General features: G+C 70.6%; 50 protein-coding genes, 1 pseudogene and 1 riboswitch (2 of these 52 only partly in view). Of the genes and pseudogenes, 28 read left to right on the top strand and 23 right to left on the bottom strand.

Features of this window, described 5'->3' with window-relative positions:
• On the bottom strand, positions 1-1764 hold the 5' portion of the coding sequence (locus tag B0I28_RS28305; RefSeq protein WP_106365398.1) for a RecQ family ATP-dependent DNA helicase. 351 nt of this gene lie to the left of the window's left edge; only the first 1764 of its 2115 coding nucleotides appear in the window; its start codon is at positions 1762-1764; its stop codon lies off the left edge, out of view.
• Between the two features lie 56 nt (positions 1765-1820).
• On the opposite strand from B0I28_RS28305, the gene B0I28_RS18925 reads away from it, so the two are divergent.
• Positions 1821-2429, top strand: a complete 609-nt coding sequence (locus B0I28_RS18925) for a DUF1349 domain-containing protein (protein ID WP_106365397.1) — start codon at positions 1821-1823, stop codon at positions 2427-2429.
• A gap of 249 nt (positions 2430-2678) precedes the next feature.
• On the opposite strand, the gene B0I28_RS18920 is transcribed toward B0I28_RS18925, so the two are convergent.
• Positions 2679-3050 (bottom strand): MGMT family protein, encoded by a 372-nt coding sequence (locus B0I28_RS18920; protein WP_181245859.1) that lies wholly within the window; start codon positions 3048-3050, stop codon positions 2679-2681.
• 214 nt (positions 3051-3264) lie between these two features.
• A riboswitch (TPP riboswitch) is annotated at positions 3265-3367 on the top strand.
• A 36-nt stretch (positions 3368-3403) separates the two neighbouring features.
• On the opposite strand from B0I28_RS18920, the gene B0I28_RS28300 reads away from it, so the two are divergent.
• From B0I28_RS28300 to B0I28_RS18900, 4 genes are read left to right on the top strand one after another with little or no spacing between them, the layout of a single operon-like run.
• On the top strand, positions 3404-4006 hold the full coding sequence (locus B0I28_RS28300) for an ECF transporter S component (RefSeq protein ID WP_106365395.1): 603 nt from the start codon (positions 3404-3406) through the stop codon (positions 4004-4006).
• 1 nt (position 4007) lies between these two features.
• On the top strand, positions 4008-5438 hold the full coding sequence (locus B0I28_RS18910; RefSeq protein ID WP_106365394.1) for an ABC transporter ATP-binding protein: 1431 nt from the start codon (positions 4008-4010) through the stop codon (positions 5436-5438).
• Complete coding sequence (locus B0I28_RS18905; protein WP_106365393.1) at positions 5432-6223, top strand: energy-coupling factor transporter transmembrane component T family protein; 792 nt, start codon at positions 5432-5434, stop codon at positions 6221-6223. Before B0I28_RS18910 ends, B0I28_RS18905 begins: the two co-directional genes overlap by 7 nt.
• A 53-nt stretch (positions 6224-6276) precedes the next feature.
• On the top strand, positions 6277-6897 hold the full coding sequence (locus tag B0I28_RS18900) for an MBL fold metallo-hydrolase (RefSeq protein WP_106365487.1): 621 nt from the start codon (positions 6277-6279) through the stop codon (positions 6895-6897).
• Positions 6898-7067: 170 nt separating this feature from the next.
• Here the strand turns inward: B0I28_RS18900 and B0I28_RS18895 are convergent, their stop codons facing one another.
• Positions 7068-8906 (bottom strand): ABC transporter ATP-binding protein, encoded by a 1839-nt coding sequence (locus B0I28_RS18895; RefSeq protein WP_106365392.1) that lies wholly within the window; start codon positions 8904-8906, stop codon positions 7068-7070.
• A 2-nt stretch (positions 8907-8908) separates the two neighbouring features.
• Positions 8909-10717 carry an ABC transporter ATP-binding protein gene (locus tag B0I28_RS18890; protein WP_106365391.1) on the bottom strand — a complete coding sequence of 603 codons (1809 nt, stop codon included), beginning with the start codon at positions 10715-10717 and terminating at the stop codon, positions 8909-8911.
• Positions 10718-10810: 93 nt separating this feature from the next.
• Between B0I28_RS18890 and B0I28_RS18885 the strand changes: the two genes are divergently transcribed.
• Positions 10811-11614, top strand: a complete 804-nt coding sequence (locus tag B0I28_RS18885) for a TetR/AcrR family transcriptional regulator (RefSeq protein ID WP_106365390.1) — start codon at positions 10811-10813, stop codon at positions 11612-11614.
• Positions 11615-11677: 63 nt separating this feature from the next.
• The gene (locus B0I28_RS18880; protein WP_106365389.1) at positions 11678-12298 is read left to right on the top strand and encodes a VOC family protein; all 621 of its coding nucleotides are present in this window, start codon (positions 11678-11680) and stop codon (positions 12296-12298) included.
• Between the two features lie 50 nt (positions 12299-12348).
• Here B0I28_RS18880 and B0I28_RS18875 read toward each other — a convergent pair whose 3' ends face one another.
• The 3 genes from B0I28_RS18875 to B0I28_RS18865 all read right to left on the bottom strand — a co-directional run bounded on the left by B0I28_RS18875 (position 12349) and on the right by B0I28_RS18865 (position 14923).
• Positions 12349-13308, bottom strand: coding sequence for an intradiol ring-cleavage dioxygenase (locus B0I28_RS18875; protein ID WP_106365388.1), 960 nt, complete (start codon positions 13306-13308; stop codon positions 12349-12351).
• A 105-nt stretch (positions 13309-13413) separates the two neighbouring features.
• Positions 13414-14229: a class I SAM-dependent methyltransferase gene (locus B0I28_RS18870; RefSeq protein WP_106365387.1), complete on the bottom strand. Its 816-nt coding sequence runs from the start codon at positions 14227-14229 to the stop codon at positions 13414-13416.
• Positions 14230-14269: 40 nt separating this feature from the next.
• Entirely contained in the window at positions 14270-14923 is a 654-nt protein-coding gene (locus B0I28_RS18865) for a GNAT family N-acetyltransferase (RefSeq protein WP_106365386.1), read from the bottom strand.
• Between the two features lie 142 nt (positions 14924-15065).
• Between B0I28_RS18865 and B0I28_RS18860 the strand changes: the two are divergent.
• Positions 15066-15673: pseudogene (locus tag B0I28_RS18860) on the top strand (DNA-3-methyladenine glycosylase I).
• On the opposite strand, the gene B0I28_RS18855 reads toward B0I28_RS18860, so the two are convergent.
• The 3 genes from B0I28_RS18855 to B0I28_RS18845 form a co-directional block, all read right to left on the bottom strand.
• Entirely contained in the window at positions 15633-18890 is a 3258-nt protein-coding gene (locus B0I28_RS18855; protein WP_106365385.1) for a phosphodiester glycosidase family protein, read from the bottom strand. The pseudogene B0I28_RS18860 and the gene B0I28_RS18855 overlap by 41 nt on opposite strands.
• 119 nt (positions 18891-19009) lie before the next feature.
• Positions 19010-20131: a low temperature requirement protein A gene (locus tag B0I28_RS18850; RefSeq protein ID WP_146148165.1), complete on the bottom strand. Its 1122-nt coding sequence runs from the start codon at positions 20129-20131 to the stop codon at positions 19010-19012.
• A 32-nt stretch (positions 20132-20163) separates the two neighbouring features.
• Complete coding sequence (locus B0I28_RS18845) at positions 20164-21192, bottom strand: LacI family DNA-binding transcriptional regulator (protein ID WP_106365383.1); 1029 nt, start codon at positions 21190-21192, stop codon at positions 20164-20166.
• 260 nt (positions 21193-21452) lie between these two features.
• On the opposite strand from B0I28_RS18845, the gene B0I28_RS18840 reads away from it, so the two are divergent.
• From B0I28_RS18840 to B0I28_RS18800, 9 genes are all read left to right on the top strand, one after another.
• Positions 21453-25526 carry an Ig-like domain-containing protein gene (locus tag B0I28_RS18840; protein WP_106365382.1) on the top strand — a complete coding sequence of 1358 codons (4074 nt, stop codon included), beginning with the start codon at positions 21453-21455 and terminating at the stop codon, positions 25524-25526.
• Between the two features lie 29 nt (positions 25527-25555).
• On the top strand, positions 25556-27016 hold the full coding sequence (locus tag B0I28_RS18835) for a family 43 glycosylhydrolase (RefSeq protein ID WP_146148164.1): 1461 nt from the start codon (positions 25556-25558) through the stop codon (positions 27014-27016).
• Positions 27016-29691, top strand: a complete 2676-nt coding sequence (locus B0I28_RS26930; protein WP_146148163.1) for a beta-L-arabinofuranosidase domain-containing protein — start codon at positions 27016-27018, stop codon at positions 29689-29691. The genes B0I28_RS18835 and B0I28_RS26930 overlap by 1 nt, the downstream gene beginning before the upstream one ends.
• The gene (locus B0I28_RS18825; protein WP_106365381.1) at positions 29688-30971 is read left to right on the top strand and encodes an ABC transporter substrate-binding protein; all 1284 of its coding nucleotides are present in this window, start codon (positions 29688-29690) and stop codon (positions 30969-30971) included. Before B0I28_RS26930 ends, B0I28_RS18825 begins: the two co-directional genes overlap by 4 nt.
• Before the next feature lie 10 nt (positions 30972-30981).
• Entirely contained in the window at positions 30982-31845 is an 864-nt protein-coding gene (locus B0I28_RS18820; RefSeq protein ID WP_106365380.1) for a carbohydrate ABC transporter permease, read from the top strand.
• Positions 31845-32663, top strand: coding sequence for a carbohydrate ABC transporter permease (locus B0I28_RS18815; protein WP_106365379.1), 819 nt, complete (start codon positions 31845-31847; stop codon positions 32661-32663). Before B0I28_RS18820 ends, B0I28_RS18815 begins: the two co-directional genes overlap by 1 nt.
• A gap of 2 nt (positions 32664-32665) precedes the next feature.
• Positions 32666-34549 carry a glycoside hydrolase family 127 protein gene (locus B0I28_RS18810; protein WP_106365378.1) on the top strand — a complete coding sequence of 628 codons (1884 nt, stop codon included), beginning with the start codon at positions 32666-32668 and terminating at the stop codon, positions 34547-34549.
• A 154-nt stretch (positions 34550-34703) separates the two neighbouring features.
• Positions 34704-35492 carry an inositol monophosphatase family protein gene (locus B0I28_RS18805; RefSeq protein WP_106365377.1) on the top strand — a complete coding sequence of 263 codons (789 nt, stop codon included), beginning with the start codon at positions 34704-34706 and terminating at the stop codon, positions 35490-35492.
• Positions 35492-36133, top strand: coding sequence for a phosphotransferase (locus tag B0I28_RS18800; RefSeq protein ID WP_106365376.1), 642 nt, complete (start codon positions 35492-35494; stop codon positions 36131-36133). Before B0I28_RS18805 ends, B0I28_RS18800 begins: the two co-directional genes overlap by 1 nt.
• On the opposite strand, the gene B0I28_RS18795 is transcribed toward B0I28_RS18800, so the two are convergent.
• The 3 genes from B0I28_RS18795 to B0I28_RS18785 all read right to left on the bottom strand — a co-directional run bounded on the left by B0I28_RS18795 (position 36123) and on the right by B0I28_RS18785 (position 38505).
• On the bottom strand, positions 36123-37337 hold the full coding sequence (locus tag B0I28_RS18795; protein WP_106365375.1) for a pentapeptide repeat-containing protein: 1215 nt from the start codon (positions 37335-37337) through the stop codon (positions 36123-36125). The genes B0I28_RS18800 and B0I28_RS18795 overlap by 11 nt on opposite strands.
• Positions 37338-37439: 102 nt before the next feature.
• Positions 37440-37694: a DUF397 domain-containing protein gene (locus B0I28_RS18790; RefSeq protein ID WP_106365374.1), complete on the bottom strand. Its 255-nt coding sequence runs from the start codon at positions 37692-37694 to the stop codon at positions 37440-37442.
• Positions 37666-38505: a Scr1 family TA system antitoxin-like transcriptional regulator gene (locus B0I28_RS18785; protein WP_106365373.1), complete on the bottom strand. Its 840-nt coding sequence runs from the start codon at positions 38503-38505 to the stop codon at positions 37666-37668. Before B0I28_RS18785 ends, B0I28_RS18790 begins: the two co-directional genes overlap by 29 nt.
• A gap of 321 nt (positions 38506-38826) precedes the next feature.
• Here B0I28_RS18785 and B0I28_RS18780 point away from each other — a divergent pair, with 321 nt between their 5' ends.
• Together B0I28_RS18780 and B0I28_RS18775 are read left to right on the top strand one after the other, a co-directional pair.
• Entirely contained in the window at positions 38827-39132 is a 306-nt protein-coding gene (locus tag B0I28_RS18780) for a hypothetical protein (protein ID WP_146148162.1), read from the top strand.
• A complete protein-coding gene (locus B0I28_RS18775; RefSeq protein WP_106365371.1) occupies positions 39125-39433 on the top strand; it encodes a hypothetical protein in 309 nt (102 codons plus the stop codon). Before B0I28_RS18780 ends, B0I28_RS18775 begins: the two co-directional genes overlap by 8 nt.
• 1 nt (position 39434) lies before the next feature.
• On the opposite strand, the gene B0I28_RS18770 is transcribed toward B0I28_RS18775, so the two are convergent.
• Together B0I28_RS18770 and B0I28_RS18765 are read right to left on the bottom strand one after the other, a co-directional pair.
• Positions 39435-43982 (bottom strand): NACHT domain-containing protein, encoded by a 4548-nt coding sequence (locus tag B0I28_RS18770; protein ID WP_146148161.1) that lies wholly within the window; start codon positions 43980-43982, stop codon positions 39435-39437.
• A gap of 80 nt (positions 43983-44062) precedes the next feature.
• Entirely contained in the window at positions 44063-44998 is a 936-nt protein-coding gene (locus B0I28_RS18765; protein ID WP_106365369.1) for a saccharopine dehydrogenase NADP-binding domain-containing protein, read from the bottom strand.
• A 136-nt stretch (positions 44999-45134) separates the two neighbouring features.
• On the opposite strand from B0I28_RS18765, the gene B0I28_RS18760 reads away from it, so the two are divergent.
• The 5 genes from B0I28_RS18760 to B0I28_RS18740 all read left to right on the top strand — a co-directional run bounded on the left by B0I28_RS18760 (position 45135) and on the right by B0I28_RS18740 (position 48610).
• Positions 45135-45881 carry an SDR family NAD(P)-dependent oxidoreductase gene (locus B0I28_RS18760; RefSeq protein ID WP_106365484.1) on the top strand — a complete coding sequence of 249 codons (747 nt, stop codon included), beginning with the start codon at positions 45135-45137 and terminating at the stop codon, positions 45879-45881.
• Between the two features lie 111 nt (positions 45882-45992).
• Entirely contained in the window at positions 45993-46379 is a 387-nt protein-coding gene (locus tag B0I28_RS18755) for a nuclear transport factor 2 family protein (RefSeq protein ID WP_106365368.1), read from the top strand.
• An 88-nt stretch (positions 46380-46467) separates the two neighbouring features.
• Entirely contained in the window at positions 46468-47181 is a 714-nt protein-coding gene (locus B0I28_RS18750) for an SMI1/KNR4 family protein (RefSeq protein WP_181245858.1), read from the top strand.
• Between the two features lie 104 nt (positions 47182-47285).
• Positions 47286-48026: a class I SAM-dependent DNA methyltransferase gene (locus B0I28_RS18745; RefSeq protein ID WP_106365366.1), complete on the top strand. Its 741-nt coding sequence runs from the start codon at positions 47286-47288 to the stop codon at positions 48024-48026.
• A complete protein-coding gene (locus B0I28_RS18740; protein ID WP_106365483.1) occupies positions 48026-48610 on the top strand; it encodes a mycothiol transferase in 585 nt (194 codons plus the stop codon). The genes B0I28_RS18745 and B0I28_RS18740 overlap by 1 nt, the downstream gene beginning before the upstream one ends.
• Here B0I28_RS18740 and B0I28_RS18735 read toward each other — a convergent pair.
• The 5 genes from B0I28_RS18735 to B0I28_RS18715 are packed head-to-tail and all read right to left on the bottom strand — an operon-like array spanning position 48607 to position 51696.
• The gene (locus B0I28_RS18735; RefSeq protein WP_106365365.1) at positions 48607-49188 is read right to left on the bottom strand and encodes a nucleotidyltransferase domain-containing protein; all 582 of its coding nucleotides are present in this window, start codon (positions 49186-49188) and stop codon (positions 48607-48609) included. The two genes, B0I28_RS18740 and B0I28_RS18735, sit on opposite strands and share 4 nt — an antisense overlap.
• Positions 49185-49583, bottom strand: a complete 399-nt coding sequence (locus B0I28_RS18730) for a VOC family protein (protein WP_106365364.1) — start codon at positions 49581-49583, stop codon at positions 49185-49187. The genes B0I28_RS18735 and B0I28_RS18730 overlap by 4 nt, the downstream gene beginning before the upstream one ends.
• Positions 49584-49622: 39 nt before the next feature.
• Positions 49623-50345, bottom strand: coding sequence for a GNAT family N-acetyltransferase (locus B0I28_RS18725; RefSeq protein WP_106365363.1), 723 nt, complete (start codon positions 50343-50345; stop codon positions 49623-49625).
• 39 nt (positions 50346-50384) lie between these two features.
• Positions 50385-51266 (bottom strand): sulfotransferase domain-containing protein, encoded by an 882-nt coding sequence (locus B0I28_RS18720; RefSeq protein WP_245889034.1) that lies wholly within the window; start codon positions 51264-51266, stop codon positions 50385-50387.
• 40 nt (positions 51267-51306) lie between these two features.
• Positions 51307-51696 (bottom strand): winged helix-turn-helix transcriptional regulator, encoded by a 390-nt coding sequence (locus B0I28_RS18715; RefSeq protein ID WP_106365362.1) that lies wholly within the window; start codon positions 51694-51696, stop codon positions 51307-51309.
• A gap of 162 nt (positions 51697-51858) precedes the next feature.
• On the opposite strand from B0I28_RS18715, the gene B0I28_RS18710 reads away from it, so the two are divergent.
• The 3 genes from B0I28_RS18710 (at position 51859) to B0I28_RS18700 (ending at position 54426) form a co-directional block, all read left to right on the top strand.
• Positions 51859-53310: an MFS transporter gene (locus B0I28_RS18710; protein WP_106365361.1), complete on the top strand. Its 1452-nt coding sequence runs from the start codon at positions 51859-51861 to the stop codon at positions 53308-53310.
• A gap of 91 nt (positions 53311-53401) precedes the next feature.
• Positions 53402-53842 carry an Rrf2 family transcriptional regulator gene (locus B0I28_RS18705; RefSeq protein ID WP_106365360.1) on the top strand — a complete coding sequence of 147 codons (441 nt, stop codon included), beginning with the start codon at positions 53402-53404 and terminating at the stop codon, positions 53840-53842.
• Positions 53839-54426 (top strand): NIPSNAP family protein, encoded by a 588-nt coding sequence (locus tag B0I28_RS18700; protein WP_106365359.1) that lies wholly within the window; start codon positions 53839-53841, stop codon positions 54424-54426. The genes B0I28_RS18705 and B0I28_RS18700 overlap by 4 nt, the downstream gene beginning before the upstream one ends.
• A 12-nt stretch (positions 54427-54438) precedes the next feature.
• Here B0I28_RS18700 and B0I28_RS18695 read toward each other — a convergent pair whose 3' ends face one another.
• Genes B0I28_RS18695 through B0I28_RS18685 form a run of 3 tightly spaced genes read right to left on the bottom strand, consistent with a single transcriptional unit; the run spans position 54439 to position 55842 of the window.
• Complete coding sequence (locus tag B0I28_RS18695; protein ID WP_106365358.1) at positions 54439-54981, bottom strand: RNA 2'-phosphotransferase; 543 nt, start codon at positions 54979-54981, stop codon at positions 54439-54441.
• A gap of 6 nt (positions 54982-54987) precedes the next feature.
• Entirely contained in the window at positions 54988-55413 is a 426-nt protein-coding gene (locus tag B0I28_RS18690) for a hypothetical protein (protein ID WP_106365357.1), read from the bottom strand.
• Between the two features lie 48 nt (positions 55414-55461).
• Positions 55462-55842: a DUF1304 domain-containing protein gene (locus B0I28_RS18685; protein WP_106365356.1), complete on the bottom strand. Its 381-nt coding sequence runs from the start codon at positions 55840-55842 to the stop codon at positions 55462-55464.
• A gap of 154 nt (positions 55843-55996) precedes the next feature.
• Between B0I28_RS18685 and B0I28_RS18680 the strand changes: the two genes are divergently transcribed.
• Positions 55997-57019 carry the 5' portion of a hypothetical protein gene (locus tag B0I28_RS18680; RefSeq protein ID WP_106365355.1) on the top strand. Its footprint extends 612 nt past the window's final position, so 1023 of the gene's 1635 nt are visible here — the first part of the coding sequence; it begins with the start codon at positions 55997-55999; the stop codon falls past the right edge of the window.

The following is a 57019-nucleotide window of genomic DNA, read 5'->3' as shown; positions in this document are numbered from 1 at the left end:
GGCGAGGACCTTGACGACCGCGCCGAACACGTCGTCGGGCACGTCCCGGTCCGCGCCGTCGCCCAGCAGCGCCCGCAGCGGCCCGCCCCAGCCGATGTCCGACAGCCGCGCGAGCGCCCGTCCCGGCTCGGCCCCCACCTCCGGCGCGATTTTCCCCTTCAGGTCGACCCCCATCGCCTGCATCCCCGTGGGCCACATGCGCTTCGGCTCCACCGCGACACCGGGCTTCGACAGTGCCGCCGCCGCGCCCTCGGCGGCCTCCGACGACACCGCCGCGGTCGCGCGCTCGCCCGTGCAGTTGTCGCACCGCCCGCACGGCGCGGCCTCCGCGTCGTCCAGCTCGGTCCGCAGGAACTCCAGGCGGCACCGGTCGGTGGCCTCGTACGCGAGCATCCGCTGCTGCTCGTGGCGCCGCGCGGCGGCGACCTTCGCGTACCGCTCGCCGTCGTAGGTCCACGGCATGCCCGTGGCCTCCCAGCCGCCCTTGACGCGCCGCACCGCCCCGTCCACGTCGAGGACCTTGAGCATCATCTCCAGCCTGGTGCGCCGCAGGTCGACCCGCGTCTCCAGGGCCGCAGTGGACAGCGCCCGGCCCTCCGCTTCGAGCACGTCGAGCGTGCGCCGGACCGCGTCCTCCGCGGGGAACGACAGCGACCCGAAGTAGTCCCAGATCGCGCGGTCCTCGGCGCCCGGCAGGAGCACCACCTCGGCGCGGTCGCGGGCGCGGCCCGCGCGGCCGATCTGCTGGTAGTACGCCACGGGCGACGACGGCGCTCCCAAGTGGACGACGAACCCGAGGTCGGGCTTGTCGAAGCCCATGCCGAGCGCACTGGTGGCGACGAGCGCCTTGATGCGGTCGTTGAGGAGGTCGTCCTCGCGGGCGAGGCGCTCGGCGTTGTCGGTGCGGCCGGTGTAGGAGGCGACGGCGTGGCCGCGGCTGCCGAGGTAGTCGCTCACTTCCTCGGCTGCGGCGACGGTGAGCGTGTAGACGATCCCGGACCCGGCGAAGCGCGGCAGGGCCTCGTCGAGCCAGGCGAGGCGGTGCGCGTTGTCGGGGAGGTCGGCGACGGCCAGGTGGAGCGACTCGCGGTCGAGGGTGCCGCGCAGCACGAGCGTGGGCGTGCCGGGCCGGTCGAGCTGCTCGGCGATGTCGTCGGAGACGCGGGCGTTCGCGGTCGCGGTGGTCGCCAGGACCGGGACGCGCTCGGGGAGGTCCTCGATGAACGTCGCGATGCGCCGGTAGTCGGGCCGGAAGTCGTGGCCCCAGTCGGAGATGCAGTGGGCCTCGTCGACGACGAGCATTCCGCATCCGGCCGCGAGCTTGGGGAGCTGGTGGTCGCGGAACGCCGGGTTGTTGAGGCGCTCGGGGCTGATGAGGAGCACGTCCACGGCGTCCTCGGCGATGGCCTCGGCGATCGCGTCCCAGTCCTCGGGGTTCGCGGAGTTGATGGTGCGGGCGCGGATGCCCGCGCGCTCGGCGGCCTCGATCTGGTTGCGCATGAGCGCGAGGAGCGGCGAGACGATGACGGTGGGGCCCGCGCCGCGGCGGCGCAGCAGCGCGGTCGAGGTGAAGTAGACCGCGGACTTGCCGAACCCGGTGCGCTGCACGAGGAGCACGCGGCGACCGGGGTCGTCGGGCCCGCCCGTGCAGAGCGATTCGATCGCCCTCCACTGGTCGTCGCGCAGGCGCGCGTGCTCGCCCGCGAGCGCGCGGAGCAGCGCTTCGGCTTCGTCTCTGAGTGTCTCCGTGGTGCTTCCCGCCATGGCCACTGTTCTACAGCACTGGTACGACGGCGGTGGGACCCGCTAGGCTCGGGCCGATGCACATCGACGCACCGATCGAAGTCCCGTGGAAGTCCGGCGCCTGGACGTCGCTGCCGGTGTCGGCCGAGGAGGCCGGGGGGCGGCTGCGGGTGACCGCGGCCGAGGGCAGCGACGCGTGGCGGCACACCGGCTACGGGTTCGTCCACGACAACGAGCACGCGCTCCTGGAGGAGTGGGACCGGGAACGGGCCGTTGAGGTTTCGTTCATCGCCGACTACGACGCGCAGTTCGACCAGGCGGGCCTGATGGTCCGCATCGACGCCGAGCGGTGGATCAAGACCGGCGTCGAGTACGCCGACGGCGCCCTCCAGCTCGGCGCGGTCGTCACCGACGGCCGCTCCGACTGGTCCACCGCGCCGGTCCCCGAATGGGCGGGCCGCGAAGTGACGATGCGCGCCACGCGCTTCGGCGACGCGGTCGTCGTCCGCGCCCGCGCCGCGGGCCCCGACGGCGACCCCGGGCCCTGGCGCCTGGTCCGCCTCGCCCCGCTCGACCCGGGCGCCACCGCCTCGGCGGGCCCGTACTGCGCCGCGCCCTCCCGCGCGGGCCTCACGGTCTCGTTCACCTCGTGGCGCCTCACTGAACCCGACGCCGACCTGCACTGACCCGCGGCCGCTCTGCGCGGCCCGCCGCCTCGCCGGGCGACCGCCATCGCCGCTCCGCGCGATCCGCGTCACCGCATCGGGCCGCCCGCCGCGGCTCCGCGCTTCGTGGCCGCCTGCATGGCACTGCGCAGCCTCGCTCGCCTCGCGGCGAGCGAGGCTCGCGTTTTCGCCTGTGGCGCTTGATGTCGGACCCCTGGGGTACTTTTGCGCCAGGGGTCCCTTAGACCGGGCAAATCATGATTTATCGGGTTATGTCTGGTCTTCTGTGTCGCCGGGTGCCTCGTCGTCCAGTTCGGCGGCGAGGAGCTTGAGGTCGTAGACCGACATGCGCTGCGACTTGTCGGCCCGGCCGCGGGTGTTCACCGTCACGCCGTCCTCGCGGAGGAGGTCGGGGACGTCCTTGCCGGTGCGGCCGTCGGCCCAGCGGAAGCCGTCCGAGACCGTGCCGCCCGCAGTCAGCACCCGGTAGGCCCGGGCCACGTCGCCGTCGCGCATGTACGCCCCGACCTGCCGCGGCCCCGTGCCGATGAGCTCGGCGAGGTCGCCGTACGAGGTCCAGGTGCCGTCCGGCAGCGCTTCGACGACCCGCTTCACCAGGTCCCAATCCTGCTCGCTCGTCATGCCCGCGAGCCTAACGGCCCGCGGCATCGCGTCCGCCGGGACCGCACCCGGCTCCGCCGGGCGGCGCCCCGCGCGGCCCTCCATCCGAGCCCCGCGCGGCCGACCGCCCGCCCCTTCGCGGCCGACCGCCCGCGCTCCGCGCGCCCGGCCCGCCGCGCCCGGGGCCACTGGCCCGACCGCGGCCCGCTACCGGCGGCCCACGTGGTGTTAACGTCGATGCAGACAGGGGAGCCGAATGGCTGAGAGTGCGGAACCGACCGCAGACCCTCACACCTGATCCGGGTAATACCGGCGGAGGAAGTCGTCGTGTGCCGCTGTCGCGCTGTGTACCCATCACTTGAAAGGCAAAGCCCATGCCTGCTGACAGCACCCTCCACGCCCCCGGGCGCTGGCGCACCGTCGACATCCTCACCTGCGCCGTCCTCGCCGTCGCCTTCGGCGTCGTCTTCTGGGCCTGGAACTTCGTCTGGGCCGGCGTCGACCCCGCGCTGACCTTCTTCCCGCCGCTCGCGGGCATCCTCTACGGCGTCTGGCTCATCCCCGCCGTCCTCGCCCCGCTCATCGTCCGCCGCGCCGGCGCCGGCCTGCTCACCGAAGCCCTCGCCGCCACCGTCTCCGCCCTCCTCGGCTCCGTCTGGGGCCTCCTCGTCGTCTACCAGGGCCTCGTGCAGGGCCTCGGCGGCGAACTCGCCTTCGCCGCGGGACGCTACCGCCGCTACGGCACCGCCACCGCCGTCGCCGCGGGCGCCCTCGCCTGCTTCGCCGCCACCCTCTGGGACGTCTTCGTCTACTACCCCACCTACGACCTCTGGGCCTACAAGGTCCCCTACATCGCCTTCGCCATGCTCTCCGGCGCGATCGTCGCCGGGCTCGGCTCCAAGGCCCTCGTCAAGGCCATGCTCCCCACCGGCGTCCTCGACCGCTTCCCCGCCGGGCGCGAACGGGCCCGCATCTGACGTGATCCCCGTCGAGTTCCGCGGCTTTGCCTGGCGCCACGCCGGACGCCGCGCCCAGGCCGTCACGGACGTCGACCTCCGCGTCGAGCCCGGCGAGCGGGTGCTCCTGCTCGGCCCCTCCGGGTCGGGCAAGTCCACCCTGCTCGCCGCGCTCGCCGGCCTCCTCACCGACGACGCGGGCGACCAGGACGGCGACGTCCTCCTCGACGGCAAGCCCGCCGCCGACCAGCGCGGCCGCGTCGGCATCCTCTTCCAGGACCCCGAGACGCAGCTCGTCATGGCCCGCGCCGGAGACGACGTGGCCTTCGGCCTGGAGAACCAGGCCGTCCCCCGCGCCGACATCTGGCCCCGCGTCCACGACGCGCTCCGCGCCGTCGGCTTCCCCTACGGCCCCGACCGCGACACCCACGCCCTCTCCGGCGGCGAGCAGCAGCGCCTGGCCCTCGCCGGGGTCCTCGCCCGCCGCCCCGAGCTGATCCTCCTCGACGAACCCACCGCGAACCTCGACCCCCAAGGCGCCCAAGACGTCCGCGACGCACTCCGCACCGCCCTCGCCGACTCCGGCGCCACGCTCATCGTCGTCGAGCACCGCGTCGCCGACATCCTCGACCTCGTCGACCGCGTCATCGCCCTCGGACCGGGGGGTCGGCTCCTCGCCGACGGGCCCGCCGCCCGCGTCCTCGCCGAGCACGGCGAGACCCTTGCCGCCCAAGGCGTCTGGGTGCCGAACGCCCCGCTTCCCCACCGGCCGCCGGGCACGCCCGGCGGTCTCGCGCTGCGCGCCGACGACCTCGCGCTCACCCACCCCGGCGCCTCGCAGCCCGCCCTCGACGGCGTCTCCTTCGACCTCCGCGCAGGCGAACTCCTCGCCGTCACCGGCCCCAACGGCGCCGGGAAGTCCACCCTTGCGCTCCTCGCCGGGGGCCTCGCCCGCCCCGACCGCGGCGCCGCCACCGTTCCTGGGGAGCGGCGGCCCCTCCACCGCCTGCCCGCGCGGCGCCTCGCAGTCCGCGTCGGCTCGGTCTTCCAGGACCCCGAGCACCAGTTCGTCGCCCCCACCGTCCGCGACGAACTCGCCTTCGGCCCCAAGCAGGCCGGATGGCCCGCCGACCGCATCGACGCCCGCGTCTCAGAACTCCTCGAACGCCTGCGCCTCGCGCCCCTCGCCGCCGCCAACCCCCACACGCTCTCCGGCGGCGAGGCCCGCCGCCTCTCCGTCGCCTCCGCGCTGGCCGCCGCGCCCGGCGTGCTCCTGCTCGACGAGCCCACGTTCGGCCAGGACCGCCGCACCTGGGGCGAGCTCGTCGACCTCACCGCCGGCATCCGCGACGAGGGCACCGCCCTCCTCGCCGTCACCCATGACCGCGACTTCGCCGCGGCCCTCGGCGCCCGCGAACTCGTCCTCAAGGACGGCAGGGAGGCCCCGTGCTGACCCTCGCTCCCGTCTGCGGCCCCGAAGCGCCCATCGCGCGCGCCAACCCCGTCGCGAAACTCGCCGCCGTCGCCCTCCTCACCACCGTCGCGCTCGTCGCGGCCGACTGGCTCACCCCGCTGCTGCTCCTCGCGTTCGTGGCGGCGGTCCTGCCGTTCACCGGCATCCGCCCCGGCCCGCTCGCGGTGCGGCTGCGCTGGCTGTGGGCCGCGGCGGGCACCGTCGTGCTCGTGAACGCGATCTTCGCGGCCGAGCAGACCGGCCGCATCCTGGTCGCGCTCGGGCCCGTCGAGATCAGTACCGGGGCGCTCCTGGACGGCACCGCGATCGGGCTGCGCGTGTGCGTCGCCGCCACCGCGGGCGTCCTCGTGTTCGCGACCACCGACCCCACCGACCTCGCCGACGCCCTCACCCAGCAGCTCAAGGCCCCGGCCCGGTTCACGATCGGGTCGCTCGCGGCCCTGCGGCTCCTGCCGCTTCTCGCCGCCGAATGGCGCCAGATCACCACGGCCCGCCGCGCCCGCGGCCTCGAAGGCGGCTGGAACCCGCTGCGGCGCACCAGGCTGTTCGCCTCCACGATGTTCGCGCTCCTCGTCGGCGCGATCCGCCGCGCGGGGCGCCTCGCCGCCGCCATGGACGCCCGCGGCTTCGACACCGAGATCCCCCGCACCCACGCCCGCGAGCAGCGGATGCGCCCCGCAGACTGGGCCCTCATCGGCCTCGCCGCCGCGGCCGGGGCCGCGGCGGTCGCCGTCAGCGCCGCCACCGGCACGTTCACCGTCTAGCCCTTTGCCGGAACGGCCCGCCGCGGCCCGGTCCCGAGTCCTACTGTGTGACCATGCGACTCACCAAGTTCGGCCACTCCTGCGTCAGGCTCGACACCGGCCAGGGCTTCATCGTCATCGACCCGGGCGCCTACTCCGACCCGGCGGCCCTCGACGGCGCCGACGCCGTCTTCATCACCCACGAGCACGCCGACCACGTCGACGAGGCCCGCCTCCGCGACTTCCACGCCGCCCGCCCCGACGTCCCCGTCTTCGGACCCGAAGCGCTCGCCGCGACCCTGGGGGACCTGACATTCACGTGCGTCAGCCCGGGCGACGCGATCCCCGTGGCGGGCACCGAGGTCAAGGTCTTCGGCGGGCGTCATGCGGTCATCCACCCGGACCTCCCGCTCGTCGCGAACGTCTGCTACCTCGTCGACGGCGTGTACCACCCGGGCGACTCGCTCACCGTCCCCGACATGCCCGTGCGGACCCTCCTCGTCCCGGTCGCCGCGCCCTGGCTCAAGCTCTCCGAGGCGATCGACTTCGCCCGCGCCGTCGACGCCCCCGCCGTCCACCCCATCCACGACGCGATCCTCAGCGACATCGGCCTGGGCCTGCCCGACCGACTCTTCCCGCTCCTCGTCGGCGGCTCGTACCGCCGCATCGCGAACGGCGAGACCGCGACCGTCTGACCCGTGACCACATAGGATATATCCTATAGGATATAGGATTCCGTGGCTGAATCGTACATCCTATAGGATATAGGGTTTCCCGGCCGTGGACGCGCAGCGGCGCCCGGAGCCTCCAGGCTCCGGGCGCCGCTGTCATTCGGGCCCTGGTTTCCCTTGCAGTGCACCGAGTCCTATGCGCGGGCCGGCGTCGCGACGACGTCCTCCTCCTCGACCGCGGGCTGCGCGAACTGGGCCTCGTAGAGCCGCGCGTACGCGCCGCCCGAGGCGAGCAGCTTCTCGTGCGGGCCCTGCTCGACCACCGTGCCGTGCTCCATCACCACGATCACGTCGGCGTCGCGGATCGTCGACAGCCGGTGCGCGATCACGAAGCTCGTGCGCCCCTGCCGCAGCGCCACCATGCCCTGCTGCACGAGCATCTCGGTGCGGGTGTCCACCGAGGACGTCGCCTCGTCGAGGATCAGGATCGACGGGTCGATCAGGAACGCCCGCGCGATCGTCACGAGCTGCCGTTCGCCCGCGCTGAGCCCGCCCTCGTCGGCGCCCACGATCGTGTCGTAGCCGTCGGGGAGCGTCCGGATGAAGTGGTCGGCGTGCGCCGCCTGCGCGGCCCGCTCGACCTCCTCGCGGGTCGCCTCGGGCCTGCCGTAGGCGATGTTCTCCGCGATCGTCCCCTCGAACAGCCACGTGTCCTGGAGGACCATGCCGATCCGCCGCCGCAGCCGCTCCCGCTCCACCGTGGACACGTCGACGCCGTCGACGGTGATCCGGCCCGCGTCCAGGTCGTAGAAGCGCATCAGCAGGTTCACGAGCGTGGTCTTCCCCGCGCCCGTCGGCCCCACGATCGCCACCGTCTGCCCCGGCTCGGCCTCCAGCCACAGGTGCTCGATGAGCGGCTCGTCCGGCAGGTACCGGAACGACACGTCCTCGAACGCCACCCGGCCCTCCACCGCCGCCAGCGCGTCCCCCGCGCCCTGCGGCTCCGGGGACTGCTCCTCGGCGTCGAGCAGCTCGAACACCCGCTCGCCGGAGGCGACCGCGGACTGGATCTGCCCGAACATCGCCGCGAGCATGTTCAGCGGGTTCGAGAACTGGTTGGTGTACTGGATGAACGCCTGGATCTGCCCGAAGCTGAGCAGCCCGGCCGCGACCTGGAGGCCGCCGACGACGGCCACGAGCACGTAGGTGACGAGCCCGAGGAACGCCATCGCCGGGCCGAGCAGCGCCGAGACCCACTGGGCCCGCACGGTGTTCTCGTACAGGTCGTCGTTGTACCGCTTGAACACGGCTGCGCCCTCGGCGCGGCGCCCGAACAGGGTCACCAGCTGGTGGCCGGTGATCATCTCCTCGACGTGCCCGTTGAGCTTCCCGGTGGTGGCCCACTGCTGCACGAACCGCGGCTGGCTGCGCTTGCCGATGAGGCGCGCGGCGAGCACCGTGAGCGGCAGGGTGAGGACGACGACGAGCGTGAGCAGCGGCGAGATGGTGAGCATCATGATCGGCACGCCGATGAGGAACAGCAGGCCCTGCACGACCCGCTGGGTCACCTGGCCGACGGTCTGCGTCAGGTTGTCGATGTCGTTGGTGACGCGGGAGAGGACCTCGCCGCGCGGCCGGGAGTCGAAGTAGGACAGCGGGAGCGCCGCGACCTTCCGGTCGGCCTCCGTGCGGAGGTCGTACGCCATGTACTGGGCCATCTTGGCGATGGTGCGGCCGTTGGAGACCGTGATCCCGAACGTGGCGACGGCGATCGCGACGGCGAGGCCGAGGATCTTCGCGAGGCCTGCGAAGTCGACGTCTCCGGCGGCGGCGCCCGCGATGACGTGGTCGGTGGCGCGGCCGAGGACCGTGGGGACGGCGAGCATCCCGAGGACCATGAGGACGCCGAAGCCGATCACGGAGGTGAGGCGGAGCTTGTCGCGCCACAGGAGCCCGACGATGCGGCGCACGGTGCCGCGGAAGTCGTCGGCCTTCTTCAGGGCCGGGCCGGCGAGCCCGGCGGGTCCGCGCATGGTCACAGCGCCTCCTGAAGGGTGAGTTGGGAGTTGACGATCTCGGCGTACACCGGGTTGTGTTCGAGGAGCTCCTCGTGGGTGCCGGTGCCCACGACGCGGCCGTTGTCGAGGACGACGATGCGGTCGGCGTCGCGGATGGTCGAGACGCGCTGGGCGACGATGACCTGCGCGGCGTCGGCGATGTCGCGGGCGAGCGCGGCGCGCAGGGCCGCGTCGGTGGCGGTGTCGAGCGCGGAGAACGAGTCGTCGAACAGGTAGATCCTGGGGGCGGCGACGATGGTGCGGGCGATGGCGAGGCGCTGGCGCTGTCCGCCGGAGACGGTGGTGCCGCCCTGGCCGAGGAGGGTCTCCAGGCCGTCGGGCATGTCGCGGACGAAGTCGGCGGCCTGCGCGGTTTCGAGTGCGCGCCACAGGGTCTCGTCGTCGGCGTCGGGGTTCCCGTAGCGGAGGTTCGCGGCGATGGTGCCGGAGAACAGGTAGGCGCGCTGGGGGACGAGGCCGACGGTGCGGGCGATGAGGGCCCGGTCCATGCTCCTGACGTCGACGCCGTCGATGCGGACGGCGCCTTCGCCGACGTCGAACAGGCGGGGGATGAGGTTGAGGAGGGTGGTCTTCCCGGCGCCGGTGGAGCCGATGACGGCGGTGGTCTGGCCGGGCCGGGCGACGAGGTCGACGCCGCGGAGGACGGGCTCTTCGGCGCCGGTGTACCGGAAGGTGACGGCGTCGACGTCGAGTTCGCCGCGGCCGGGGAGCTCGCGGACGGCGTCGGCGGGGTCGGTGATGGTCGGCTCGGTGCCGAGGACCTCGCGGATGCGCCCGGCGGCGACCTTCGCGCGCGGGGCCATCATGAACACGCCCATGGACATCATCACGGAGCCGAGGATGAGCCCGGCGTAGGTGAGGAACGCGATGAGGTCGCCGATCTGGAGGCTGCCGTCGGCGATGCGCCCGGCGCCGATCCACACGATGACGATCGAGGTGATGTTGCTGCTGGCCATGGCGGTGGCGCCGAAGAACGCCTGGACGCGGCCGACGCGCAGCGAGGCGTCGGTGAGCTTGTCGTTGGCCTCGTTGAAGCGGTGCTGCTCGTGGTCGTCGCGCACGAACGCGCGGATGACGCGGATGCCGGTGATGTGCTCGCGCATGACCTGGTTGATGCCGTCGATGGAGCGCTGCATGGCGCGTCCGGCGGGGACCATCGAGATGACGATGAAGTAGATGATCAGGGCCATGACGGGGATGGCGGCCAGGAGGATGCCGGTCATGGGGACGTCGAGGGTGAGCGCCAGGGTGAGGCCGCCGATCGCGGTGATCGGGGCGACCATGAACAGGGTGAGCCCCATGACGAGCATGGTGACGACCTGCGTGACGTCGTTGGTGGTGCGGGTGATGAGCGAGGGCGCGCCGAAGCGGTCCATCTCGGTGGTGGAGAAGCGCTGCACCTGGGCGAAGAGGTCGGCGCGGAGGTCGCGGCCGAGGCCCATGGCGGCGCGGGCGCCGAAGTAGACGCCGAACGCGGCGGCGGCGAGCTGGACGACGGTGACGGCGAGCATGAAGCCGCCGTGGCGGAGCACGTAGCCGGTGTCCCCGGCGGCGACGCCGTTGTTGATGAGGTCGGCGTTGAGGGTGGGCACGTAGAGCGACGCGACCGTCTGGACGAGCTGGAAGACGATCGCGAGGGTCAGCGGCCTGCGGTGGGGGCGGAGGTAGTCGGCGAGGAGGCGGAGGATCGAGGCCTCCGGTGCCGCCTCCCCGCCGGCGTCCGGCGCCGGCTTGCGGGGCCGGTCGGCGGGTGGGTTTCCTGTCATGTCGGCGAGCGTAGCACCCGATTTTGACCGGGTACAACTTTTTTCCGGGAAGAATTTTTGGCCGGGTCAAGACTGAACTGGTACAGTGGCGGGATGGAACGACACCGAGGCCTGCGCGAGCGCAAGAAGAACGCCACGTGGGGACTGCTGAAGACCACGGCCCTCCAGATGTTCCTGGAGCGCGGGTACGAGAACGTGTCCGTCGCCGAGATCGCCGCCGCCGCGAACGTGTCGAAGGCCACGGTGTTCAACTACTTCCCGACCAAGGAAGACCTCGTCATCGGCGGCATGCGCCACCACATCGAGGACGCCGCCCGCGTCGTCCGCGAGCGCCCCCGAGGCACCACCCCGCACGCGGTCCTGCGCGACCGCTTCCTGGAGCTGCTGGAACACCGCGCCCCCCAGACCGGCCTCAGCGACAAGCCGATGTTCCTCAAGGTCCAGGAGCTCATCCAGACCACGCCCTCGCTCGTGGTCAGCGCCATGGACTACCGCCGCCGCTCGGGCGCGATGCTCGCCGAGGTCCTCATGGACGAGGGCCACCCGAAGCTCACCTCGCGCCTGGTCTCCTCGCAGCTCCTGCACACCCAGCACATCCTCGTCGAGGCCAACGTCCACCTGATCCTGGAAGGCCGCCCGATCTACGAGGTCGCGGCCATGGCCTACTCCGCCGCGCACCACGCGTTCGGGCTCCTGGAGAACGGCATCGGCGACGTCATGCGCCGCGAGACCGAGCCGCCCGCCGCCGACCCGGCGTTCACGCCCGAAGGCTGCCGCGTCGGCTACGACCCCGGCCAGGGCGAGGCCGAACGGGTCCTCGAACAGGCCGCCGAGCGCGTGCTCGCCGAACCGGGCGACGAGATCCTCGAAGCCCTCGTCGACCCCCGCCGCGCCTGACCGGGCGGTGCGGTTTCGGGACGGCCGTTACGGCTGTGGCGCTTCGTGACTAGACTCCGGCCCATGTCCTCACTCGACCACCTCGTCCTCGCCACGCCCGACCTCGCCGCCACCGTGAACGAAGTCGCCCGCCTGACCGGGACGCGACCCGTCCCCGGCGGCGTCCACCAGGGCCTGGGCACCCGGAACTTCCTGCTCGGCGTCGGCGAGGGGGCCTACCTGGAGATCATCGGACCCGACCCCGAGCAGCCGTCCCCCGACAAGTGGCGGCCCTTCGGCATCGACACCCTCACCGAGGCCCGCCTCGTCACCTGGGCCGTGCGCACCGAGGACATCGACGGCGCGGTCGCCGCCTCCCGCGCCGCCGGGTACGACCCCGGCGAGCCGTGGGAGATGACCCGCCGGACCCCCGAAGGCGCCGACCTCGCGTGGCGCCTCACCCTCGACAAGGAGGGCCGCCACCGCGGCCCCGTCCCGTTCCTCATCGACTGGGGGAGCACCCCGCACCCCGCCGCCGACCTGCCGATTGTCCCGCTCGTGAGCATCGAGGCCGTGCACCCGCACCCCGAGCGCGTCGAGCCGCACATCGAGGCCGTCGGCGCGAAGCTCCCCATGAAGGCCGCCAACCGCGGCGCGCTGGCCGCGACCCTCTTCGGCGAGGCCGGGCTCGTCGTCCTCATCTGAGACGTGCCGAAGGCCCGCGACCGTTGCGGTCACGGGCCTTTCCCCTGCTCCTAGCTGTCGCTCGTTGACTCTTCGCTTCCGGGCGGGGTCCCGCCGGGGCCGCCCTCGCCGCCTCCGCCGCCGGACGGGGCCGCGCCGCCGCCGCCCGCCTCCGTGGACGTGTCGATGCCCACGGGAAGTGTGAACACGAACCCGCCGTCCACGTCGCCGGAGACGGACGGGAGCTGCGAGGCGCCGCTGTCGTCGCTGAAGACGTTGTCGGTCTCCAGGGAGACCTTCGAGAGGTTCTCCACGGACTGCTCGTAGCCCTCCTCGGCGTACACGGTGTCGCACGTGTCCTGCGGGAGCGCGATCTGCGACGTGGCGATCGCGTTGGCCGCGTCGGTGATCGAGTCGACGTCTGGGTAGACCTCGAAGTGGATGTGCGGCCACCGGCCGTCGTAGCAGGCCGGGAAGATGCTCGTGAACTTCACGACCCCGTCCGCGTCGGCGACCTGCACGCCCCGCAGGTAGTTCTCGTTCGCGATGGCCTCGGAGTACATCGAGTACTCGCCGTCGCGGTTGCAGTGCCACAGGTACACCGCCGCGCCCTCGAAGCGGGCGTTGTCGTTCGCCATGTCGTAGAGCGTCAGCTCGATGTCGAGCCCCACGCCCTCCGCGGCGGTGGTGCTGTCGCCGAAGCTGGAGCGGATGTCGCTGCGGACCACGCCGCTCTGCTCCAGGATGTCCGGCCCGTTCGACCCGTCGCCGGGGTACGGCCCGGCTGTCTCCTCGGGGATCTCCGTGAGGTCCTCCGCGGAGGCCGCGGTGGTCGTGCCGCTTCCGGAGGAGTCACCGCCGTCCGAGCACGCCGCCAGGCCCAGGGCCGCGGCCCCCGCCCCGGCGAAGAGCACGCCGCGGCGGCTCAAGAGCGTCCCGATGTCGAACTGGAGTCCCTGGTCGACCAGTTCCTCCTCCGGCTTCGCGTACGGGCGGCCCTCGTAGCTCGGCGTCTGCTGCTTCGTCTTCACGGCTTTCCTCCTTGGCGGTTCGTCCTCCACATTCTTCGGGGACGAACCCGGCATCCACTGGACGAAAGGTCAGAGGAGACTCGGAAAACTAGCGCGCGACAGCCGTCACACCCGGGACGCCTTGAGCGAGTACATCAGCGGCGTGCGCGGCTCCCCCTCCGGCCACCGGTAGCGGCCTTCGCGCTGTTCAAGGGGGCCGAGGTGCTGGAACAGCGTCCAGTCGAACTCGTGCACGAACTCGATGCGCAGGCCGTTGTGGGCCAGCGCCGAGACGACCTCGCTCACCGGGTGGGTCCACTGGAAGTTCAGATTGCTCTGAGTTTCGGCGTCGCCGTCGGTGTAGGTGCCGGGCTCGTCGAAGACCATCGGCTCGCCGTCGAGGTAGCCGCGCTCGATGCGCGTGCCCGTCTCCCAGTCGAGGACGTCGACCAGGGGGTGGAACTCGGCGAGGTACAGGAACCCGCCGGGCGCGACCAGGGACGCGGCCACGTCGGCCCAGCGCTCGGCGTCCGGGAGCCAGCAGAGGGCGCCGAGCCCGGTGTAGACGATGTCGAAGGCGCGCCCGCCGAGCGCTTCGCGCGCGTCGTAGACGTCGGCGGCGACGAACGAGGCCCGGTCGTCGAGCTTGAGGTCCTTTGCGAGGCCGCGCGCGACGGCGACGGCCGGTTCGGAGAAGTCGAGGCCCACGACCTCGGCGGCCCCGCGCCGCGCCCACGACAGCGTGTCCTGCCCCATGTGGCACTGGAGGTGGACGAGGCGCTTGCCGTTGACGTCGCCGACCTCCTCGGCCTCGAACGCGTTGACGTCGCCGCCTCCGGCCCGGAAGCCGTCCTGGTCGTAGAAGCGGCTGGCGGCGTGGATCGGGACGCGCTCGTCCCACATGGCCCGGTTGGCGTCGCGCCAGGCGGATTCGGTGGTCATGCGGCCACTCTCGCAGCGGTCCGCATGACCGGCAAGCGATTTACGCCGCTTTGGAGCGGGCGCCGGGGAAGTCGGAGACGAACGTCCAGCCGAGGTGCTCGTACAGGGCGCGGCCCTCGTCGCTGGCGACGAGGAGCCCGTACCGCATGCCGAGCGCGTATGCGTTGAGCGACAGGGCCCGCATGAGGGTCGAGCCGAGGCCGCGGCGCTGGTGGTTCGGGGCGGTGACGACCTTGTCGAACACGCCGAAGTCGCCGTCGCGGCCCAGGCGCGCTGAGGCGGCGTGGTCGCCGTTGGCGTGGAAGGCGCGGGCGACGGTGAGCGGGCCCTCGGTCTCGACGACGAGCCGGTAGTCGGCGGGGACGGTGTACGGGTCCTGCGCGAACACGACGGTCATGAGGTGTCCGCCCTGGTCCATGGTCCAGGTCGCGGGGATGGCGGACTGCAGGAGCGCGTCGGGTCCGGCGATCATGAGCTGGTGGCCGGGGGTGTCGAGCGCGGCGGCGGTCTCGGCGAGGAACTCGGGCGTGTAGGTGTGGTAGACCTTGCGGACCTCGGTGCTGGGCGGGCCGACGGCGACTTCGTAGCCGCCGTCGATCGGCTCGGGCTGGGCGGTGATGCGCGAGTGGGCGCGGCCGCGGCCCCAGGCCATGACCAGTTCGGGGAGGGTGTGGCCGGTGGGATCTGCGTTCACGGGTGCTCCTTCGGGGGACGTGAGGACTCTATTGCAACTATTTTGCAACAAGCCACCGACATGCCGGTCCGCGGGACGTGTCGGACCCGGCGCGTAGGCTCGCGACGGTTCAGGAGGGGGAGCGAAGTTGAGCGATGCGGTGATGTCGGCCGAGGACGGCCTGGCGCGGTGCCCGTGGGGCGTCGCCCCGGAGATCTACCGGGACTACCACGACACCGAGTGGGGCCGCCCGGTGCGCGGCGACGACGCGCTGTTCGAGCGGGTCAGCCTGGAGGCGTTCCAGTCGGGCCTGTCGTGGCTGGTGATCCTGCGCAAGCGCGAGGCGTTCCGGAAGGCGTTCGGCGGCTTCGCGATCGAGAAGGTCGCGAAGTTCACCGAGCAGGACGCGGAGCGGCTGCTCGCCGACGAGGGAATCGTCCGCAACCGCATGAAGATCGAGGCGACCATCGCGAACGCGAAGGCCGCCGCCCGGTTGGACGGCGGCCTCAGCGACCTGGTGTGGTCCTTCGCGCCCGAGCCGCGGGAGCGCCCGAAGGCCCTCGCCGACATCCCCGCGGTCACGCCCGAGTCGACGGCCCTGTCGAAGGCCCTGAAGAAGCAGGGCTTCAAGTTCGTCGGGCCCACCACCGCCTACGCGATGATGCAGGCCGTCGGGATGGTCGACGACCACCTGGCCGACTGCCACGTTCCCGAGAAGGAGGTCAGGCCCTTACCGGATGGCGACGGTGTCGGTGGCGGCGACGCCGTTGACAGTGGCGGTCAGCTCGACCGTGCCGCGGCGCCACGCGGTGAGCTCGCGCGTCTCGGGGTCGAACCACGCGGCGTAGCGCAGCCACGCGAGCGGGCCCGGCCGGTCGCCGATGTACACGTTCGCGCCGGTCCACTCGACGCCCATCGGGTAGACCACCGGGATCGTCGCGCTGCCTTGGGCCAGTTCTGCATCGACGGTCACGGTCCGACCGGGCGCGAGGTCGTCGGCTGCGACCGCGAGCGAGTCGACCTGCGGGCGCACGAGCGCGTTGAGCCACTCGTCGCCACCTCCGACGCCGAACTGGGTCCAGCCGACGAAGCCGCCGTCCTCGGGCGTCGTGGACGGCGCCTTCCCGGAGTTGCCGTTCACCCAGTAGTTCACGCCGTCCACGCGGGACGCGTCGAAGTACCCGGCGTGCGCGCCGATGTAGGCCGCGTCCTTGCCGCTGTCGGCCTCGAACCCGGTGAGCCACTCCTCGACCACCTCGGCTTCGAGCCGGTCGCCGAGCTGCGAGGCCGCCTGCGGGCTCTTGTCGTTCGTCGGCACGTGCGCCACGACCGCCACCGAGTCCACTTCGGGGTCCGCGGCGGCCTCGTCAAGGGCATTGCGCAGCATGAGGATCTGGTCCCAGCCGCCCTTCCCGATGGTCAGGCCGGACGTGTCGAGCGTGATGAACCGCGTGCCGCCGCGGTCGAAGGTCTGGTAGGCGGGCCCGAAGACCGCCGACCAGTCGGCGACGCTGCACCCCATGGCCTCGTGGTTGCCCGGCACGTACACCCAGTCGAGCTCGTCGCCGAGCTCCTCGTCCAGCACCCGTTCGGCCAGGGCCAGGTCGTCGGGCTCGCACTCGTCCACCAGGTCGCCGTTGACGATCACGAACTCCGCGTCAGACGCCTTGATCTCCTGGAGCGTCCGCCGCGCGGACGCGACGATCGCGCTGTCGGGGTTCTCGGCCGTGAACTGCGCGTCGGACATGACCGCGAACGTCCAGTCCGCGCCGTCGAGGTCGGAGGCGACCATCGTGTCGAAGCGCGGCTCCGCGACGGGGATGTCCACATCGGGCGCCGTGTACGCGGTGAGGCCCGAGATGGTGACCGAGCCGTGGTAGGCCGCCGACGGCCGGGTCTCGGCGACGTAGAAGCGGTACACCGACACCGGGTAGTTCGTGCCCTGCGGCACGTCGAACTCGACCCAGGTCCAGCCCGGCTCGGTCAGGTAGTCGCCGCGCAGGACCACGTCGGTCCCGTTGGCGTCCTTCAGTTGCAGCGACGGCCACTCGCCGAGTCCCTCGGCCTCGATCCACATGCCGAACCGCTGCGGCTGCCCGTCCACGGGGATGGGCGCCGGGGGCCGCGCGTAGGCGGCGCGGGTCGCGGTCGACTGCGTGAAGTCGTACGTGAGCGTCAGCCCGGCGTCGCCGTCGTGGCCCTCGCCGGGCGCCATCGAGCCGGTGGCGCGGGCCGTGGAGAAGATCCACTGCGCGCCGTCGCCGAAGTCGCTGACGGCCTGCTCGTCGAGGCCCACGGTGATCGCGAGGGCCGTGGTCTTCCCGGCCACGGTGACCTCGACCGTGCCGGACCCGCCGGCGGCCTCGGCCGCGACGGTGTAGCCGCCGAGCCCGTCCGGCTCGATCGCGAACAGGCCGCCGTCGTACGACAGGTCCACGTCCGCGGGGTCGATCGGGGCGGTGAACCCGTCCGCATCCGTGCCGATGACCTGGAACCCGGTCGTCGTGCCGGCGTCCGGCAGCGACAGCAGCCGCTGCGACGGCGCGATCGCGTCCAGGGCGCCGAGGACGGTCAGCTCGGTCGACCCGGAGGCCCGGCCGTCCTTCGCGGTCACCACGACCTCGCCGGAGCGGCCCCGGGCGTGGAAGACCGCGTCGCCGTCGACCCAGCCGAGGCGGGACGGGTCGGTCTTCCAGCGCGGGTCGGCGTCGGCGGGCCCGTACGCGTCGTCGTGGGCGGCCACCTCCAGCGGCCGGGTGAGGCCGGGGAAGACCCGGTCGTAGTCGGCGCCTTCGACGGCACCGGGGTCGAACGGGGCCTGCGGGGCGACCGCGAAGCCGTCGACCTCGCCGTCGCCGTCGGGGACGGTGAACGCGAGCGCGTTGCCCACGGACCGCTCCGAGCCGTCAGAAGGACTGTTGACGGTGACGAGGTCCTCGGTGCCGGGCGCGCGGGCGATGAGGGTGGAGGAGCCGCCGCCGTCGAGGTTGAGGGCGCTGTACGCGCCCATGGCGAGGAGCTGCTCGGCGGTCTCGCGGAGCGTGTAGCCACCGCTCGCCGCCTGCCGTCCGTCCACAGTGAGCACATACAGTTCGGTGCCGTCCTCGGAGACGCCGACCGCGGTGCGCGGGTGGCGGGCCTGGTCGGTCTGGTTCACGAGCTCCCCGTCGGTGATGAGGAGCTGGTTGCCCGCGACCGCGGTCTGCGGGAGGTCCCCTTCGGTCTCGGCGGCGTACTCGACCGCGACGGCGTCGCCGACCTGGAGCGCTGCCAGTGCCGCGGCGCCGGTCTCGCGGCCGACCAGCGTCAGCGCGCCGTCGGCGATGGGCCCGGCCTCCGGGGCGTCGGTGACCGCGGTGACGGTCCCGTCGACCACGGTGACCTCGACGACCGCCGCGCCGTCCGCGACGCGGGCCCGCGAGGCCTCGCCCCAGTGCGCGTCGTACACGCCGATCCCGTTCGCCGGGAGCGCGGTCGTGTTGAGGCCGTGGAGGTCCAGGGTCCCGTCGGGGGTGGTCGCGGTGCCTTCGAAGCCGATGCGCTGCACGGAGGCCGTGCCGTCGGCGTCGAAGGCGATGACGTTGGAGGCCCCGGCCGCGGCGGACTTGACGAGCTCGCCGTCCGCGATGGCGACGCCCTCGGCGCCGCCGGTGTCGTTGATGTCGAAGAAGTCCGCGTTGAACGCGAGCACGACGTCCTCGACGCCGTCGAGCTGCTCGCGGACCGGCTCGGAGGCGGCGACGACACCCGGGTCGAGGTAGCGGGGGACCGCGCCGCCGGTGAGGTCCACGGTGGCCGCGTCGCCGCGGATCCAGCCCTGGTCCTCCCAGCGGTCGAAGGACTCCAGCTCGATGCCGGGGGCGATGGGGCGGCTGTCGCCGTCGACGGGGACGGCGGTGTCCTCCCCGGTCTGGGCGGCGGCGGGCGGCGGGACGAACAGCGCGGCGAGGGCTGCGGCCGCGAGGATCCAGGGAGCGGTGGTGCGCACGGTGGGACCTGGCCTTCGGGGGAGTGCGGGTTACAGAGGACCTCCAGAAGATCCCATGAAAATCCCCTTCATGGGTAGATCAAGTCCCGAAAATTTGTGCCGAATTCTGGATGGCCCCCTCATGCCGCCGAGGTTGCCGTCCGGCGCAGGAAGTAGAGCGCGAGCGCGCCCGTCGAGGCCGCCAGGACGAGGACCGTGAACACCGCCGCGACCTGGGAGCCGAAGGCCGCCACGGCGATCGGGGCCGCGAGGATCGCGAGGCACCACCACGCTCGGTGGGCGGCGGCGCACAGGCCGAGGCACACCGCGAGCGCGCTGCACAGGAGCCAGCGGTGGAGGTCCGGGAGCGGCGCGGTGGCGTGCTCGGCGGCCGTGCCGATGCCGAACGCGACGAGCGTCACCGACACGGCGACGACGAGGTGCGCGGGCAGCAGGAACCGCGGCGCCGTCTGGTTCTCCTCGTCGAACCCGAACCGGAAGTTCAGCCACCACAGTCCGATGAGGAGCCCGAACCCGGCGAGCCCGATGCCGACCTGGGCCCAGCCCCACTCGACCTCGCCGATGGCGGTGACGAGCTGGAGCACGGCCTCGCCGAGGACGATCATGATGAACAGGCCCAGCCGCTCGCCGAGGTGCGAGCCCTGCACGTCCCACAGCTCGAACTCCTGCGTCCCTCGCCTGCTCCGCTCGCTGCGCTCGCGCAGGCGGTCCCGGAACTCCCTCATGCGGTCCTCGTCGTCGCCCACGAGGAGGGCCCCGGCGAGCGTCATCGCCACGCCCAGCGCCCACAGCGCGAGCTTCCACCGCGGGTCGTCGACCCAGAATGCGATGATCCACGGCAGCAGTCCCGCGTTCCGCTGCGCCGCAGACCAGCTCATGACCATGCGGCCCGAGCGCGCGAGGCCCTGCGAGGCGATCCCGGTGGTGTACAGGTACGCGGCGGCGAACACCGCCGAGTGCGCGCCGGTCGCCTCCGGGACGGCCGCGGCCATCACGGCGAGGCCGAGCATGCCCAGCAGCATCGTCCGGGTGCGGGTCCGCTCCGAGGCGACGTTGGCGTACACCGTGAACGAGGTCCAGACCAGCCAGATCGCCGTGTACAGCGTGAAGAACGCCGCCACGTGCAGCCCGCTGGGGTGCACCAGCAGGTGCGTCAACTGGGCGACCGCGGCGACGACGACGAGGTCGAAGAACAGTTCGAGCCAGGTCGCGTGGCGGTCGGAGGTCATCTGTTCGGTCACGACGGGAGAAGATACTCCCCCCGCCCGGCGCCCTAGGCCTCGGCGGCCGTCGAACCGCGCACCACGACGCGGCACTGGACGGTCCGCACACCCCGGCCGTGCTCGGCGTCGATGGCCTCGAAGAGTGCGCGGGCCGCGCTGCGCCCCAACTCCTCCAGGTTCATGTCCACACTGGTCAGTTTGGGGCGGGCGCCGGTGGTCATGACCTGCCAGTCGTCGAAGCCCATGACGGCCACGTCCTCGGGGACGCGGCGGCCCCGCTCGCGCAGCGTGTCGAGCACGCCGCGGGCCACCTGGTCCGAGCCGCACAGCACGGCGTCCACATCGGGCTCCCGGTCGAGGAGCATCCCGGCCGCCGCGCGGCCCCAGCCCTCTTCCCACGTGCCGTAGGCGACGTCGCCGACCGGCGAGAGCCCGGCCTCATTGAGCGCGGCGAGCGCGCCGGTGACGCGGTCGCGCGCCGCCGAGTAGGCGCCGTCGCCGGAGATGTGCGCGATCCTGGTGCGCCCGCAGGCGATCAGGTGCTCCACTGCCATGCGGCCCGCGCCCACGTTGTCGGGCACGATCGACAGGTCCTCGGGGTCTTCGGACGGCGCGTAGGCGTACACGACCGGCACGTCCACGGCCGCCGCGAGCGGCGGGCGCGGGTCGGTCGAGGAGCCCACCACGATGAGGCCGTCCACGCGGCGGCTGAGCAGCGCCTGCACATGGTGGCGCTCGCGGATCGCGTCCCCGCGCGCGTCGCACAGGAACACCGACATCTCGCCCGCGCCGAACGCGTCCTCCGCGCCCATGAGGATCGGGAGGCTGAAGCGGCCCACCAGGTCCGAGGTCAAGAGCCCGACGGTGCCGGTGCGCCCGGCGAGGAGCCCGCGCGCGAGCGAGTTGGGGGAGAACGAGAGCTGCGCGGCCGCCTCCGCGACGCGCTCGCGGGTCGCGGCGCTGACGTGGTTCCGCCCGTTCAGCGCCTTCGAGGCGGTGGCGACCGAGACGCCCGCCAGCTTGGCGACGTCGGTCAGCGTCGCGGCGCGCGCGCCGCGCGGTGCCGGGGTTCGGGCCACCTCGTCCTCCTTCGGTCCGGCCGCCTCGCGCGCCGGAACGGATCGACTGTAGCCGACGGAGGGAAATCCTGCGAATCAGGCTTTCGGTCACATCACCGCAGGCCACCGCGCACGGCATCGATTCTCCTCGATCAATGCATTGACAGCGCCCCGATGAGACCCCTAACATCGTCTCGACGGCGTTCCGAAAAGGTTTTCGGAGGCTTTCGGTCCTCGGCCCTTCCCCCACCGGCACACCCTCACGCGCACGGAGGCACGCGATGCAGCTACGCCCCCCGCCCACCCTGTCCGCCACCGCAGCGGCCGCGGCCCTCGCCGCCGGCCTCCTCGTTGCCGGCGCGGCCCCCGCCGCCGCCCAGCAGACCATCGGCTACCCCGAGTTCACCGGCGCCGACGCCGTCCCCGACGAGCCCGTCCCCTACGACGTCGACGGCATGATGGCCGCGATGTACGAGGAGGAGCTCGACGGCGGCGACGGCACGGACTTCTGGATGGACCGCCTCCTCGCCCGCGAAGGCGCCGACCCCGCCGGCGACCAGTGGCTCATGACCCGCGGCCGGGCCCTCCTCATGCGCGTCCACGACCCCGACGTCATCGGCTTCGGCGGCCAGTTCGCCTACTACGACCCCACCTTCGACCGCGCCTCGAACACCGACGGCTTCACCGTGGACATCGGCGACGGGGACTTCACCGAGGACGTCGCGCAGCGCCGCCAGACCCCCAGCCACTGGACCTCCGTGCACGAGAACGGCGACCTCACCGCCGAAGTCCAGAAGTTCATCACCCAGAACAACACCGCCGTCGCCAACATCACGATCACCAACGGCGGCGGCGCGACCACCGTCCCCGTCAAGGTCGAGTCCGACTTCGCCTGGACCGCCGACGGCGACGAGCTCACCGGCGTCCTCGACGTCCAGAACTCCCGCCTCGAACGCCTCACCACCGTCTTCCCGCGCCTCTCCGGCACCGGCCTCACCCCGGACGACGGCGCCCTCACCGGCGAACTCGAACTCGCCCAAGGCGAATCGACCACCATCAAGGTCCAGCTCGGCATGATCGCCGAGGAGATCCCCGAGTCCGCGACCGAGTACGCCGCCTACCGCGACGCCAGCCCCGCCGACGCCTTCACCACCCAGGTCCAGACCTACAACAAGTGGTGGGCCGACAACGTCCCCTACTTCGACGTCCCCGACGAGGCCCATAAGAAGTTCATCTACTACCGCTGGTGGCTGATGCGCTACAACTACCTCGACGCGGACATCCCCGGCAACGACTTCCAGTTCCCGACCTCCATCGAAGGCGTCACCGGCTACAACAACGCCATCGCGCTCACCGTCCCGATGTTCATCGACGACCTCAAGTACCTGCGCGACCCCGCCTACTCCTACGGCCCCTGGGTCTCCACCGGCGAGTCCTCCCAGGGCGGGCGCTTCATGGACAACCCCGGCGACCCCGAGAACTGGTCGAACTCCTACACCCAGTACATCGCCGAGGCCGCCTGGCGCTCCTACCAGGTCCACGGCGGACCCGTCGACATCGCCGAGAACCTCGCCCGCTACGCCGAAGGCGACGTCAAAGGCCAGCTCGACACCTTCGACTCGAACAACAACTACCTCATCGAGTACGACTGGGGTGCGATGACCGGCAACGACGCCGACGCCGTCTCCTTCCACTGGCGGGACGGCGACCTCGACCGCGCCGAATCCGCCTACCAGTATTCCGGCGCGCTCGCCGCCGCCGAGGCCTACGACCTCGCCGGGAACACCGCGAAGGCCGACGAGATGCGCGCCCTCGCCGACGACATCAAGGACGCCATCACCGACGTCCTGTGGAACCCCGACACGCAGCTGTTCGAGCACGTCCACGTCGCCTCCGGGGACCACGTGCCCTGGAAGGAGATCAACAACTACTACCCCTTCAGCGTCGGCGCCGTCCCGAACGAGGAGCCCTACACCGACGCGCTCCGCCTCTTCGCCGACCCCGGCGAATACCCCGTCTTCCCCTTCTACACCGCCAACCAGGCCGACAAGGAGGAAGCGGCCGAACAGGGCAACCCCGGCTCGAACAACTTCTCCCAGATCAACTCCACCGTCCAGTTCAGACTCTTCTCCTCCGTGCTCCGCGACTACGACCAGGACGCCATCACCACCGAGGACTACAAGAAGCTCCTCTACTGGAACGCCTGGTCCACCTACATCGGCGGCGACACCGCCTGGCCCGACTCCAACGAGTTCTGGGCCGACTGGGACCCCGCGAACGAGGAGATCGACTACCGCTCCTGGATCCACCACACCACCCTCGGCTCCAGCATCTGGACCTATGTGGAGGACGTCGCGGGCCTGCGCCCCCGCACCGACGACCAGATCGAGCTGTCTCCCATCGACATCGGCTGGGACCACTTCACCGTCAACGACCTGCGCTGGCGCGACTCCGACCTCACCGTCGTGTGGGACGAGCCCGACGACGGCACCGACCACTACCCCGGCGTCCCCGAGGGCTACTCCGTCTACATCGACGGCACCCGCGCCTTCACCCTCGACAGCCTCGCCCCAGCCGTCTGGGACCCGGACACCGGCCGCGTCGACACCGAAGCCGACGTCGTCAAGAGCCGCAAGATGAAGCACCTCTCCGCACCCGAGGACGTCGAACTCGACGGCCGCGTGGTCGACGTCTTCGCCAAGGCCGGCGCCGACCTCTCCTCCGACGCCGAGAACCTCGCCGAAGGACGGACCGCCACCGCCTCCTACACCGCCGAAGGCACCACCACCGCGGGCGCCGTCGACGGCACCACCGTCAACGCGCCCATCTGGTCCAGCGAAGGCTCCGGCAACGAGACCGACTGGTACGAAGTGGACCTCGGCGAGACCGTGGACATCGACGAGCTGCGGCTGTACTTCTACCGCGACAGAACCGCCGACGGCCTCGCCGAACCCGCCGTCTACCAGGTCCAGTACCACGACGGCACCGACTGGGTGACCGTAGAGGACCAGACCAAGACCCCGGCCGTCCCGCGCGCCAACTACAACCAGGTCCAGTTCCCCCAGGTCGAGACCGACCGCGTCCGCGTCCTCCTCGACCACCAGGACGGGCACGCCACCGGGCTCAAGGAAGTCCAAGTCCTGCAGACGGACCACGACGCCGACCCGCCGGAGAACACCGCGCCCTATGCGCTCGCCAGGCAGGACCTCGCGTTCCGCCAGCCGATGCAGGCGCGACTCACCGGCACGGTCAAAGACGACGGCCTCCCCCTCGACGGGGCGCTCAGCGCCTCGTGGGCGGCCGTCGACGGGCCCGGCGCGGTCGTATTCGAGGACCCGACCGCGTCGAGCACCGTCGCCACCTTCACCGAACCCGGCACGTACACGCTCGAACTCACCGCCGGAGACGGCAGCGCCACCACTAAATCCAGAGTAGACGTCTCGATCGAGGCGCCCGACGACCGCATCAACGCCGCCCTGTTCGCCACCCCCACGGCCTCCTACACCTCGCCCTGGGAGAACACCACCGCGATCAACGACGGGATCGACCCGCCCCGCTCCAACGACGGCGCCAACCCCCGCTGGGGCACCTGGCCCGAAGAAGGCGAGCAGTGGGTCCAGCTGACCTGGGACGACCCGGTCCGCCTCGACGCCTCCGACATGTACTTCTTCGACGACGGCGGCGGCGTCCTCGCCCCCGCCTCCTGGAAGATCCAGTACCTCGACGGCGACGAGTGGACCGATGTCGACGCCGACGCCTACGGCACCGAGACCGACCAGTACAACGAGACCGCCTTCGACCCCGTGACCACCACGGCCGTCCGCGCGGTCCTCCAGAGCGGCGGCGCCTCCGTGGGCGTCCTCGAATGGAAGGTCTTCGCCGAAGCGCCCGAACAGGTCCGGGCCGTCCACCAGCCCACCACCGTCGGCACCGTCCCCGACCTCCCCGACACCGTCACGTGCGTCTACGGCGACGGCACCCGCCTCGACCTCCCCGTCGTGTGGGGCCCGCTCACCGCCGACGACGTCGACCAGCCTGCCACCGCGGTCCCGGTCGCCGGACTCGTCACCGGCCTCGCCCTCCCCGCGAGCGCCACCGTCCACGTCAGACTCACTGACGCCGTGGAGATCACCGCGCTCGAAGCCGAGGAGGCCGTCACCAGGGCCGGCACCGCGCCGCAGCTCCCGTCCACCGTCACCGCCGTCTACAACGACGGCTCCAAGGACAACGTGTCCACCGCGGTCACCTGGGACGCCGTCGATCCGGCCGACTACGCCGCACCCGGCACGTTCACCGTCCACGGCACCGTCGGCGGCACCTCGCTGCGCGCCGAAGTGACCGTCACCGTCCTCTGATCTCCAACCGGCACAAGGAGAGAGCAACCATGAACCGCACCGTTATCCGAAGAACATTGTCAGCCGCGCTCGCCGCGGCCCTGGCCTGGACCTGCCTCCAGTTCGCGAGCCCCGCCCAGGCGCAGGCCGTGAACGTCGCCCGCTCGGCCACCGCCTCGGCCTCCTACACCTCCTCGTGGGAGTCCGTGGCGGCCGTCAACGACGGGATCGAGCCGCCGAGCTCGAACGACACCCAGAACCCGCGCTGGGGCACCTGGCCCCAGACCGGGGCCCAATGGGTGCAGCTCACCTGGAACAGCCCCGTCACGGTGTCCTCTTCGGACCTCTACTTCTTCGACGACTCCTACAACTCCGGCCCCGGCGGCGTCCGCGTCCCCGCGAGCTGGCGCATCGAGTACCTGAACAACGGCGCCTGGACCGCCGTGAGCGGCGCCAGCGCCTACGGCGTCAACGCGAACGCTTACAACCACACGGACTTCAACGCCGTCACCACCACGGCCCTGCGCGCGGTCCTCCAGAGCGGCGCCGCGTCCGTGGGCGTCCTCGAATGGAAGGTGTGGGGCTCCGGCTCCGCGACCCAGGCGGGCAACCCGATCGTCAGGAACATCTACACCGCCGACCCGGCCACGCTCGTCGTCGGCGACACCATGTACCTCTTCACCGGCCGCGACGAGGCCGCCGCGGGCCAGCAGTCCTTCGTCATGGACGAGTGGCACGCCTTCTCCTCCACCGCACCTGACAACGACCCGGCCACGTGGACCGCGCACGGCGCCCGGCTCTCCCTGTCCACCTTCGCATGGGCCGGGGCGAACGCGTGGGCGTCCGAAGTGGTCAGAGGCCCTGACGGCCGCTACTACTGGTTCGTCTCGGTCGACGGCGCCACCGACAACGGCTGGATGAACATCGGCGTGGCGGTCTCGGACAACCCGCTCGGCCCGTACGTGGACGCGATCGGCGGCCCGCTCATCTCCGACTCGACGCCGAACTCCTCGGCGCTCAACATCGACCCGACCGTGTTCATCGACGACGACGGCCAGATCTACCTCTACTGGGGCTCGTACTGGCAGCCGCGCATGGCGAAGCTGAACCAGAACATGACGTCCCTCGCGAGCGCGGTCACGACCCCGACAGGCCTCGCCGACTTCTGGGAGGCGCCGTGGATGTTCAAGCGGAACGGCGTCTACTACATGGCCTACGCCTCCAACGGCGGCTCGGGCTGCGTCACCAGTTCCTCCTACGCGTGCATCCGCTACGCGACCGCCTCGAACCCGGCCGGGCCGTGGACGCACCGCGGCGTGGTCCTCGGGCAGGTCACCTCCACCACGAACCACCCGGCGATCGAGCAGTTCAACGGCCAGTGGTGGATGGTCTACCACACCGCCGACGCACCGGGCGGCGGGAACTTCCGCCGCTCCGTCGCCATCGACCCGCTGTACTTCAACGCCGACGGCACGATGCAGCAGGTCGTGCAGACCAGGGGAGGCGCCTGATGCACCTGAACCGCCGCAACGCACTTCGCCTGGGCGTCTTGGCGTCCGTGGCCCCCGTCGGGATCGCGCACCAGATCCCGGCGGGGGCCGCCCCCGCGGCTTCCCTCGTGGAGCCCTTCGGGCTCGACGCGGTCGCCCTGGGGGACGGCATCTTCGCCGACAAGCGGGACCGGATGCTCCGCTACGCGAGCGGCTACGAGGCCGCGCGCGGCGAGCTCGCGGGCCCGGACCGGATGCTCTACAACTTCCGCGCGAACGCCGGCCTCGCCAACCCCGCGGGCATCCGCCCGCCCGGGAGCTGGGACGACGCCAACGGCTACCTGCGCGGGCACTACTCCGGGCACTTCCTGTCGATGCTCGCCCAGGCGTACGCGGGCACCGGCGACGACCTGTACCGCCGCAAGCTGGACCACCTCGTGGCCGGGCTCGGCGAGTCCCGCGACGCCCTCGCCGCGGCCGCCGCGCAGGCCACGCCGCGCGTGGCGGGCCGCACCGGCACGGCCTTGCGCCTCACCGGCTCCCCGCTCGGGCACGCCGAGCACGTCGCGCTCCCCAGTGGACTTGTCGACGGCCTCACCGACCTCACCGTGGCCGTGTGGATCAACCTCGCCGCGATCGACACCTCCCGCCTGCCCGACCCGAACGCGGACCCGGCGCCGCTGCGCAACGGCGTCAAGGTCTTCGACTTCGGCGCCGACGCCGATCACCACCTGTACCTGACGGTGCGGGCCGACAACGCGAACCCGTTCCCGCGCTTCGGCATCACCACTTCCGGCACGGCGGGGGAGCAGCGCGTCACCGCCGCTTCCGCCATCCCCGAAGGCCAGTGGACGCACCTCGCGGTGACCCTCGGCGGCGGCACTGCCGTTCTCTACGTCAACGGCACGGCCGCGGCCTCGGGCCCGGTCGCGCTCACGCCCGCCGACCTCGGCGCCACGGCCGCGAACTGGATCGGCCGCGGCCAGTTCCCGCAGGGGAGCGTCCAGTACCTCGGCGCCGACGTCGACGAGTTCCACGTCTTCAGCACTTCACTGGGAGCAGATGAGGTCGCCGCCCTGGCCGCGGGAGCAGGGCCGGGCGGCGACCTCGCCCGCTACCGGTTCGACGAGGCCCCCGGCGCGGTCTGCGCCGACGCCTCCGGGAACGGCGCCGACGCGCGCGTCATCGCCCCCACGGACGGCCGCCGCCACCCCGGTTTCCTTGCGGCCTATCCGGAGACGCAGTTCCTGCGTCTGGAGGAGTTCGCCACGTACGGCGGGAACGCCGGGATCTGGGCCCCGTACTACACGACCCACAAGATCCTCGCGGGCCTGCTCGACGCGCACCGCCTCGGCGGCAACGGCGACGCCTCGGAGATCGCGACCGGCATCGGCGAATGGGTCCACTCGCGACTGTCCGTCCTCGACCGCGCCCGCCTCGACCGCATGTGGTCCATCTACATCGCGGGCGAGTACGGCGGCGTCAACGAGTCCCTCGCGAACCTCGCCGCGCTCCACCCCGACCGCCCCGAGTTCCTCCAGACCGCGAAGCTGTTCGACAACACGGCGCTCCTCGCCGCCACCGTCGCGGGCCAGGACCTCCTCGACGGCAAGCACGCCAACCAGCACATCCCGCAGTTCACCGGCTACCTGCGGATGTACGAGCAGGGCGCCGGAGACGACTACTTCACCGCCGCCGAGCAGTTCTGGGACATGGCGATCCCGCACCGCGCCTACGCCCACGGCGGCACCGGCGTCGGCGAGATCTTCCGCGCCCGCGACGCCATCGCCGGGTCCCTGTGGCAGTACCCGAACGACCCGAACCACGCCGAGACCTGCTGCGTCTACAACCTCATCAAACTCGCCCGCAACCTCTTCTTCCACACCCGCGACCCGAAGTACATGGAGTACGTCGAGCGGGCCCTGTACAACCAGATCCTCTCCTCCCGCCGCGACGCCGACTCGACCACCGACCCGCAGGTCACCTACTTCGTGCCCGTCCGCCCCGGCCAGGCCCGCGGCTACGGCAACACCGGCACCTGCTGCGGTGGCACCGGCATGGAGAACCACACCAAGCACCAGGAGTCCGTCTACTTCGCCGACCGCGACGGCCTGTACGTCAACCTCTACATGTCGTCCACACTCGACTGGGCCGCCCGCCGCACCGAGATCACTCAAACCACCGACTACCCCTTCGAGGGCGCCAGCCGCATCGAGATCAACGGCCGCGGCGGCCGCTTCGACCTGCGCCTGCGCGTCCCGTCCTGGGCGACCACGTTCACCGTCGAGGTGAACGGCCGCCGCCAGTCGATCACCGCCGAACCCGGCACCTACGCCGTCGTCTCCCGCCGCTGGAGGGACGGCGACACCGTCGACATCGCCATGCCGCTGCGCCTCCACACCGAAGCGGCCCTGGACGACGACACGATCCAGTCCGTCTACTACGGACCGACCGTCCTCGCCATCAAGCACGACCCCGTCGGCACCGACCTCGCCACCGGCCTCATCTCCATCGCCGTCGGCGACGACCTCGACGAAGCTTTCGAACCCGCGGGCGACCCCCTCCACTTCACCGCCGACGGCTACACCTTCGCCCCCCTTCACCTGGGCGACGAAGACCCGTACCACCTCTACTGGCGGCGGCAGCAGCCGTCCGCCGAAACCCTTCACACCTATTCACCGAGGAGTAGGCAATGAGATTCCCAGCCCGAGTGAAAGGGGCGGCGGCGCTCGCCGCCGCCACCGCCTTGCTCGCGTCCGCGTGCAGCGGCGGAGGCGGCGGCTCCGACGACGAGGTCGTCCTCGAAGGCGTCGACGACGGCACGACCCTGACGATGTGGACCCGCGCCGCCACCGAGGCCCAGTCGCAGGCCCTTGTGGACGCCTACAACGCGAGCCACGAGAACCAGATCGAGCTCACCGTCATCCCCACCGACGACTACCAGACCCGCGTCGGCACCGCCGCGGGCAACCAGGAGCTGCCCGACCTGTTCGCGCTCGACGTGGTGTTCGCCCCGAACTTCACCACCGCGGGCGCCTACCTCGACATCACCGACCGGATCGACGCGCTCGACTTCGCCGACTCCCTCGCCCCGTCCCACATCGACGTCGGGACCGTGGACGGCGCGAAGTACCTCGTGCCGCACACCCTCGACCTGTCGGTCCTGTTCTGGAACAAGGACCTCTACGCGCAGGCGGGCCTCGACCCCGAGACGCCGCCGGCGACGCTCGCCGAGTTCGCCGAGCAGGCCCGCGCCGTGGACGCCCTCGGCGGGGACGTCAGCGGCACGTTCTTCGGCGGCAACTGCGGCGGCTGCTACGTCTTCACCTGGTGGCCGAGCATCTGGGCCTCCGGCGCCGAGGTCATGAACGAGGACGGCACCGAGTCCCTCCTGGACGGACCCGAGGCGCAGGAGGTCTACGCGACCTACCGCGGCCTCGTCGAAGACGACGCCGTCGCCCCCGGCCACGCCGAGGAGACCGGCGCGACCTGGACCGGGTTCTTCCCCGAGGGGAACATCGGCGTCATGCCCATGCCCTCCACCATGCTCGGCCTCATGCCCGAGGACATGAACATCGGCGTCGCGCCCATCCCGGGGGTCGACGGCGGCGAGTCCACGTTCGTCGGCGGCGACTCCATCGGCATCGCCGCGAACTCCGAGCACCCGAACCAGGCGTGGGACTTCCTGCGCTGGAGCCTCGAAGAGGAGCAGCAGGTCGAGATCCTCGCCGCGAACGGCGACGTCATGGCCCGCACCGACCTCGCCGACAACGAGTACTACGCCGCCAACCCGAACGCGGTCGTCATGAACGACCTCGTGCAGGTCGGCCGCACCCCCTACTCGCTCAACTTCGGGCAGACCTTCAACGACCCGCAGGGCCCGTGGCTCCCGCTGGTCCGCGAGGCGGTCTACGGCGACCCGGGCGCCGACCTGGGCGACCTCAACGGCGACGTCACGGCGTCCCTCGCGAGCTAGAAGGAACCCGATGCGACACTCGCGCAAGCTGGCCGGCGCCCTGTACGCCGCCCCCGTGGCGGCCTTCGTGCTGGTCTTCTTCGTCGCGCCGCTGCTGCTGGTCGGACGCATGTCCGCGTCCGACTGGCCGCTGCTGGTCGGCGACCGGGGGATCAACCTGCCCGACAACTACGCCGGGATCACCGCCAACCCCCTGTTCTGGCCCGCCGTCGGCTTCACCCTCAAGTACACCGGCATCGTCGTGGTCATCCTCATCGGACTCTCGCTGCTGCTGGCGCTCATCGTCGCCGACCGCCGCAAGGGCACCGGGTTCTTCCGCTCCGCGTACTTCCTGCCGACCACCCTCGGGCTCGCCTCGGCCTCGCTCCTGTTCTACGGCTTCTACAGCCACGCGATCGGCCCGCTCGACCCGCTGCTCGAAGCCCTCGGCATGGAGCCGGTCTCCTGGCTCGGCACGCCCACCGCCGCCCTGTGGTCCACAGTGGTGCTCATCGTGTGGAAGTTCGCCGGGTTCTTCATGATCATCCTGCTCGTCGGACTCCAGTCGATCCCGCCGGAGGTCTACGAGGCCGCCCGCCTCGACGGCGCGAACCGCTGGCAGTCGTTCTGGCACGTCACGATCCCGCTCCTGCGGCCCGCGCTCGGCCTCGTCCTCATCCTCTCCGTCACCGGCTCGCTCCTGGCGTTCGACCAGTTCTTCATCCTCACCAAGGGCGGCCCCGACAACTCCACCGTCACCGTCGTCCAGCTCATCTACCGGGAGGCGTTCCAGCGCTTCGACCTCGGCGCGGCCGCCGCGATCTCCGTGGTCGTCCTCGCCGCGCTCCTGGTCCTCAACATCGTCCAGTTCCGGGCCCTCAGAAAGGACGCGTGATGGGCACCAAGCTCTGGAGCACCTCCTACTACGTCCTCGCCGCCTCGCTCGCCGTCCTCTTCCTGCTCCCGCTGATCTGGACCGGCTACGCTTCCGTCGCGCCCCACGGCGCCACCAACCAGCAGGTCGGCTACGGCTTCGGCAACTACGCCAGCCTCCTCGAATACGACGCCGGGCTCCTGCGGTACCTGTGGAACTCGACGTACACGTCCGTCCTCACCGTCGCCTTCACCCTGGCCCTCTCGATCGCCGGGGGCTACGCGTTCGCGCGCTTCTCCTTCCGCGGCAAGGACACCCTGTTTCTGCTCACCCTCGCGATCCTCATGGTCCCGTACTCGACCCTGCTGATCCCGCTCTACTCGATGCTCGGCGACCTCGGCCTGCGCGACTCCCTCACCGGCCTCGCGCTGGTCCTCACCCTCTACCAGCTCCCCTTCGCGGTCTTCATGATGCGCATCTCCTTCGAGGCCGTCCCCAAGGAGATCGAGGAGTCGGCGATGGTCGACGGCGCCGGCACCTTCGGCATCCTCACCCGCATCATGCTGTTCAGCGTGTGGCCCGGCCTCATCACCGTGGGCCTGTTCTCGTTCCTGGCCGCCTGGAACGACTTCATCGCCCCGCTCATTCTCGTCAGCTCGGCCGACAAGGCCGTGCTGCCGGTGGCGATCGCGAACCTCCGCCAGCAGTCGATGGGAGCCGTCGACTTCGGCGCGACCCAGGCGGGCGTGGTCGTCATGGCGCTGCCGTGCCTGGTGCTCTTCGCACTGCTCCAGCGCCACTACGTCCGAGGATTCATGTCCGGAGCTATTAAAGGATGAATATGAGAACACCCGTAATGCCCTCCACCGGCGAACTCCGTCCCCTGGGGACGGACGAGGTCCGCATCACCGGCGGCCACTGGTTCGAGCGGCAGGCGGTGAACGCCGCGGCGACGATCCGCCACTGCCTGCACTGGCTCGAAGCGCTCGACTGGATCGGCAACTTCGACCGCGTCGCCGCGGGGGAGGCGCCCGGGCGGCCGTTCCAGCGCGCCGGACGCGAGTTCTCCGACTCGGAGGTCTACAAGCTGGCCGAGGCGATGGCGTGGGAGATCGGCCGGACCGGCGACCCCGGCCTGGAGGAGGAGTTCCAGAAGCTGACCGCCCGCATCGGCGCCGCGCAGCACGAGGACGGCTACCTCAACACCGCGTTCGGCAACCCCGGGCAGGAACCCCGCTACTCGAACCTCGAATGGGGGCACGAACTCTACTGCGCCGGGCACCTGATCCAGGCCGCCGTCGCGCGCCTTCGCAACCACGGCGAAGACGAGTTCACCCGCATCGCCCGCCGCGTCGCGGACCACGTCTGCGACACGTTCGGGCCCGGAGGCATTGAGCGGATCTGCGGTCACGCGGAGATCGAAGTGGCCTTGGCCGAGTTCTCCCGCGCCACGGGCGAGCCCCGCTACCTGGAGCAGGCGCGCCTGTTCATCGAGCGCCACGGCCAGAAGACGTTGAAGGAGAACGGCCTCTACTACCAGGACGATGTCACGGTCCGCGACGCCGAGGTGCTGCGCGGCCATGCGGTTCGCGCGCTCTACCTGTCCTCCGGCGCGATCGACGTCGCAGTCGAGACCGAGGACGACGAGCTCCTGGAAGCCGTTCGCGCCCAGTGGGACCGCACCGTCACCCGCCGCACCCACCTGACCGGAGGCATGGGCTCCCAGTACGCCGACGAGGCGTTCGGCCGCGACTTCGCGCTCAACCCGGACCGCGCGTACGCCGAGTCCTGCGCGGGGATCGCCGCGGTCATGACCGCGTGGCGCCTCACCCTCGCCACCGGCGACTCCCGCTACGGCGACATGATCGAGCGCATCTCCTGGAACGTGCTGTCCGGCGCGGTCGCCCCCGACGGGAAGTCGTTCTTCTACGCCAACCCGCTCCACCAGCGCACCGCCGACCCCGAACCGCCCGCGGACGGCGCCCTCCCGCACACCCGGGCGGGCGGGAACCGCGCCCAGTGGTTCGACGTCTCCTGCTGCCCCACCAACCTCGCCCGCACCTTCGCCCAGTTCGCCGCGTACGTCGCCACCACTAGCGAGCACGGCGTGCAGATCCACCAGTTCACGCCCTGCACCATCGACACCAATGTCGACGGCGCACGGCTCGCGCTCACCGTTGAGACGAACTACCCGGAGGAAGGCCGCGTCACCGTCCGCGTCGACGCCAACGAGGGCGGCACCCGCGAGATCACCTTCCGCGTCCCGGCCTGGGCCGAGGATGTGCGGCTGATCCACCCCGACGGCTCGGTGCACGAGGTCGACCCCGCCGCGGTCTCGGTGGGACGCATCGGGGAGTTCAGCCCCGGCGACGAGCTCCACCTCGAATTCTCGGTCGCCCCGCGCTGGACCTTCCCCGACCCGCGCGTCGACGCCGTCCGCGGCTGCGCCGCCGTCGAACGTGGCCCGGTCGTCCTCTGCGCCGAGTCCCTGGACCTGCCCGGCGGCGACCTCGACGAACTCACCGTCGACACGACGGTCGCCCCCGTCGAGCGCGACGGCGCCGTCCACGTCGCGGCCCGCATCCACGACCGCCCCGAGGCCTGGCCCTACGGCCCCGCCGCGGCCGACGACGACGGCAAGGCCGCGGAGATCCCGCTCCTGCCGTTTAGACTCCGCGCTACGCGGGGACCCGCCGCGATGCGGGTGTGGCTGCCCGTCGACTGAGTGATTTGACCGGTGCGCCCTGCTTTGCGGGCGCACCGGTCGGATATTCGCGGCGATTGTCGGAAAAATCGCACCGGGAGTCCAAGTGGCGCTTGGTCTTGCACGTCTAGGATGTGGTCCGTCGGGTGGGTTTGACGAGACGAGGAACCGAATAATGAGCGATCTGCTGGATTTCCTGGGCACGGCCGAACAGGCGGTCGCGACCGCATCCGAGGTCATCCGCACCGGTCTCGGGCGCGAGCGCTCCATCAGCGGCAAAGGCGACCGCGACTTCGCCACCGACCTCGACTACGCGGTCGAGGACGCCGTCCGCGCCTTCCTCGCCGACGAGACCCCCGACATCCCGCTCCTCGGCGAAGAACGCGGCCGCACCGGCAACACCGAGTCCCACTACGAGTGGGTGCTCGACCCGATCGACGGCACCGTCAACTTCGCCCACGGCTCCCCGCTCTACGCCGTGTCCCTGGCCCTCACCCACAACGGCATCTCCGTGGTCGGCGTCGTCGAGGCCCCCGCCAGCGAGGAGCGCTTCACCGCCGCCCTCGGCCACGGTGCCGCCCTGAACAAGCACCCGCTCGCCGTGCACGGCCCCGCCTCGCTCTCCGACGCCGTGGTCGCCTTCGGCGACTTCGGCGTCCGCCCCGAATCGGAGCGCCGCAACGCGCAGCGCCTGGAGCTGTTCCGCCGCCTCGTCCCCAAGATCCAGCGGGTGCGCATGCTCGGCACCGCCGCGCTCGACATGTGCTGGACCGCCGCCGGACGCGTCGACGCGACCTACCACTCGTTCATCAACCCGTGGGACGTCGCCGCCGGGGTCGTCATCGCCCGCGAAGCCGGGGCGCTCGTCACCGACCTCGACGGCGTCGACTACGACACCAGCGCCACTTCGATCCTCGCCTGCAATCCCGACCTGCATCGCGCGCTCATGGCCGAGATCGCCTGATGCACCTCCTCTCGTCGGGCAGGGCCTCGAAGGTATACGCCCTGTCCGACAATCTGGTCCTGCGCCGCTGCTCCTGGAACCCCGAACCTGAAGCCCGCCTCATGGCCCACCTCCGCGACCAGGGATATCCCGTCCCCGAGGTCTTCAGGATCGACGGCACCGACATGACCATGGAACGCCTCCACGGCCCCACCCTCGCCGAGGGCATGACCTCCGGCCGCGTCGCCCCGCCCGCCGCGGCCGCCATCATGCTCGATCTCTTTGAACGCCTTCACCAGATCCCCGCGCCGGATTGGCTCCCGGGCGAGTCGCGCGGCCTGGACCTCAACGGCCGCACCATCCTCCACCTCGACCTGCACCCGGAGAACATCATCGAGACCCCGGCAGGCCCGGTGGTCATCGACTGGACCAACGCGGCAGCTGGTGACCCGGCCGTGGACCGCGCGGTGAGCTGGGCGATCCTGGCCGAACTCGACCCGGAGGCCCTCCCGCTCGACCCGGCGCCCCTCCGAGACGCCCTCGCCCGGGACCTCCCGGCGACGGCCCTGGAAACGGCCCTCCGCTTCCGAGAGACAGACACGAACATCACGGCGGATGAACACGCCAGAGCCCGAGCGCTGGCGGCCCGCCTCACTCCGTAGGCGCCTGCCCCTCTGGCAAGTTCGTGAGCCAGCCCCATTCGGGATCGTCGCGACTCGGCTCCAGACGCCATCCTTCGGGCAGGCGGTGGTAGAGGCCTTCCTTCAAGAACACGCTCTGATTTTCGATGAGACCGGTGAGGTCGGCTCTGCCTGCGAAGAGCCTCTGATTGAATCTCGCCGGACGGAGGCTCCTGCCGATTGGGATATCAGCGTTGGTGACGTGTGCCGCCCTGCTGAAGACCACTCCCGTGAAGTGAGCATCCTTCTTGAAGATTGCGTTATCGAGGATGAGAACGGCGTTGAAAGTTGCCAGCACGAAGAAGACGAAATCGCTGAATGACGCCTGTTCGAAGTCAGCTCTGCCGCTGAAGGTCGCGCGGCTGAAGTTCGTGAACCCACTGAATACCGCACGGTAGAACTTCGTGTCGCCGGAGAAAGTCGCCTCTGTGAAATCGGCGGACACCAAACGGCATTCGCTGAAGTCGATCAAGTCCAGATGAGCGTTTCGGAGGTTGATGCGGGTGTGGGTCCAGTAACGGTCCTTGCCGAGTTTGGGGTTGAGGTGGCGTTGGAGGATCTCTTGTGCGATCAGGCGGACCTCGCGCTCAGCGTTGTCGTGCTTGGGCTCGGCTGGGGCGGGGCCCATCGGCTCGAATTGGTTTGCGGGGAGGCGGGTCTCGGAAGCCGCCGGGGTCAGGTCGAAGGGCAGGCGGAGATAGGAGCAGATTTCGTCCAAGACGATCTGGCGTAGGTGCTCGTGTTGTTCGCCGATGCGTTCGAGGTTGTGGAGGCCGCCGATTCGGACCGATGGGCTGTCGGAGCCGAGCTGTTCGACTGCGCGTATGCGGGCGTCGGTGATTCTGCGTTGGAGGGCGTCGTCTTCGGCGTTGGCGGTGGCGACCTCGTGGACTCGCTGCTGGCGCTCTGCGTGGTTCTGGCGGCGGAGGGCCAGCAACAGGGCGCCGATTGCGACGAATCCGGCTCCGGTGGCGAGGGCGTTGCGGCGGGCTTCGGCGCGGAGGCGGGCGAGTTCGAGTTGGGTGGTCACCGATTGGTGGGCGGTGTCCTGGGGAATCGGGGCAGAGAGGATGAGGTAGCTGGTGAAGATGGCCGCGAGGATGACCGCGACCGCGACGACGGCGGTCCACTTGGGGATCGGCTTCAGCGGTTCGGGAGGGTCGGCCGGAGTGACCTGAGGGGGCATCGTTCCAGGATAGGTCCCGGGGGCGCTGCGAGCGGACCGGGCGAGAGACGACGGAGGGGCGACCGCGCAGCGGTCGCCCCTCCCGTTCAGGTCTGTATTCGCTTAGCCAGCGGCCTTCGCCAGGGCGGTGAAGTCGGCGGCGGTCAGGTCGAACACCGGGGATTCGGTGTCGAGCTTCGAGTCCCGCAGGTGGAAACCGGCGTCGTCGGAGCAGAAGGCGACTTCGACGCAGTCGGAGTTGTTGCCACCACCGCTACGGGTGCTCTTACGCCAGGCCCGGCGAACCTCGACGCAGCTTGAGTTGTTGCCGCCGCCGCTGCGGGTGCTCTTACGCCAGACGGTAACGCCAGTCGTCATCGTTGTAGACCTCGATCCGGATCGCCTGTTTCCAAAGGATCTTGCGGAGCCCATCGTAACTTGCGATGCGTTTGGGATCATCGATGAGCCAGCTGGAGTCGGCGATCTCCGAGTAGGCGATGTCGGGACCGGCCAGCTTGCTCTTCCCGACGTGGTAGATCTCGATATTGCTCCGCTGAGCAAGGACCGGGCCGCGGAGGATGCGGATGAGGACGCCGGGCTTCTTGGCCCAGCGGCGCAGGTGCGCCATCTGTTCCTGGTAGAGCTCCTCGTCGATCATCCGCAGTTGGATGAGTGCGGTTTCGCCGATGAGGAACTGCATCTGCGGCCGGTCGGTCCGTGCCTGGATATCGGCGATCCGCGATTCCTTGAAGTCCCAGCCGCCGTCGATGAAGTCGTCATTCGCAAGCGGCTCGGCCAGGCGGACGACGAGGTAGTGGTAGCCCTGGAGCTGAAGGATTCCGGGGATCATGAGCGCGTCGAACTTGAAGATCTCCCCGTAGAAGCGTTCGGCGAGTGCGATGTACAGCGCGTTGAACCGCGGGTTCGCCTCAAGCGCCTCCCACTCCTCCGCGCGGGCGTCGGCGGCCTTGACCATGTACTCGGCCAGCTCCGCGTCGTAGCCGCAGGCTTTGGCCAGGTTCTCCATGATCGAGGCGTGCGGGCTGGAGCGTCCCGCCTCGTATGCGCGGTACGTATCGGGGGACACGTGGACGAGGCGCGCGATCTGCTCCTGCGTCTTCCCCACTTTGTCCCGGCCGGTTCTCAGCATCATGCGGATGAACCAGGCTCCCGATTCCGTTTTCGCCATCGCAGCTCCCAAGGTCGGTGGTCCTTGACGTGTTCGGATCGTCACTATGACACACGCCGGTCCTGTTGCGCCTCTGTGAGAAACGCCGCGGGGTGTCACAACCGTGCAAATTCCACCGTGCGTTCTCCACGGTCATCTGTCCATAGTTCCACTGTGCCGCAAGGGATTACATGTTGTGACCTGCGACTTTACCGTCTAGAGTCATGGAAGTCGAGAGGGAATGCGGCGCGAGATTCGGTTCATTTCTCTCGTCATGGTGCCCGTTCCGGAAAACGTGCGCGAGCAAGTGTCAGGAACCCGACAGTCCGAAAAGGAGCTACGATGAGAGCAGTCCCTCTAACGAGTGAAGACCCCGATCCGCAGAACCTCGTGCGCGGGACCTTCTCCGACGACTACCGGACCTACACGGTCAGGGCCGCCGGACCGGTCGCGCCCGACTCGTTCCAGGTGCTGACCGGCCCCGGCAACGACGACGTCGTGCTCGTCGTCTCCGGCCTCAACTCGGGCGACCTCAAGGCGACCTGGGGCCGCTTCTGGAACGGCCTCAAGCCCCACGCGAAGATCTGGGTCGAGGAGCAGGCGTTCCGGATCTTCTACCGCCGCGCCGTGAGGTTCTGCAATGGTTAGCAAGGGCGACTACAACCTCCGCTCCGACGGCAGGCCCGGCATAGACGGCTACCTCGGCGACTTCCAGCGCGGCCCAGCGGTGTTCACGCTCTACTCGCTCGGTTCCCAACCGGCCCAGTCGCCTCGGGTCACCGAATACCTCCTCGACGTCGAAGACGGCGCCGGCCCGCGCCAATGCTGCCGCTTCACCGACGACCCGGAGGACAGCCCCGAATGGTCCCCGGCCTGGGCAGGCGACGAATGGAACCTCTGGATCATCGCCCAGTGCCTCACGCTCATCGCCGAGCCCGACACCACTTGACCTAACTCGCACTCCCCACGGGGCCGGGCGGGTTTGGTGGAACTCGCCCGGCCCCACTCTCCTCACACACCCGCGCAAGCTCCCGAACCCGCCGCATGGCGGCCCAACCCGAGCGTTTCTCCATCACGATCTGATCCGATGCGGCGGCCCGCAGCCGCTCGATATCCACGCTCCCGTCGGTGAAGTCGGTCGCGAGTACGGCATCCGTCGCCGGAATCCACTCCGCGAGAGCGATCGTCGCCCAGCACCGGATCGTCCGGTCCAGGGACTCGTCGTCGGCCAGACTGCGCAGCAGGCCCGTTCCCTCCGCCAGGAAGGTCCATGCGAGAGCGCACGCGGCGTTGACCCGCGCGAACCCGTCGAACCCGCCGTCGTTCGCCATCGCGGTCATCAGGGGATGCCCTGACGGGACCTCGCAGTCGATCAGGTGGTCCACCGCCGAGACTCGCGCGAAAGGGTTCATGCTGCTGCTTGCGGCGATCTGCTCAAGGGTGCGAACGGCAGTCACGCTGTCGAATTCGTGCAGTCTGTAGGCCGCCACCGCGCTCGAAAGATCGCTGAGTTCGCCCCCGGCCGCGAACCGGCGGAGGATCGGCAGCCCCGCTTTGCGGTCGAGATCGGCGAAGGCGTCCGCGGCTAGCAGCCGGACCTGCCCTGAGAGCCCCTGGTCCTCGGCAGTGCCCGCCAGCGTCGACATGGCGTCGCGTTCCCTGTAGTAGGCGAGCCTCACGGTGGCGATGACCCGGACGACATCGTCGGCCGGGCTCTCGGCCAGCTCCCGCAGGAGGGCCATGCCGCTGACGGGCTCATGACGTGCGAGCAGGTCTGCGGCGCTCGCCCTCGACCAGGGTTCCCCGGTCGCATCCCAAACGAGATCTCGCAGCCGTGCCAGACCCAGCGCCCGGTCGAACGCGATGAGATCTTCGGCCGCACTGACTCTGGCGTACCCGAACAGCGCAGGGTCGGACGAGTGATCGGCCAGCAGATCGACGCCGCTGCGATCGCCGCGGATCGCAAGCTGATAGGCCGCGTCAGCAGCCGCGCTGCCATGAAGCGCGGTGTCGCGGGCCATCTCGCGCAATGCGCCCATGCCGAGCGGCAGACCGTACTCGGCGAGGTTTCTCGCGGCAGAGACGCGCGCTGAACCGATGAGCCCGTCGTCCTGGGTGATCCGCGCCAGCAGGGGTATACCTCGATCTCGATCGAACGCTGCGAGCGCTTCAGCCGCATTCGAGCGGCCTTGGTCGGAGATCGCGATATCGGTGGCGAACGCTTGGAGCAGATCGAGGCCCTCGGCGCGTCGATGCCGCACCAGCGACTTGGCGGCGGCGATGCGTGATCCCTCGGCACGGTGAGGGTCACTTGCCCAATCGCTGAGCCGACTCGGCCGCAGGCCGCCGGCGAGGCGAACCGACTCGGCGAGAGCGTCCACTCGAAGCTCGTCCGTCACATCCGGGTCCGATGCCAAACGCATCAGTGAACGCCGACCGGCACGGCGGTTGCGGACCGCCAATTCCGTTGCGGCGTAGACCCTCGCGCCGGGGCGGGCCTCCGCATCGAGGGCGATTCGCTCAAGATCTCTGGCCGCGTCTTCGTCTCCAAGACCGAATCTCCAGTTCGCAGCGTTGGCCCGGGTGATGTCGGTGAAGGTGGTGTCCTCTTCGAGGGCCTTGAGCAGCGGGACGCCCTGAGAGCGGTCCCTGTACGACAGCCAGCCCGCGGCACCGACCCGAGCGGTGTCGGAGAAGGCGGGGTCGCCGACGATCTCCCGCAGGCGGGGCAGCCAGCGCTGGCGGTCGACTTCGATCAAGTCGTCGATCGCGCTGGCCCGATCGACGTCGTTGAAGGTGGTGTCGGAGGCGAACCGCTCCAGCAACCGCCGCGAAGCCACAGGATCGAGGATCCTGATCTTGAGCGCGATCGTGCCGCGTTCAGAAGGAGGAAGCGACAGATCATCCGCCAGTGCGATGAGCTCCTGCACATCGGATCTTCCTTGGCTGAATCCGAGCCGGGCGGTCGCCTCGACGAAGGCGTCCGCCGACAGCCCGGATTCCCTCGTGGCGAACTCCTGCAGCAGCGCTATCGCCCGTTCCCTGTCGAACTCAAGGAGGTTGGTCGCCGCGTTGACGCGCACCAAGTCCGGGAGGACGGTGTCGACGGCGAGACCGTGCAGCAGTGCAATTCCTTCGGCCCGCCGGTAGGCCGCGAGCCGGTAGGCGGCGGTCACCGCCGCGGACGGATCCGCTGCCCTCCTCGCGGCGTGGCGTCGAAGCAGCTTGACCGCCTTGTCCTGGTCGTACTCCGCCAAGGCCGCGGCCGCACTGACCTTGGTCGACGGGAGGGCGGCGGCTCTGAGGGCGAAGCGGCGAAGTCGGCGTCGGTACTTGGGAGCACCCCGTTCAGCGAGGAGCCGAAGCGCTTCGAATCTCGGGAACTCGGGGAGCACCGCCGCGGACTCGAACTGCTTCAAGAGGGTGAGACTGCCGCTGGCGTCGAATTCGAACAGGAAGTCTGCGGCGTCCACCCGCTGCTCGTCGGTGAGGCGCTCCTCGGTCGCCATGCGCTTTAGCAGTTCGACTCCGCGGCTCTCCTGGCGGGCGACCTGCCTGGCGATGAACAGCAGCTCCCAGTCGGAGATCCGCCGTTGCTCCACGACCCCGCAGAGCAGGTCCCGGCCGTACCCGATCGATGCGATCCCGATGACCAGCTGCTCCCATTCGTTCGAGAGGTGCGGGGGCATGGCCCCGATCGCGGTGGCGATGAGTGCTTTTCGACGGTCCTCGTCGATAGCGCGGTTCGCAGAGTCGCAGAGCCCTTCGACCGCGATCCAACCGGTTGCGAGGGCGTGGTCCTCGTCCGCCGCGAGGGCTTCAATGATCTCGTTGCGCCTTCCGGAGTCCATCTGCGCCAGAGTGAATACCGCCCCAACCCTGAAGTCCGGATCCCGGAGCGCACCGGTCCAGTCCCGGAGATCCCGGAAGTTTCCCTCCATAGTGGGTGCAGCGAGGTACTCGGCGAACGTCTTGTGGACGAACTTGGGATGGCTCGTGCGGACGTCGTGGACGAGGCCCGTGTCCTGGAGGAGCGTCTGGAGCGACTCCAGTTCCGAGTCGTCCCAGGACTGCATGGGAAGCTCGAACAACTCGGCGGCGATGTCCACGACCGACCGGTTCGTCTCCAGGTGGGCCGCGGCCAGGGTCTGCAACAGCAGCCGAATGGCGGCGTCGGTGTTCAGTCGGTCCGAGCCGCTGATCTTCGTGTGCCAGCGGTGCAGAAGCGCGAGAGCGGGCCCGAGCCGCTGCTCGTCCAAACGCTTGTGGAACTGGGCGATCCAGTGCTCGACGGCATCGTGGTAGATGTCGATGCGGCGCTTCGGGATCTGGCGGAGCTGCGCGAAGTAGATGGTCGCGGTGACGTTCGCCAGCAGGGGGAGGCGGATGAGTTCGAGGAGGTCGTCCTGGCCGTCCCAGCGCCGGATGAACCGGTCGGCGTTCTTGACAGCGTCCTGGAAATTCTGATTTCGCGTCTGATGGTCGGTCGGCCCGGTGTTCTCTCGAATGAGGTACTCGCGGAGCTGCTCCTTCGTGAAGGGCTGCAACTGGTAGAGCGAGATTCCGCGGCCGTCGAAGTCCAGTCGGCGCCGACCGCTGAGACCGCGGCTCGTGAGGACGAACTTGCAGTCGGTCCGGCCGCTCGACGCCAAGTCGACGGCCTCGAAAACGATCCTCTCCACCGCTTCGCGGTCGTCGGGATCGGTGATCTCGTCGAAGGCGTCGATCATCACCAGCCAGGTCAGGCCCCGGCCGGGGGAGCGGCTCAGGTGTTCAGACCCGAATGCGTCGACAAGGGAGGCCTTGCCGACCAGCGATCGGGCGGCGATGAGTACCGGCCGGAGCTTCGAGAGGCGGTCACCGGTCGAAGGTTTGCGCAGGCGCAGCTCACGAGCCCAGAACTCCAGGAGGCTGGTCTTGCCGATGCCCGCTTCGCCGGTGATGGCGATGTGCTTGACCGTCGGGTCGACCAGGACCTTCTCGAAGGCGGTGCGCTGCTCGCCTTCGGAGTCCTTCTGCGGGTCGTCGGAGGCGGTGTTCTGCATGTTCGCGGCACCGACCGGGCTCGGTGCCCCCGGCGCGCCGCTGGTGAGGTCGTTCTTGGTGTAGACGCGCACGAGATCGGGCATGAGGCGCTGGCCGTACTTGTGCCCGCCGGTCTGGCCGGTGGCGGCGGTCATGAACTTCTCGGCCTCGGGGGTCATCGGCAGCCGTCTCCGGTCGAGCCAGATCAGCAGTGCCTGAAGCGCGGCGAACGCCGCGAGGAACGCGGCGGCGAAGACCCAGCGGCGGGGGAGCGGGAGCAGCCAGATCGCAAGGGAGACCGGCACGGAGGCGACCAGCGACCAGAACAGGGCGGTTCTGGCCTTGGACCGGGGCCGGAGTCGATCGGACCGGTCGGTGTTCGTCTTGCGCTGGTCGATCAGGCCGGAGGAGAGTACTTGGAGGAGGGGTGCGAGCACAGTGGCGGCCGCAGGAACCCAGATTTCGGGCTTCATTTGAACACCATAGCGATTCGGGGCGAATCGCGGATGGTCACGAAGGTCGGCGATCTGTCATGCCGGCGCGGGACCCGCTTTCACCGTCCCGCTGAGCGCGAAGCGACCCAGCGGACCTCTTCGGGGAGCAGCTCGATCCCCGTCCCGACCGGGCGGTACCCGAGTTCGAGCGCGGCGGTCATGTCCAGGACCATGGCGGTCCGCCATGGATGACGGCCGCGCTCGGCGTCGTCGGTGCGCACTATCGCGCCCTCCCAGGCGATCTCGGCGGCGACGGCCCGCACGATCGCCTCCGCGGTCGGGGTGTCGGGGTCGGCGGCGTTCACGATCCGCGCCTCGGGTTTGGAGGCGACGACCTCGATCAGCGCGGCGACATTGGAAGCGGCCGAGAGATGGTCGGCGACATCGCCGTTCGCGAGCTCGAACCGCTCCGCGTCGCTGCGCATCCGCTCGATGACGGTCAGGGTCCTGGGGTTGCGGGCCCAGCGGCCGTGGACCTTCGACGGCCGGAGCACGGTGACGGGAAGCCCCGAGTCGAGCGCGACCCGCTCGGCCGCGGACTTGCAGGGGCCGTAGCCCTCCCGCGTGAACGGATCGGTTCCCGGCGGGGCGGGGGCCAGCGTGGGACCGTCCTCCGTGAGCGGTCCGTCGAACCGGGGCGGTTGAGCGCCGTTGAGGTCCCGCCCTTCTCGGTCGACGTAGACCGCCCGCCCGGAGACGACGACCGGGCAGGCCGCGACCCCCATGACGGGGAGGATCGCGGCGACGTCCTCGCCGGTGTAGGCGACCAGATCGACCAGCAGGTCGACCCCGTCCCCGACGAGCCGCCCCACCTCCCGCACCTCGCCCCGCTCCACCTGGCGGAACCGGACCCCGGCCTCCGTCAGCTTCGCGGGCATCCGCTTCGGATCCCGCCCGGTCACGGCGACGTCCCACCCCGCTCGCGCCAACCGCAGCGCCGTGGCCCCGCCGACGGCCCCGGTCCCGCCCAACAGCACTGCTCGCTTCTGATGCACCGCATCACCTTAGACGGGGGTCGCGCGGCCCGGGCAGGTCCGCCGGACTCCCGCCGCTGTCCCGCCTCGTCAGGATCGGCGGCCCCGGCGGAACGGCCAGCGGTGCCCGAGCCGTGCCCGCTGTATGCTCCGCCGCATGAACGTCGCCCCGCCCCCGACGGCCCTGATCACCGGCGCCGCATCGGGAATCGGCGCGGCCTTCGCCAGGCTCCTTGCGGCCGATGGCTACCGACTGATCCTGGTGGATCGAGAACCCCTCCCGTCCCCCTCCGACGGGGAGCCGATCCAGGCCGACCTCACCGAGCCCGGGGACCTCGCCCGGATCGAAGAGCGGTGCCGCTCCGGTGTCGACCTGCTCATCAACAACGCTGGGTTCGGCCACCCGACGCGCTTCCTCGACACGCCCATTGAAGCCGAGGTGACGATGGCCCGACTGCACATGGAGGCAGTCCTGCGCCTGACTCACGCCGGGCTCCCGTCGATGCTGGAACGCGGCAGCGGGGGAGTGGTCAACACGGCGTCGCTGCTCGGGTTCCTCCCCAGCTCGACCTACTCGGCGTCCAAGTCCTGGGTCATCAACTTCAGTCAGGCGACCGCGAGGGCCGCACGCCCCCATGGTGTCACGGTCATGGCCCTCTGCCCCGGCTTCACCCGTACCGGCTTCCACGACAGCGCCCGCATGGACATGTCGAAGATCCCCGGTCCCCTCTGGATGAGCCCTGACGCCGTCGCGGCGAAAGCCCTGCGCGACTTCCGCAGGCGCAAATCCCTGAGCGTCCCTGGCTGGCACAACAAACTCATAGCCGCCGTCGCCCGGACCCTCCCCCCGACATTCACCTCGCGCCTCCTCGCCACGACCGACATGCGCGAACCGGCCCGCTGACCCGTACTCCCCGCGTCGTACATCGTGGTGCAAAGGGGCCCGGGGGCGTACTGGACAGGGACCGCGCTCGGCCGACGCGACAGCACGGCTCCGGCTGCATGCTTGGGAACCATGAAGCCGCTCAACATCACCGCAGACCCCAAGCAGTTCATCGCCGACTTCTACACCGGATTCACCCACGACCTGCTCAGCAGCGACGAGGACGCGGCAGTGATCGTCGACCGCTACCACACGCCTGACATCGTCCAGGTCGCCGACGGGAACCGCATCGACCGCCAGAAGCTCATCGACCACACCCGCCCGGTCCGCAAGAACCGGCCCGCCATCCGCATGGAAGTCCACGAAGCGGTCGTGGGCGGCGACCGCCTCGCCGCCCGCTACACCCTCCACTCTTCGCAGCGCGGCAAAGACATCGCCATCGAAGTCCACCTCTTCGGTCGCTTCAGTGCCGACGGCCGAATGAGCCAGGCGCACATGCTCACCCGCGCGATCACCTGAGACCGTAATCCGCTCGACCCGCTTCCGCGAAGCCCCCGCTGATGCCGAAGTCGCGATGTTGTCGGGCGGGAACCCTATGATCGGTGGCGTGGCTGAAACCGATGACCGCTCCTTTGAAGGCATCGAGAGCGCTTGGGCCCGAGTTGAAGCGGCCTTGAGGCGTGTCCTGCCCGATTCGCTGCCGCTGCTCGCGGGACCGGCCGCGGCGTCGGAGATCGACGCGATCGAGGCGGCGTTGGAGGTGGTCCTGCCGCCCGATTTCCGGGCCAGCCTCGGCATCCACAACGGATCGAACTTCGGCGGCCCTGCGCCGGTGCCGCTCGACCACTTGTTCAGCGCGGGGGAAATCGTCGCGATGACGCAGGCATGGGACTCCGAGGAGGACTCGGACCTCGACAGTCCTCCCGTCATGGCCTACCTGATCGATAGAGGCATGCTCCACGTGAGCGGGCCGGTGCGGCCGACGTCGAGCCTCAGGAACAGGGTGGTCGTGGGGACGATGAACGGCGATGTCAACTGGTTCATCGACCTCGACCCGCCGGAAGGAGGGACGCCCGGGCAGGTGGTGCGCCTCGACATCGAGTGCAGTCAGTGGGACGTCCTGGCCCCGTCGTGGACCGCGCTGCTGGTCCGCTACGCCGAAGACCTGGAACGGTCCGCCGATGACCCCGAGCGTTCCACGCTCGTCATCGATGAGCTCGGCCCAGCGTGCGAATGGGGCATCGATCCGGTCGACAAGCCGCCGCGTCCGGCATGGCTGCGAGACGTGCAGGCGCGCCCGCCGAGGACTTGGACCTGGTGACCGCGGACGGCGGACCTTGCCGCGACGGCATGGCCGGGTCTCGGGCTTTCAAGCACGTTGATATTCCGCTCGACAGGGCTGCGGACCTGGGGAATCCTGGGGCGATGGAATCGAACGACATCTGGGACGCCGAGACCGCCCGCAGGTACGACACTCCCGGCGAGGGCATGTTCGCGCCGGAGGTGCTCAACCCCACGGTCGATCGCCTCGCCGAACTGGCAGAAGGCGGCCGCGCCCTGGAATTCGCGATCGGGACCGGCCGCGTGGGCGTGCCGCTCGCCGAGCGCGGAGTGCCGGTGACCGGGATCGAGCTGTCGCCCGACATGATCGCGCAGCTGCGCACCAAAGTGGACGAATTCGCGCTCCCGGTGCTCGAAGGCGACATGACCGCAGTCCGCGCCCCCGGCGAATTCCGTTTGGCCTACCTGGTGTTCAACACCATCTCGAACCTGCTCACCCAGGACTTGCAGATCGAGTGCTTCCGCAACGCGGCCCGCCATCTCGTCCCAGGCGGGCGCTTCGTCATCGAACTCTGGGTCCCCGAACTGCGCGCGCTGCCGCCGGGCCGCAAGGCGACCGTCGGCGTCGTCGAGGACGGCTACATCCTCCTCGACACCTACGACCCGCTCAACCAGCACGTCGTCTCCCACCACTTCACCTTCGACGACACCCGCCAGGCCCGCCTCGGCCGCTCCCCGCACCGCTACATCTGGCCCTCCGAACTCGACCTCATGGCCCGCCTCGCCGGCTTCGAACTCGAATCCCGCCATGCCGACTGGCAGGGCGGCGAGTTCACCGCCGAGTCGCCGTCCCACGTCTCCGTCTACCGGCTGCCCGCGGCATGATCGACGACGAACTGGCGAAAGCCGACCTGCACGGGCGGCTCCGGCAGGACCGCCAGGCGCTGCTGTGGAAACTCGACGGCCTGTCCGAATACGACTCCCGCCGTCCTCTGACCGCCACGGGCACCAGCCTCCTCGGCCTGGTCAAGCATGTCGCCACCGTCGAAGCCTGGTACTTCGGCGCGGTCTTCGACCGCCCGTCCCCCGAGCCGCTCGGCCGCTGGCAGGACTCCGACGGCGGCGACCACTGGGCTCACGAGCATGAGACCCGCGACCAGATCACCGCCTTCTACCGGCGCACGTGGGAGCACTCAGACGCCACGATCGACGCCCTCCCGCTCGACGCCCCCGGCCGCGTCCCCTGGTGGACCGAGCCCCACGCCGACACCAACCTCTTCCTCGTCCTGCTCCACGTCCTCGGCGAGACCATCCGCCACGCCGGCCACGCCGACATCCTCCGAGAATCCCTCGACGGCCGAACCGGCCTCCGCCCCGAACACGAACAACCCATCAACGAACCGGCCCGCGCCGCCCACCGTGCAGAAATCGAACGGGCCGCCCGAGCGGCCGCCCGGATGGAGCCTTAGCCCGCCGTCCGGAGGGCTTCGTCGAGCCAGGCGCGCTGGGCGGGGGTGAGGATCGGCAGGGCTGCTTGGAAGTCGAGTTCGTCTTTGGGGCGGGGGGCTTTGGATTTGTAGAAGAGTTGTATCTCGGGGACGAGGTAGGGGAGGTTGTCGTCGGTGGTGCGGCCGATGTCGGCGATGGGGCGGCGGATTCGGGGGTCTCGGCGGGAGACCCAGTGGTCGCCGTCGGCGTTGTCGAGCATGAACTGGAAGGACCAGGGGTGGTCGGAGGTGGGGCGGCACCAGATGTCGTGGACGTGCTGGGGGAGGAGTTCGCCTGGGAGCCAAGGGCGGAGGGTCCCGGGCGGGGCGGCGGCCCACCATTCCCAGTCGGGGAGGACCGCTTGGATTGCGGGATGGTCGCGGTGGAGCATGAGGACGTCGACGTCGTTGTGAGGCCGGACGGGTCGGCCGACGGCGAGTTCGATCGCCCAGCCGCCTGCGATCCACCAAGGGGAGTCGAGGGGCGCGAGGAGGGCGTGGACTTCGTCGAGGGGCGGCGGGTCCCAAGCCCCCGCCGGGTCGGCGACCGGGACGGTCATGCTTCCGGGCCTCCCTTGGCGGTCCACCAGTCGCGGACCAGGCAGAACGGGTGGCCCGCCGGGTCGGCGTAGACGCGCCAGCCCTGCTGGTCGTCGAGGAGCGTGGCGCCGTTGGCGAGGACTTCCGCTTCGGCCTCATCGAGGTCGGGGACGGCGAAGTCCAGGTGCATCTGCTGCGGGCGCGCGGGATCGGGCCACTGAGGCGGCCGGTAGTCCTCGACCGGTTGGAAGAGGAGCGCGAACCCGGATTCGAGGTGGAGGGTCGCGCTGCCGTCGGTCAGGGACCAGCGCTTGTCGGGCCTGTTGACGTCGCCGCCGAGGATGGACTGGTAGAAATCGGCGAGTGCCCTGGGATCGGGGCAGTCGAGGACCACGCATTCGAAGTGTGCCTTCATCGCAGCATCGTAGATGCTGCCGGGCTGCGGGGAAACGGTTTATTCGGGGCGCAGGTGGAAGCTCAGTTGGGCGCCGAGTTGCCGGAAGCCGAGGGCGCTCGCGACGCGGCGGGAGGCTTCCGGGCGCGCCCGCCATTGGGGGAGAAGGCCGGCGGTGAGCGCGTGGTCGACCGCGGCCGCCGCGGCCCGTTTCGCGAGGCCGCGGCCGCGCGCCGCTTCGGCGGTCAGGATGCACATGTGCGCCGTCGCGCCCGGCCATGCCCGGTAGCCCGCCACCGCCGTGATCTTCCCTTCCTCGCGCACGACGAACGCCGCAGAGGTGATCTCGCCGATCCCGCTCTCGTCCGCGTCGCCCACGCCCACTTCCTTCAGCAACGCTTGAACATCCGGGTCATCGGGAGCGACCTGCTCGATGACCTCGGGTCGCGTCGGGACGAAGTGCTCTCGCGAGAGGTACGCCAGCGTCGCCGGGCCCAGCACCGCCTGGATCGGCAGCACTGATTTCAGGACGTCGGACTGGGTGAGTGATGCAACCGAGATGCTGCTCAGCGCCTCCTGCACCGGCTTGAGCGCATCCTCAGTCGGGACGGTCGCGATCGCCGCATCGCCCAGCACCACGATCCCGACCCACCCCGGCGGGCACATCTTCGATCCTGGAGAGGCGACCACCTGCACCCCCGGGCCCGACGGGAACGCCACGGGCGCAGCGGCGAGCAGTTCCCAGAGGGCTTTGGCGCGGGCGGTCAGCGAGTCGTCGGCCATGACGCGATCCTTTCATCCGGCAAGCCGATTCCGAAATGGTCAAGGGCGGTGGAGCCAGGCCGAGAGGTCCTCGGGGATCAGGTCGGCCACGCGGGCCTCGTACGCGGCGAGTTCCTCGGAGGCGAGGAGTTCGGCGGCGGCACCTGAGGTGCCGCGGCGGAAGAAGGCGACTTTGCTTCGCATGAGGCCCTTGGGGTCCGGGGCGCGGTGCTCCGCGTTGGCCTTCATTTCGGCGAAGCTCGCGGCCTTGACGAGGGCGGGCCAGCGTGATTCGGGGACGTCGATGTCGAGATAGGCGGCGATGCGGCGCATCTCGCCTTCGAGGTCGGCCGAGAGGTCGGCGTAGTGGACGAGGAGGAGGTTCGGCTCCTCGCGCCGCGCCCAGGCGTCGCCGAGATGCGCCATCACGCCCGGCAGCATGTCGAGGTCCTCGCGCGGGCCGTTCTCGGCGCGGGTCCAGTTGACGACCCAGTCGTGCAGGGAGAGTCGGTTCTTCTTGGACGCGGGGACCGGGACGCCGGTCAGTTCGGCGATGCGTTCGCGGATCAGGTTGGAGCCCTGGTGGTAGAGCGAGACGGCCGCGTCGAGCGGGTGCCGGGCGACGACGATGTAGCGGGCCGCGGGGTGGATCGGGAGGCCGTCGAGCGGGGTATGGGTCTTGATGAAGCGGCGGTGGTCCTGGGCGGCGAGCTTCGCGTGGACCTCGTCGACCGGCGTGATCGTCCAGTCGAGCCAGGGCGAGAGCTCGGGCAGCGGCGCGGGCAGGTCCGGGGTCTGGAAGACCAGGAGGGCGCAGATCATCTGCGTCCAGGTGGTGCCGTGCTTGGAGCGGGTGCTGATGACGATGTCGTCGTCGCGCATCGGGAAGGACAGCCAGCGCCGGCTGTCCTCGTCGTGAGAGCGGTAGCGGTGCGGGGTCACCGCGCGAGTCTAGAGGCGCTGCGCCGACCGCTCAAGGCGATTACGCGGCGGCGACGAGGGCGTCGTAGCGTTCCCTGGCCTCGATGATGTCGGGGCGGTGGCGTTCGGCCCATTCGAGGAGGCCGGTGAGGTGGCCGTAGAGCTCGCGGGCGGAGTCGGTGGCGCTGTACTCGACCTTGGGCGGGACGGTGGGGTAGACGGTGCGGGTGAGGAGGCCGTCGCGCTCCAGGTTGCGGAGGGTCAGGGTGAGCATGCGGCGGCTGATGCCGGGGATGCTGCGCTCCAGCTCGGTGTAGCGGACCGGGTTGCGGATGGCCGCGACCAGGATCGAGACCGACCACTTGCCGGCGACGCGGTCGATGATCTGGACGATCGGGCACGCCTCGACCTGCACGTCGGACATCGGGGCGTCGTCGCATTCGTTCGCCATGGCATGTGCTCCACTTCACAGAGCGGCACTCAGGGGGATGACCTGGAGAGGAACATCCGTGTATCCCCCGGTACATGAAAGTGCCTTCTTACGGACGGCTCCATTGGAACACATGATTGCTCCAGGAACAAATCGTTCCCCAAGAGCTGAAGGAGCCCCGCAATGCCGACCGCGACCGAAGCGAGTCTGAGCCGCCGCTGGCTCACCGTCATGGTCCTGCTCGCCGCGCAGGTCATGATCATCCTGGACCAGAACATCGTCACGATCGCCCTCCCGGCCATCCGCGACGCCCTCGGGTTCTCCCCGTCGAACCTGGTGTGGACCGTGAACGCCTACGTGATCCCGTTCGGCGGCCTCCTGCTCCTCGCCGGGCGCCTCGGCGACCTCCTCAGCCGCAAATGGGTCTTCATCGCCGGGCTCGCGCTGTTCACGCTCTCCTCCGCGGCCATCGGGTTCGCCGACACGCAGGGCCTGCTCCTCGCGGGACGCTTCGTGCAGGGCATCGGCGGCGCCGTCGCCTCCGCGGGCCTGCTCGGCATGGTGGTGATGCTGCTGCCCGAGCCCGCCGAGCAGGCGAAGGGCATCGGCGCGTTCGGGTTCGCGTCCGCCGGGGGCGGCGCGCTGGGCAGCGTCGTGGGCGGCGTCCTCACCGAGTCGATCGGGTGGGAGTCGATCTTCTTCACCAACGTGCCGCTCGGGGTGATCGTCGGCGTCCTCGCCTGGCGCCTGCTGGCGAACGACCGCGGCATCGGCCTCAGGGCCGGGGCCGACGTGCTCGGCGCGGTCCTGGTCACCGCGGGCGTCATGCTCGCCGTCTACACCCTCATCGGGGTCGAGCAGCAGGGCTGGGACTCGCCGCGCACCATCGGCTTCGGCGTCCTCGCCGCGCTGCTCCTCGCCGGGTTCTTCGTCCGCCAGGCGAAGGCCGCCGCGCCGCTCGTGCCGCTGCGGATCATGTTCTCCCGCAGCGTCGCCGGGGCGAACATCGCCCAGGCGCTCATGGTCGGCGCCGCGTTCGGGTTCATGTACTTCACCGTGCTGTACCTCCAGCAGGTCCTCGGCTTCCAGCCGCTGCACGCGGGCCTCGCGTTCCTGCCCGCCCCGCTCGTGATCGCCGCCGTGTCGCTGTGGGTCGCCCCGCGCCTGCTCACCCGGTTCGCGCCCCGCAAGATCGCGATCGCCGGCCTCGCCGTGATGGTCCTCGGGTTCGTGCTGTTCGCCCAGATGCGCGCCGACGGCGCCTACCTGACGGACGTGCTCCCCGGGATGGTCACCGCCCCGCTCGGCTTCGGCCTGACCATGCCCGCCCTCATGACCCTCGGCATGGCCGACTCCAAGCCCGAGGACGCCGGCGTCACCTCCGGCCTGTTCAACACCGCCCAGCAGGTCGGCGGCGCGGTCGGACTCGCGGTCATCAGCACCGCCGTCTCCGCCCGCACCGCCTCGCTCCTCGGCGGCGGCGCCGCGCAGGCCGAGGCCCTCACCGCCGGGTACCGGCTCGGGTACACGATCGCCGCGGTCATGGTCGCCGTCGCGCTCCTCGTCGCCGTCACCGTGATCCGGGTCCGCAAGACCGAAGCGGCCCAAGCCGAACCGGTCCCCGTCACCGTCTAGCCCTCCCCACTGGGCCGCCGTCCCCCGCCGGGGACGGCGGCCCAGTCGTAACCGTTTCTGTTACGATCAGCGCGACCGGAAGGAGGCGGCCATGGCGGCCAACAGCAGACTCACGATCGCCGTGCACGTCCTCGCGTGGATGGCGCTGGCGAAGCGCCGCGGCCGCGAGATCATGACCTCCGACGAGATCGCCGCCAGCGTGGCCACCAACCCCGTGATCGTCCGCCGCAGCCTCGGCGACCTGCGCGAAGCCGGGCTCGTCGAGTCCCGCCGCGGCGCCGGCGCCGGGTGGCTCCTCGCCCGCGAACCCGCGGCGATCACCCTCCTCGACGTCCACCGGGCGATCGGCGCCGAACCGCTCTTCGCCCTCCACGCCACCGAACCGAACCTCGATTGCCCTGTCGGCCTCGGCATCCGGCCCGCGCTCACCGAGGTCTACGCCGCCGCCGACGCGGCCGTGGCGCGCGAACTCGCCGGGCGCACCGTCGCCGACGTCCTCGCCGAGACCCTCACCCATCAGGAGCGACCGTGATCCCCTGCCACGTCTATGAACTGCGCCAGTACACCCTCCACCCCGGACGGCGCGACGAGCTCGTCGAATTGTTCGAGCGCGAGTTCATCGAGCCGCAAGAAGCGGCGGGGATGCGCATCGTCGGCCAGTTCCGCGACCTCGACCGCCCCGACCACCTCGTGTGGGTCCGCGGCTTCCGCGACATGGAGACCCGCGCCGCCGCGCTCGCCGCGTTCTACGGCGGCCCCGTCTGGAAGGCGCACCGCGACGCCGCCAACGCCACCATGCTCGACTCCGACGACGTGCTCCTGCTCCGCCCGGCCTACCCCGGCGCGGGCTTCCCCGCGCCCGGCGGCGCCGAGGCGGGCCGCTTCACCGCCGCCGTGCACCGCAACGAACCCGGCCTCGCCGACCGGTGCCGCCGCCGCATCGGGCCGCTCGCCTGCCTGGAGACCGAGCCCGCCGAGAACACGTTCCCCGCGCTGCCGGTGCGCACAGGGGAGGACGTCCTCGTCTGGTTCGCCGCGGGCGACACCGCGCACGACCTGCCCGAACCGGTCCAGACGCTCAGGCTCGAACCCACCGCCGGGTCCCGGCTCCGTTAACTCGCCCCCGGCTCACTCCGGGAACGCGATCGCCCACGGCGGCACCGACTCCGTCAGCCACACGCCGTTGTCCGACCGGAAGAACACATGGCCCTCAGCGGCCATGCCCGCCGCATCCACCACCAGCACGACCGGCCGCCCGCGCCGCGAACCGACGCGGACGGCCGTCGCGTAATCGGGCGACAAGTGGACGTCGTGGCGGGCCATCGCCTTCAGGCCCTCCGCGCGGATCGCGTCCACGAACCCCTCGGCCGTCCCGTGGAACAGCTCCGCGGGCGGGTCGAGGGGCTCCAAACCGAGATCGACCTCGACGGTGTGGCCCTGGTTCGCTCTGATGCGGCCGTCGCGGATCGTGAAGCGCCGCTTGTCATTGCGCTCCACCACCTCGTCCAGCTCCGCGCGGGTCACGCGGAACCGCTGCCGCTCCAGGGCCGCGAGCAGCACGTCCACGTCCACCCAGCCCTGCGCGTCCAGCTCGATCCCGATCCGCTGCGGATCGTGGCGCAGATGCCGCGACAGGTACTTCGAGACCTTGACCACCCGCCGGTCGTCCATCGCGGCCTACTGCTGCGGGGCCTGCTGCTGCGCGGCGCCGACCGCCTGCACGACCTGCGCGACCTCCTCGGGCCGGCCGATCTTCAGGTTCACCTTCTTCTGGCGGCCGTCGGGCAGGATGCGCAGCACGTTCGTGCCGTCGAACCACAGCCGCTCGCCCTTCGCCGCGCCGTACGTCGCGGCCTTGAAGCCCAGCGGCGAGTGGAGGTAGACCGTGCCGGTCGCGGGCTCGTACGACGCGTACGGGTTCGAGAACGTCAGGATGCCGACCAGCAGGAACAGCGGGCCGGTGATGATGCCGATCGCGAACGCGCCGACCAGCAGGTTCAGTACGCCGACCACGGTCCAGACGGCGCCGACGACGGTGAACAGCACCGGGTACCAGGTCTTGTACCGGACCTTCAGGGTCTGCGGGGCGGGCGGATACGTCATGGGGCACTCCGAATCTTCAGGGGAAGGGGGCGCCGCCAGCCTACAAGATCACAGCTGCGTCACCGCGAACACGAGTGCGAGCAGCGGGAACAGCCCCTGCTTGAGCGCCGAGGACGCCATCGACCGGTCCCGCGCCACCAGCACCAGCGCCGCCAGCAGCATCGAACCGCACGAGGAGACCACCAGCGTCCACCCCACTGCGGGCTCGGTCCGCACCAGCACCGCGCCGAGCAGCGCCCCGATCGCGAGGAACAGGTTGTACCAGCCCTGGTTGTACGCCCACGGCTTCACCGCCTCCAAGTCCGCCGGATCGGTCTTGAACGTCCCCTGATGGACCTTGGGATCGGCGAAGCGCACGCTCTCCATCACGAAGATGTACACGTGGAGCAGCCCGGCGAGGGCGGCGAGGACCTGAACGACCAGAAGCATGGATGCAGTCTCGCCGATCCGCGCCGATCCCGCCAGCGTTCCAGCTCAAAGCGGCTGCCGCCCTCGACGGCTCCGAGTCGCCCGCGGCGCCGACCGGGACCGGTCCCGGGCCGCGCGTGGTCTCCTGAAGGCACCGCCGACCGAGGAGCGCCCCGTGTACCCCGAAATGTCGCCCCCGCAACCGCATCAGGAGCCGTCCCCGGACCGGGTCGTCGCGCAGCCGCCGCCGCCCCGGTTCGAACGCGAGCCGCAGTCCGAGCCGCTGGGGCCCGAACCGCCGCGGTTCGAGCCGCAGCGGCGGCCCCCGTTCGTCCCCCGCCCCGTCGACCCGGTCGCCGCCATCGTCGGGAACGCGACCGCACTCGGCCTGGGCTACATGCTCATGGGCCGCGTCCGCCTCGCGCTGGCCGCGATCGCCGGGACCGCGCTCCTGTTGCTCCCGCTCGCCGCCGATCCCGGGAACCTGGCCTGGCGGTACGGGTTCGGCACCTGGTGGGTCCTGATGTGCTTCCACGCCTGGCACCTCACCCGCCGCACCGAGGCCGCGCTCCTCGAAGGCCGCCGCAAGCGCATGCGGCTCATCGCGACCGGCGCCGCCGGATTCGTGCTCCTCGCGGTCGTCGGCTTCCACCTGGACGCGTGGCGGACCGTGCGCGGCGCCGAAGCCGACCACGCCGAAGGCGACTGCGCGAGCGCCGTCGAGACCCTCGAAGGGCTCGACGCCGTCGACCGGATCACGAACGGCCCCATCGTCATCGAAGGGGAGGAGCAGCTGGAGGCGTGCCGCCTGCTCAACCGGGCCCGCGCCGAGGGCCTCCTCACCGGCGCCTCCACCATGGAGGACTACCTCGCCCACCCGGCCGCGCTGTGGGACGGCGCCGGGCCCGAGCGCGCCGCCATGCTCTTCGACGTGGCCCGCGGCGGCGACCCCGCCGAACCCCTAGAAGCCGGATTCGCGCAGCTCACCGACACCCTGGCCGCCGACCCCGGCCAGTCCGACCGCGTGCGCGGCACCGTGGAGCAGCTCATGGCCGACCTCGCCGCCGACACCGCGCCCTGCGAGGCCGTCGCCGTGGACGACTGGATCGCCGGACAGACCTCGGACGTCCCCGAGTTCACCGAACCGGTCGCCGCGGCCGCCGACGCGGTGCCCCTGCGTCTCCTCGACTGCGCCCGC

The sequence above is a fragment of the Glycomyces artemisiae genome (genome assembly GCF_003002955.1).
In the GTDB taxonomy this organism is placed as follows: domain Bacteria; phylum Actinomycetota; class Actinomycetes; order Mycobacteriales; family Micromonosporaceae; genus Glycomyces; species Glycomyces artemisiae.
This window is presented reverse-complemented; position numbering and strand designations above follow the sequence as displayed.

Coding starts and splice junctions, on each gene's coding strand:
- B0I28_RS18840 (WP_106365382.1), top strand. CDS start 21,453: ATGCAGCTACGCCCCCCGCCCACCCTGTCCGCCACCGCAGCGGCCGCG.
- B0I28_RS18775 (WP_106365371.1), top strand. CDS start 39,125: ATGGTTAGCAAGGGCGACTACAACCTCCGCTCCGACGGCAGGCCCGGC.
- B0I28_RS18795 (WP_106365375.1), bottom strand. CDS start 37,337: ATGCCCCCTCAGGTCACTCCGGCCGACCCTCCCGAACCGCTGAAGCCG.
- B0I28_RS18770 (WP_146148161.1), bottom strand. CDS start 43,982: ATGAAGCCCGAAATCTGGGTTCCTGCGGCCGCCACTGTGCTCGCACCC.
- B0I28_RS18705 (WP_106365360.1), top strand. CDS start 53,402: ATGGCGGCCAACAGCAGACTCACGATCGCCGTGCACGTCCTCGCGTGG.
- B0I28_RS18690 (WP_106365357.1), bottom strand. CDS start 55,413: ATGACGTATCCGCCCGCCCCGCAGACCCTGAAGGTCCGGTACAAGACC.
- B0I28_RS18685 (WP_106365356.1), bottom strand. CDS start 55,842: ATGCTTCTGGTCGTTCAGGTCCTCGCCGCCCTCGCCGGGCTGCTCCAC.
- B0I28_RS18880 (WP_106365389.1), top strand. CDS start 11,678: ATGTCCTCACTCGACCACCTCGTCCTCGCCACGCCCGACCTCGCCGCC.
- B0I28_RS18805 (WP_106365377.1), top strand. CDS start 34,704: ATGAGCGATCTGCTGGATTTCCTGGGCACGGCCGAACAGGCGGTCGCG.
- B0I28_RS18900 (WP_106365487.1), top strand. CDS start 6,277: ATGCGACTCACCAAGTTCGGCCACTCCTGCGTCAGGCTCGACACCGGC.
- B0I28_RS18780 (WP_146148162.1), top strand. CDS start 38,827: ATGAGAGCAGTCCCTCTAACGAGTGAAGACCCCGATCCGCAGAACCTC.
- B0I28_RS18925 (WP_106365397.1), top strand. CDS start 1,821: ATGCACATCGACGCACCGATCGAAGTCCCGTGGAAGTCCGGCGCCTGG.
- B0I28_RS18760 (WP_106365484.1), top strand. CDS start 45,135: ATGAACGTCGCCCCGCCCCCGACGGCCCTGATCACCGGCGCCGCATCG.
- B0I28_RS18895 (WP_106365392.1), bottom strand. CDS start 8,906: ATGCGCGGACCCGCCGGGCTCGCCGGCCCGGCCCTGAAGAAGGCCGAC.
- B0I28_RS18890 (WP_106365391.1), bottom strand. CDS start 10,717: ATGACAGGAAACCCACCCGCCGACCGGCCCCGCAAGCCGGCGCCGGAC.
- B0I28_RS28300 (WP_106365395.1), top strand. CDS start 3,404: ATGCCTGCTGACAGCACCCTCCACGCCCCCGGGCGCTGGCGCACCGTC.
- B0I28_RS18715 (WP_106365362.1), bottom strand. CDS start 51,696: ATGGCGAACGAATGCGACGACGCCCCGATGTCCGACGTGCAGGTCGAG.
- B0I28_RS18825 (WP_106365381.1), top strand. CDS start 29,688: ATGAGATTCCCAGCCCGAGTGAAAGGGGCGGCGGCGCTCGCCGCCGCC.
- B0I28_RS18815 (WP_106365379.1), top strand. CDS start 31,845: ATGGGCACCAAGCTCTGGAGCACCTCCTACTACGTCCTCGCCGCCTCG.
- B0I28_RS18785 (WP_106365373.1), bottom strand. CDS start 38,505: ATGGCGAAAACGGAATCGGGAGCCTGGTTCATCCGCATGATGCTGAGA.
- B0I28_RS26930 (WP_146148163.1), top strand. CDS start 27,016: ATGCACCTGAACCGCCGCAACGCACTTCGCCTGGGCGTCTTGGCGTCC.
- B0I28_RS18835 (WP_146148164.1), top strand. CDS start 25,556: ATGAACCGCACCGTTATCCGAAGAACATTGTCAGCCGCGCTCGCCGCG.
- B0I28_RS18745 (WP_106365366.1), top strand. CDS start 47,286: ATGGAATCGAACGACATCTGGGACGCCGAGACCGCCCGCAGGTACGAC.
- B0I28_RS18695 (WP_106365358.1), bottom strand. CDS start 54,981: ATGGACGACCGGCGGGTGGTCAAGGTCTCGAAGTACCTGTCGCGGCAT.
- B0I28_RS18920 (WP_181245859.1), bottom strand. CDS start 3,050: ATGACGAGCGAGCAGGATTGGGACCTGGTGAAGCGGGTCGTCGAAGCG.
- B0I28_RS18735 (WP_106365365.1), bottom strand. CDS start 49,188: ATGACCGTCCCGGTCGCCGACCCGGCGGGGGCTTGGGACCCGCCGCCC.
- B0I28_RS18725 (WP_106365363.1), bottom strand. CDS start 50,345: ATGGCCGACGACTCGCTGACCGCCCGCGCCAAAGCCCTCTGGGAACTG.
- B0I28_RS18800 (WP_106365376.1), top strand. CDS start 35,492: ATGCACCTCCTCTCGTCGGGCAGGGCCTCGAAGGTATACGCCCTGTCC.
- B0I28_RS18730 (WP_106365364.1), bottom strand. CDS start 49,583: ATGAAGGCACACTTCGAATGCGTGGTCCTCGACTGCCCCGATCCCAGG.
- B0I28_RS18820 (WP_106365380.1), top strand. CDS start 30,982: ATGCGACACTCGCGCAAGCTGGCCGGCGCCCTGTACGCCGCCCCCGTG.
- B0I28_RS18885 (WP_106365390.1), top strand. CDS start 10,811: ATGGAACGACACCGAGGCCTGCGCGAGCGCAAGAAGAACGCCACGTGG.
- B0I28_RS18870 (WP_106365387.1), bottom strand. CDS start 14,229: ATGACCACCGAATCCGCCTGGCGCGACGCCAACCGGGCCATGTGGGAC.
- B0I28_RS18755 (WP_106365368.1), top strand. CDS start 45,993: ATGAAGCCGCTCAACATCACCGCAGACCCCAAGCAGTTCATCGCCGAC.
- B0I28_RS18710 (WP_106365361.1), top strand. CDS start 51,859: ATGCCGACCGCGACCGAAGCGAGTCTGAGCCGCCGCTGGCTCACCGTC.
- B0I28_RS18810 (WP_106365378.1), top strand. CDS start 32,666: ATGAGAACACCCGTAATGCCCTCCACCGGCGAACTCCGTCCCCTGGGG.
- B0I28_RS18790 (WP_106365374.1), bottom strand. CDS start 37,694: ATGACGACTGGCGTTACCGTCTGGCGTAAGAGCACCCGCAGCGGCGGC.